The organism is Rhodanobacter denitrificans, from assembly GCF_000230695.2.
GTDB lineage: Bacteria > Pseudomonadota > Gammaproteobacteria > Xanthomonadales > Rhodanobacteraceae > Rhodanobacter > Rhodanobacter denitrificans.
Genome location: NC_020541.1, coordinates 3,771,069 through 3,827,029 on the forward strand (window position 1 = coordinate 3,771,069; position 55,961 = coordinate 3,827,029).

Consider the following 55,961-nt stretch of genomic DNA (forward strand, 5'->3'; position numbering starts at 1 on the left):
TGTTTAACGATGGGGGCGCCGTGACAATCACGCAATGACCTCGCCGCCTGCCGATTCATCCCCTGCCGTCCTGCGCCTGCACCGGCTCAGCCGTCGCCGCGCCGGCCGCCCCGCCGTGCAGGATCTCAGCCTGGAGCTGCAAGGCGGCCAGGTGCTGGGCCTGCTCGGCGTGAACGGCGCCGGCAAGTCGACCACCTTGTCGATGATTGCCGGCGCGCTGCGCCCCGACAGCGGCGGCATCGAGCTGAACGGCGAGGATTTCCTGGAACACCCGGAAACGGCACGCACGCGGATCGGCTGGCTGCCGGAACGCGCGCCGGTGTGGGCCGAGCTCAGCGTCGAGGAGCATCTCGACGCGCACGGCCGCCTGCGCGGACTGCACGGCGCCGCGTTGCGCACGGCGCGCACCGCGATCATCCAGAGGCTGGAACTGCAACCGCTGGCCCGGCGCCTGGCCGGCGTGCTGTCGCAGGGCCAGCGCCAGCGCCTCGGCCTGGCCTGCGCGCTGCTGCATCGCCCCGCCCTGCTGGTGCTGGACGAACCGGCCAACGCGCTCGACCCGGTGCAGGTCGCCGCGCTGCGCGCGTTGATCCGCGAGCAGGCCGCGGCCGGCACCGCGGTGATCCTGTCCACCCACCTGCTGGCCGAGGTCACCGCGGTGTGCGACCGCGTGGCGATCCTGCACGAGGGCGCGCTGCGCCACGACGGCCCGGTGCGCGCCGACGACCATGCCGCGCTGGAGAAAACCTTTTTCGGGATCGCGATGAACGGCAGCACCGCACCGGCACGCGCCGCATGAGCCACGCTTTCGCGAACACCGTCGCCGTGACGCGACTGGAATGGCGCCGGCTGCTGGTGCGTCCGCTGGCCTGGGTACTGGCGGCGCTGACCCTGGCCTGGCTGGCATGGAACTTCACCCTGCTGCTGGGCAGCTTCCTGGCCGGCCAGATCCAGCGCGCCGCGCTGCCGGACGGGCCCGGCTTCACCGACCTGGTCGGCGTGCCGCTGCTGGCCCAACTGGCCCAGCTGGCATTCCTGGTGGTGCCGCTGCTCAGCATGTCGACGCTCGCCGGCGAACGCCGCAACGGCACCCTGCCGCTGCTGTTCGCCGCGGGCGTGCCGGCCTCGCGCATCGTGCTGGGCAAGTACCTGGCGGTGCTGGGCTGGCTGCTGCTGTGGCTGGCGCTGACCCTGGCGATGCCGCTGGCGCTGATGCACGCCACGCACTTCGACTGGGGCAAGCTGGCCGCCGCCACGCTGGGCCTGGCGCTGATGCTGGCCGCGCTGGCCGCGATCGGCGTGGCCTGTTCGAGCTTCGCCTCGCATCCGGCGCTGGCCGCCGCCGCCGCGCTGGTGATCGCGCTGGCGCTGTGGAGCGTGAACCTGGGCGCGCAGCTGGCCGGCATCAACGGCGGCGCGATCAACTGGCTGGCGATGAGCACGCACCTGCAGCCGCTGCTGCGCGGGCTGGTCTCCAGCGCCGACCTCGTCTGGTTCGCGCTGCTGATCGTGCTGGCGCTGGCCCTGGCCACGTGCCGGCTGGCGGCCGACAAGGAGCGCAACTGATGGGCGCACTGTTCAGACGTCTGGACGGCTGGTTGTTCGCGCTGCTGCTGGTCTTGGCGGCCGCGGCGATCGGCTACCTCAGCACGCGCTACGCGCACCAGGCCGACTGGACCGCGAACGGTCGCACCAGCCTGTCGGCGGAAAGCCGCGCGGTGCTGGCCAGGTTCGACGGCCCGGTGGAAATCGTCAGCTACGCGAACCCGCAGGGCAACCTGCGCCAGACCGTGGCCGGTTTCCTGCAGCGCTACCAGGCGGTGAAGAGCGACCTCACGCTGCGCTTCGTCGACCCGCAACTGGACCCGGCGAAGATGCGCGAGCTGGGCATCACCGTCGACGGCGCGCTGATCCTGCACTACAAGGGCCGCGAGCAACGGCTGGACGAGCTGTCCGAACGCAGCCTCACCAATGCACTGGAACGCCTGCTGCGCGGCAGCGACCGCATCGTGGCCTTCGTCACCGGCGACGGCGAACGGCGCGCCGACGGCCAGGCCAACGCCGACCTCGGCACCTTCATCACCCAGTTGGAAGCGCGCGGCATGCGCGCGGTGCCGCTGAATTTCGCGCAAGTGACGGCGGTGCCCGAGCACACTGACCTGGTGGTGCTGGCCAGCCCGAGCCTGGCGCTGCCGCCGGCCGCGGTGCAGGCGCTGGTTGCCTACGTGCAGAACGGCGGCAACCTGTTGTGGCTGAGCGAGCCGTCCAACGACGACCTCGGCCTCGCGCCGCTGGCCGCCGCGTTCGGCGTGCGCGTGCTGCCGGGCGTGCTGGTCGACGGTTCCGGCGCCGCGCTGGGCGTGGGCGACCCGCGCCTGATCGCGCTGGGCAGCTACCCGCCGCAGGCAATCACGCGCGGCTTCACGCTGACCACGCTGTTCCCGCAGGCCTCCGCGCTGGCCCAGCTGAGCCAGGGCGATTGGGCGGTCAAGCCGTTCCTGCGCTCCGGCACGCAGAGCTGGACCGAGTTCCAGCCGATCGACAACAGCAAGCCCTCGGACATCCGCTACGACGCCGACGCCGGCGAGCTGAAGGGGCCGCTGGACTTCGGCTTCGCGCTGAGCCGGTTGTCGCCCAGCCCGGACAAGAGCGAGCAGCGCGCGGTGGTGATCGGCGATGGCGATTTCCTCTCAAACACTTTCCTCGGCAACGGCGGCAACCGCGCGCTGGGCGAGCGCGTGTTCGACTGGCTGCTGGGCGACGACAAGCTGGTCGAGCTGCCGCCGCGCGGTGCGCCGGACCGGCTGCTGGAAATCTCGCAGGCCGAGTTGAATGCGCTGAGCATCGGTTTCCTGGTCGTGCTGCCGTTGCTGTTGCTGCTGGCCGGCGGCCTGATCGCATGGCGCCGGCGGCGGCGCTGAACCATGAAACGCGCCGCCCGCCAGCGCCTGTGGTTGCTGCTTGCCGTGCTCGCCCTGCTGCTGCTCGCCGGCTGGCAGTGGCAGCGCGACGCGCGCCACGCCAACGGAAATCTCACCACGCTCGACCCGGCCACCGTCACGTACGTCGCGCTCGCCCTGCCCGGTGCGCCCGCCGAACGCTATGGGAAACGCGACGGTCACTGGTGGCGCATCGACGGCACGCCCACCCGGGCCGTCGACGCTCGCCTCAACGATCTCGCCGACACCGCCGCGGCGCCCGTACTGAGCTGGCGCCCGGCCAGCGATTTCGAAACGGCGAAGATCGGGCTGGCGCCGCCACACGCCGTGCTCACGCTGGACGGCCAGACACTGGAATTCGGCGAGGCCTCGGTCACCGGCCCGCAGCACTACGTGCGCGTGGGCCAGCGCATCGCGCTGGTATCGTCGCGCTACGTACCGCGCTCGCCGGCCACGGCGACCACCGCGTTGCACTGACCGCGGGATCACGCCTTGCCCGAACTGCCCGAAGTCGAAACCACCCGCCGCGGCATCGCGCCGTATGTGGTCGGCCGCCGCGTCACCGGCGTGATCCTGCGCCGGCCCGACCTGCGCTGGCCGATCCCGCCGGAGATCGGTGCGCTGCTGCCCGGCCAGCGCATCGACGCGGTGGAACGCCGCGCGAAATACCTGCTGCTGCACACCGCGGCCGGCAGCGTGCTGCTGCACCTGGGCATGACCGGCGTGCTGCGCGTGCTGCCGCCGGACGCCCCGGTCGGCAGGCACGACCACGTCGACATCGCGCTGGAACGCACGAGCACGCAGGCGCCACGCATCCTGCGCTTCACCGATCCGCGCCGCTTCGGCTGCCTGTTGTGGCAGCCCCCCGACACCATCCACGAGCTGCTGGCCAAGCTCGGCCCCGAGCCGCTGACCGATGCCTTCGACGGCGACCTGCTGTGGCATCGCTCGCGCGGCCGCACGGCGGCGGTGAAGCTGTTCCTGATGGACAACGCGGTCGTCGTCGGGGTGGGCAACATCTACGCCAGCGAAGCGCTGTTCCGCGCCGGCATCGACCCGCGCAAACCAGCCGGCAGCCTCTCGCGGGCGCGCTATGCGCGGCTGGCCGCCGAGGTGAAGCACCTGCTGGCCTGGGCGATCGAGCGCGGCGGCACCACCTTGCGCGACTTCCTCGCCCCCGACGGCGCACCCGGCTACTTCTTCCGCGAACTGATGGTCTACGGCCGCGCCGGCGAACCGTGCCACGTCTGCGGCACGGCAATCCGGCAGGTCGTGCTGGGACAGCGCTCGACGTTCTGGTGCCCGCGCTGCCAGCGCTGAACCGGCGGCTTACTCGGGCCAGCTGAACTCGACATGGGTGTTGTTGAACTCGGGGTCGTCGAGGCTGCCGCCCGGCTGCGCGACCAGGCCGTCGGGCAAACCTTCGACGTCGAGCTGCTGGCCGGCGCTGAAGTGCGCGCCCAGCGAGAGCAGTTCGACCAGCTTCTCGCACAGCACGCCGGCGCGGTCGAGGTCGCGCTCGGGCACGTGGCGCAGGCTGAGGTCGGGGCGGCCGAACTTGCGCATGCCGCGGGTGTGCACCCAGGAGCGGTCGCCGCCCTCGTCGCTGCGCAGGATCAGCACGTGGTGGCGCGGCGGCGCGCCGTCCTTGACCAGGTAGTGGCGGCGCCAGTGCGCGGCGTCGAACAGGGTGAGGATCTGCGGGTCGAGGATCGCCGTGCCGCCCACGTCGAGCATGCCGGCCAGCACGCCCAGCGTGTCGCGCAGGTAGTCGAGGCTGGCGCCGTCCTTGAGCACGCCGCGCACCACCAGCACCTCGGGCGCGATGCGCGCGGCCTCGTACGCCTCGGGCGTGTCTTCCCTGATCAGCCGGCCCAGCGCGCCGTTCAGCGGATAGCCCTCCCACTGGCGCAGCACGGCGTTCTGGAAGCGCTGGATCTCCACGCCCGCGGGCAGGCCGGGGCTGCCGTAGCGCGGCGACGGGATCAGCAACTCCGGCGCGAACTTGCCGAACACGTAGAACTGCAGCACCACCTCGTCTTCGCCGGGCTGCCAGTACGGCCGCGGCCAGCTGGCGGGGGGAGTGGCTTCGCTCATGCGGATTCCTCGGTGGCTCGGTTCATTCGCGCTCGCCCAGCGGCAGCACGCTCTGCTGCAGCTCGATGCGGCCGTGGCCAGCGCTGATCTTCTTGAACTCGGCGCGGCTCACCGAGACATAGCGTTCGTTGCCGCCGATCTCAACCTGCGGGCCGTCGGTGACCGCGCGGCCATGCTCGTCCACGCGCACCACCATGGTCGCCTTGCTGCCGGTATGGCAGATCGTCTTGATTTCCTGCAGCTCGTCGGCCCAGGCCAGCAGGTAGCGGCTGCCCTCGAACAGCTCGCCACGGAAGTCGGTGCGCAGGCCGTAGGCCAGCACCGGGATGTGCAGCTTGTCGACCACGTCGCTGGCCTGCCACACCTGCGCCCTGGCCAGAAACTGCGCCTCGTCGACGAACACGCAGTGCAGCGGGCCGTGCGCGGCGATGTCGGCCTCGACCAGCGCCAGCAGATCCTCGTCACCGGCGAAGCGGCGCGCGTTCGCCTTGAGGCCGATGCGCGAGGCGACCACGCCTGCGCCGAAGCGGTCGTCCAGCGCCGGGGTGAGGATCAGCGTGCGCATGCCGCGCTCGTGATAGTTGTACGCGCTCTGCAGCAGCGTGGTGGTCTTGCCGGCGTTCATCGCCGAGTAATAGAAGTAGAGCTTGGCCATTGGGAGCCGGGATTCGGGATTCGGGATTCGGGATTCGGGACTGGCAAGAGCGGCGCTGCGGCCAAGCCATGCTCCCAGTTTCTCACAGGCACCCGGTCGCGAGAGCTGCCGCTCTTCCTATTCCCTGTTTCCTGCTCCCTATTCCCCGCCCAAAGGCGCGCGCGCCTGGGCCAGCCGATAACGGCGCTCGGCACGGCTGCGGCGCCAGTCGCGCAGGTACAGGATCGCGTACACCAGCTTGAACAGCTGCAGCCGCCACAGCACCTTCGGCGTATCGAACAGGTCGCCGGCCAGCATCGAGATCACCGCCTGCTCCAGCTGCCAGGTGTTGCGCGGCGAGCGCAGCATCTGCCGCATTACCGGCGCGTTGAAGCGGTGGATGAAGAACGCGAAGCGCGCCATACCCCTGCGCTGGCGCCGCTCCAGCCGGCGCAGCAGGGCCCGTTCGCGCCGCGGTTCGCGCAGCGCCGCATCGACCACGTCGGCCACCCGCTCCGCGCCGTCCATCGCCAGGTACACGCCGGAGGAAAACACCGGGTCGAGGAAGGCGAACGCATCGCCCACCAGCACCCAACCCGCTCCGCCCATGCGGCTCGCGTCGTAGGAGTAGTTGCCGGTGACATGCACTTCGTCGCCGATCAGCCTGGCCCGCTCGACGCGCTGCCACAGCGCCGGGTTGAGCCGCAGCGTGTCGAGCAGGAACTCCAGCGTGCGGCCCTTGCGCTGCTTGAGGTAATCCGGCCGGCACACCGCGCCCACGCTCATCACGCCGTCGGGCAGCGGGATCATCCACATCCAGCCGTGCGCGAAGCGGTAGATGCTGACGTTGCCGGCGTCCTCGCCATCGCGGCGGCCGGCGCCGCGGAAGTGGCCGAAGATCGCCGCGCTCTGATGCTGGCGGCTGCGGCGCCGCAACTTCATCTTCGTCGCCAGCAGCGCATCGCGGCCGCTGGCGTCCACCACGTAGCGCGCGCGGATCGCGTAGTCGTAGCCGTCGTCGGTGTGCACGTCCAGCCGGCTCTCGCGTGGGCCGCGCTGCTCCACCTGCAGCACCTCGTGCCCCTCGCGCGCCTCGGCGCCGCACTCGCGCGCATGCTGGTACAGCATGCGGTCGAAATCCTGCCGCCACACCTGGTACGCATGCGGCGGGCTCTGCCCGATCGCGCGGGCGAACGCGTAGACGTTGTAGCCGCGCGCGTCGTCGGTCTCGAAATCCGCGCCGCGCTTGAACACGCCGAGCGCGCGCACCTTGTCCAGCACGCCCAGCCGCTCGAACACCGGCAGGTTCATCGGCAGCAGCGACTCGCCGATATGGAAGCGCGGGTGGTGCGCCTTCTCCAGCGCGATCACCTTGTAGCCGCGGCGCGCCAGCAGGGCGGCCGCGGTGCTGCCGCCGGGGCCGCCGCCGATCACCGCCACGTCGCACTGCTCGATTTCCGGTTCCGCCATGCCGTTCCTCGCTGGCTGTCGTGCGGCCGATTATGGCCGAAGCCGGCGGGTGCGCCAGCAGCGCTCTGTTACCATCGGCCGCCGCCTCACGCCTCACTCGGTCCATGCTCAATCCACAACAACTGGCCGCCGTCGAACACTGCGACAGCCCGCTGCTGGTGCTGGCCGGCGCCGGTTCCGGCAAGACCAGCGTGATCACCCAGAAGATCGCCTACCTGATCCAGCGCCGCAAGCTGGCGCCGTCGAAGATCGCCGCGATCACCTTCACCAACAAGGCCGCGCGCGAGATGCGCGAGCGCGTGGCGAAGCTGGTCAGCAGCGAGGACGCGGCCGCGCTCACGGTGAGCACGTTCCACGCGCTGGGGCTGAAATTCCTGCAGATCGAACACGCCCGCGCCGGCCTGCGCCGCGGCTTCTCGGTGCTGGATGCGGACGACAGCGGCGGCATCGTCAAGGAGCTGGCGCCGAAAGGGATCAAGAACGACGCGCTGTTCGGCCTGCGCAACCTGCTCAGCCGCGCCAAGAACGGCGGGCTGTCGCCGGAGGAGGCGCTGGCCGCCGCGCGCAGCCCGCGCGAACTCGAAGCGGCGACCATCTACGACCTGTACCAGCAGCGCCTGGCCGCGTTCAACGCGGTGGATTTCGACGACCTGATCCGGCTGCCGCTGCGCACCCTGGAAAGCGACGCCGAATGCCGCGACGCCTGGCGCGAGCGCCTGCGCTACCTGCTGGTGGACGAGTACCAGGACACCAACGACGCGCAGTACCGCCTGCTGAAGGTGCTGACCGGCGAGCGCGGCGGGATCACCTGCGTGGGCGACGACGACCAGAGCATCTACGCCTGGCGCGGCGCCAATCCCGAGAACATCGACCAACTCGGCCGCGACTGGCCGAACCTGCGCGTGATCAAGCTGGAACAGAACTACCGCTGCGGGCGGCGCATCCTGCGCGCGGCGAACGCGCTGATCGCCAACAACCCGCACAGCCACGAAAAGAAGCTGTGGAGCGAGCACCCGGAAGGCGCGCCGATCCGCGTGCTGGAATGCAAGGAGGCCGAGCACGAGGCCGAACGCATTGCCGCGATCGCCACCACGCTGGCCGAGAAGCACAAGGCGCGCTGGGACGACATGGCGATCCTGTACCGCGGCAACTTCCAAGCGCGGCCGCTGGAGAAGGCGCTGCGCCTGGCGCGGATTCCGTACCACCTCACCGGTGCGCTTTCCTTCCTCGACCGCGCCGAGGTGAAGGACCTGCTCTGCTACCTGCGCCTGCTGACCAACCCCAGCGACGACGCCGCGTTCCTGCGCGTGGTCAACGTGCCGAAGCGCGAGATCGGCGCGACCACGCTGGAGAAGCTGGGCCAGCTCGCGCAGTCGCGCCACTCGTCCCTGCTCGACGCCACCCGCAGCGACGGCGTGCTGCGCCAGCTCACCCCGCGCCCGGCCGCCGCGCTGGCGTCATTCGCCAATCTGCTGGACGAACTGCGCAGCGCCTCGCTGCATGAAAGCGCCGCCGACCTGGTCGAGCTGATCCTGAAACGCACCGGCTACGCCGCGCAGATCGCCGCCGGCACGCCCGACGCCAGCGTGCGCGAGCGCAAGCTGGGCAACCTGCAGGAATTGGCCGACTGGTTCCGCGCGATGCAGAAAGGCGGCAACACGGCCGGCGACCTCGCCTCGCAGCTGGCCCTGCTCAGCCACGCCGACCGCGACGAGCCGGGGAATGCCGTGCGCATGATGACCCTGCACTCGGCCAAGGGTCTGGAGTTCCGTTTCGTCTTCATCGTCGGCTGCGAGGACGGCACGCTGCCGCATGAGGGCGCGCTGGACGAAGGCCGCGTCGACGAGGAACGCCGGCTGATGTACGTCGGCATCACCCGCGCCAAGGAACTGCTGACGCTGTCCTGGTCGGCGCAGACCAAGCGCTACGGCGACATCCACCGCAACCAGCCCAGCCGTTTCCTGCACGAGCTGCCACAGGCCGACCTGCACTGGCAGGGCAAGGACCCCGAAGCGGACAAGGAAGTGACCCGCGAGACCGCCGAGTCGCACATGGCGCGGATCAAGGCGATGCTGGCCGGCGGCTGATGGGCGCGGGATTCGGGAAAGCGTCGCCCGCAAGCGGAGACCTGCAACCGATGCGCGCCTACAGCAGGCCCTCCGCTTCCAGCTCGCTCTTCAGATACGCGTAGTAGATCGGTGCGGCGATCACGCCGGGCAGGCCAAACACCGCTTCCATCAGCAACATGGCCACCAGCAGCTCCCACGCGCGGGCGCGGATCTGGGTGCCCACGATGCGCGCGTTGAGGAAGTACTCGAGCTTGTGGATCAGCACCAGGAACACCAGCGCGGCGATACCCACCCCCAGCGACACCGACAACCCGGCCACGGCGATCGCGGTGTTGGAGATCAGGTTGCCGAGCACCGGCAGCAGGCCGGCCACGAAGGTCGCCACCACCAGGGTCTTGGCCAGCGGCACGTGGATGCCCATCAGCGGCAGCACGCCGAGCAGGAAGATCGCGGTGAACAGGGTGTTGATCAGCGAGATCTTGACCTGCGCGAACACGATGTTGTGGAACGCCTCCGCCAGCCGCCGGCAGCGCAGGCTCAGCATGGCCGCCAGCGGCCCCATCTGGTGCGCCGGGCGGGTGCGGCTGAGTGCCACGATCGCGCCCAGCACCAGGCCGATGATGATGTGCACGAACACCCGCACCGCGCCCTTGCCGGCCAGCTGCAGGGTGGCCGCGTGCTTGCGCGCCAGTTCGATCGCGCCCACGCGCAGGTCGTCGACGCTGTCCGGCAGGTTGTTGACCAGGATCGGCGGCAACTGCTGGCGCGCCTTCTCCACCAGCGGCATCAGTTGCTGCTGCCACAGCAGCTGCGGATTGCCGATCTCGGCGTGGAACAGGCTGATCGCACCGAGGATCAGCAGGATCAGCAGACCCACCACCACCGCGCCCAGCAGCGCCACCACCACTACCCGCGCGCGGTCGCCGGAAATGCGCCGGCCGAGCAGCGGCACCATCGTCTGCACCAGCTCGAACACCAGCAGGCCGGCCAGCAGCGCCGGCAGCAGGTGGATCTCCACGACCAGCAGCAAGGTGGCGCCCGCCAGCAGGTAACTCGCGTAGCGGACGACCGCCGAAGGCGGACGCAGGGCGGGCAGGCTGGAGTCCATGCGAGACGAAACCGTGGGGAGCGGGAGTGCCAGTCTGTCAGCAGCCCGCCATGGCTGCCAGCCCTGCCACGGGGCTGTCGTAAACTGCGTTCATTGTTTCGCTTCGCTTGTTTTCCAAGGAACGCCTTCATGCGGCTTCGTCTTTCCACGTCCCTGCTCGCGCTCGCCCTGCTGGCCGGCTGCGCCGGCGCTCCCCGCCACCCTGCGGCCACGGCGACGCTCGCTGCGCCGGCCACGGCGGCAACCACGGTCGCCGCCAACGACAACCTCAACGCGGTGGCGTGGAGCCAGACCGCGATCGAGCACGACCTGATCTACCTGCAGACTTACCGCGACGCCCAGGCGCGCCTGCTCGCCGCCATGAAGGACCGCCACTGGGACGCGCTGGCCAAGGATGAGCGCGTGGCGCCGGCCGGCGGCCTCCAGCCGGCGGTGGTGCTGGACATCGACGAAACCGTGCTGGACAACTCGCCGTACCAGGCGCGCCTGGTGCGCAGCGGCGGCGAATACAACGAGGCGGACTGGGCCGAATGGTGCCGGCAGGGAAGCGCGCGCGCGCTTCCCGGCGTGGTCGAGTTCACCCAGTTCGCCGCGAAGCACGGCATCGCCGTGCTCTACGTGTCCAACCGCGCCAAGGACCTGGACCAGGTCACCCTGGCCAACCTGCGCAAGGTGGGCCTGCCGGTCTTCGGCCCGCAGGCGTTCCTCGGCCTGGGCACCTTTGTCGAAGGCTGCGAGCAGGTCGGCACCGAGAAGGGCTGCCGGCGCCAGCTGATCAGCCGCAAGTACCGCGTGCTGATGCAGTTTGGTGACCAGATCGGCGACTTCGTGACGGTGCTGGCGAACAACGCCGCCGGTCGCCAGCGGGCGATGGTGCCGTACATGAACTGGATCGGCTCGCGCTGGTTCGTGTTGCCGAATGCAACCTACGGTTCGTGGGAGCCGGCGCTGTTCAACAACGACTGGAGCGCGCCGCCGGAGCAGCGGCGCCGGCAGAAAATCGATGCGCTACGCTACGAGTAGAAAATAGTGATTATAAACAATACTTTATAATACAAAAGAAAAGTATTGCCTCAGCTTTAACGAGCAAGTAATATTTCGTCCGCCAACACCTGCTGACCAGATCTTTCGCAGGCAAGGCCATTTCCCTTCCGGCTCTGCCGGATTTCCCCGCGAGGCCAACGCCCGCGGGGTTTTCTTTTCCGGCCTCGCGAAAACTTGCGCCGCGCCCTTGTTTCGCCGCCGCCGCGGCCCTTACCCTGCGCGCTCACCCGCCCCGTGGCGCCTCCCCCGCCACCGCCTGCCGCGAGACCCCGCCGATGCGCCTGCCCTTCCTTCGCCACGCGATGCCGATGCTGCTTGCCGCGCTGCTGCTGGGCGCCTGCCACGGCAAGGACGAGGCGGCGCAAGCCGGCGGCAGCACGCCGCAAGCGGCGCTGCAGGCCTCGATCGACCTGCTCAAGGCCGGCGACTTCGACCGGCTGTGGAAGCACGCGCTGCCGCCGGCCGACTACGCCAACCTGCGCGCCGACTGGAGCCTGCAGCAGCGCGACGCGCGGCCGATCAGCGCCGCGGATCGCGCCCGTTTCCACGAGGCGATGCAAAAGCTCGGCGGGCCGGACGCGGCGGCCAGGCTTTACGCCGAGCTGCAGCCGAAGCTGGCCGCGATGGAACAGCAGTACAAGGACCAGTTGCCGATGCTGGTCAGCGTGGGCGAGGCCATGCTGAAGAGCGCCGTCGCGCAGAGCCGCACCCTCAGCGAAGCGCGGAAGACCCAGGCCGACGGCGTGCTCGACGTCATGCTGCCGTGGGTCCGGCAGACGCCGTGGTTCGACCAGGCCCGGGCGCAGCAGGCGGTCGGCGTGGCGGTGGCGACCGCGCGCCAGCTGGACCTGAAAGACCCCGACCAGCTGCACGCGATGGATTTCGACGCGACCATGGGCAAGTACGCCGTCGCCTGGGGCGGCCTCAAGCGCCTGCTGGCGATCTACGGCCTGTCGGTGGACGACACGCTGGACTCGGTCAAGCTCACCCCGCTGTCCAACGACAACGGCCATGCCGTGGTGAAGATCGACTACACCCTGCTCGGCAGGCCGCTGTCGACCGAAGCGACCCTGGTGCAGGAGAACGGCCGCTGGTACAGCGAGGACCTGCTGCAGAACGCGCGCCAGTCGCACCGACAGCTGCAGCAGGCGGCCACCGCCAGTGCGCCCGCCAGCGCCGGCAGCGCCGTAACGAAAGACTGAGCGACGCAGCCGTTAGAATGGACGGATGCCCATGACTACCAACGCGGACTCCTCCGCCCGCCCCCGTGCCCCCTGGTGGTTCAACCTGGCCGGCCAGCTGCTGCAGCCCTGGGTGCGCATCCGCCGCGACCCGGCCGAGCCCGCGGCCCTGCTGCAGGCCGGCGTGCCGGTCTGCTACGTGATCGAGCGCGACGGCTTTTCCGACGCGCTGATCCTGCAGCGCGCCTGCCGCGAAGCCGGCCTGCCCAACCCGATGCGGCCGCTGGCCGGCACCCGCCGGCGGCGCTCGGTATTCGCGCTGGCGCGGCGCGACGGCAGCCTGCTCGGGCGCAACCGCAAGCGCAACCCGAACGAAGCGCTGCGGCAGCTGGTGCATTCGCTGGAAGGCCTGCCCGGCAGCGACATCCAGATCGTGCCGGTATCGATCTACGTCGGCCGCGCGCCCAGCCGCGACAGCGGCTGGTTCCGCGTGCTGTTCTCGGAAAACTGGGTGATGGTCGGCCGCTTCCGCCGCATGCTGGCGCTACTGCTGAACGGGCGCGACACGGTGGTGCATTTCTCCACGCCGGTGTCGCTGCGGCAGACGCTGGACGAATCGGGCGGGATCACCCCGGAGCGCTTCGCGCGCAAGGTCGCGCGGGTGCTGCGCACCCATTTCCACCGCATCCGCGCCGCGGTGATCGGACCGGACCTGTCGCACAAGCGCACCGTGGTGGACGCGGTGCTGAACGCCGAGCCGGTGCGTGCCGCGATCGCCGCCGCCGCGGCGAAGGAGAAGATCAGCCACGCCAGGGCCTGGCGCAAGGCGCACCAGCTGGTGCTGGAGATTGCCGCCGACTACTCGCATCCGGTGGTGCGCTCGGCCTCGTTCCTGCTTTCCAACTTCTGGAACAAGCTGTACGACGGCATCGCCATGCACCATTTCGACAAGGCCCGCGCCGCCGCGCCCGGCCACGAAGTGATCTACGTGCCCTGCCACCGCAGCCACGCCGACTACCTGCTGATGAGCTACCAGCTGCACGTGTCCGGCGTGGTGGTGCCGCACATCGCAGCGGGGGTGAACCTCAACCTGCCGGTGATCGGGCCGATCCTGCGCCGCGGCGGCGCGTTCTTCCTGCGCCGCAGCTTCCGCGGCAACGCGCTGTACTCGGTGGTGTTCAACGAATACGTGGCGCAGCTGATCGACCGCGGCGTGCCGATGGAATACTTCATCGAGGGCGGCCGCTCGCGCACCGGCCGCCTGCTGGCGCCGCGTGCCGGCATGCTGGCGATGACGGTGCGCGCGTTCCTGCGCGCGCCGCGCCGGCCGGTGCTGTTCCAGCCGGTGTACATCGGCTACGAGAAGCTGATGGAGGGCAAGAGCTACATCGGCGAGCTCAGCGGCCAGCCGAAGGAGAAGGAGTCGCTGCTCGGCCTGCTCAAGGGGCTCAAGGTGCTGCGCCAGCGCTATGGCCACGTGGCGCTGAACTTCGGCGAACCGATCGAGCTGACCCCGCTGCTGGACGCGGCCAGCCATGACTGGCGCGCCGCCGGCGCCGACCCCGAGGCGAAGCCGGAATGGCTGGGCGTGGTGACCGACCGCCTCGCCGAGCAGATCCAGGTCAACATCAACCGCGCCGCCGACGTCAACCCGATCAACCTGCTGGCGCTGGCCCTGCTGGCCACGCCGAAGCACGCGATGGCCGAGAGCGACCTGCTGACCCAGCTCGAGCTGGGCAAGACGATGCTGGAGGAGTTGCCGTACTCGGACCGCATCACGCTGACCCCGATGAACCCGGCCGCGATCATCGCCTACGGCGAGCAGATGGGCTGGATCCAGCGCGTGCAGCACCCGCTGGGCGACGTGCTCACCGCCACCGGCGAGCGCGCGGTGCTGCTCAGCTATTTCCGCAACAATGTGCTGCACCTCACCGCCACCGCCGCGTGGGTGGCGTGCTGCTTCCTCAACAACCGCCGCATGTCGCGCGCCTCGATCCTGCGGTTGGGCCGGATCATCTACCCGTTCATCCAGGGCGAGCTGTTCCTGCCGTGGGATACCGATGGTTTCGCCGAGCAACTGCAGGCCACCATCGATTTCTTCGTGCGCCGCGGCCTGCTCGAAGCGGTCAGCGACGGCCGCGTGCTGGAACGCAGCCCCGGCCAGGACGACGGTGCCTACCAGCTCAAGGTGATCGCGCGCAGCCTGATCCAGGCCTTCGAGCGCTACTACATCACCATCGCCGCGCTGGCCAAGAACGGCCCGCACACGATGACCGGCGCCGAGCTGGAGAACGCCTGCTCGCTCACCGCGCAGCGGCTGTCCCTGCTCAACGAGCTGACCGCGCCGGAGTTCTTCGACAAGGCGCTGTTCCGCGGTTTCATCCAGAAGCTGCGCGAACGGCGCATCGTGTGGACCGACGACGCCGGCAAGCTCGACTACGACGCCGCACTGGAAGGCATGGTGCGCGACGCGCGGGTGATCCTCTCGCGCGAGGTGCGCCACTCGATCCTGAAGATCACCCCCGGCGGCAACGACTGGGAGGCGCCCGCCGCCGACGCCCGCGAAGGTGTCGTCGAGGGCACCTACGTCCCCGCCGACAGCGACGACGCCGCGCTGCACGCGCGCCACGTCGCCGCCGAGCAGCGCGAACACGAGCGGCGCAGCGGCAGCGATCGCCGCCTGCCCGACGCTGCCGAGCCGACGCCCACGCACCGCGACGCCGCCGAGTAGGATGGCCGCACTGCCGCCAGGGGAACCACCCATGTCCATGCCTCGCCTGCTGCTCGCCGTCGCCGTATCGTGCCTTCCGCTCGCCGCCGGCGCCGATGCGCCGCCCCCCGATGCGGCCGGCGGCCCGCAGCTCAACCTGATCGAATGCGCGCGCCTGCTCGATCCCGTGGCCGGCAGGATGCTGGGCCAGACCACGCTGGTCGTCGAGGATGGCCGGATCAAGGAGATCCGCCCCGGCGCCGTCGACCCCGAGCCGTACCGCAAGACAGCCGGCAGCCTGAGCGTCGCCAGGCTGCCGGACGCCACCTGCATGCCGGGGCTGATCGACTCGCACACGCACCTGACCATGCAGTTCGGCAAGAACTCCTACAGCGACAAGTTCCGCCTCAATCCGGCCGACCATGCGATCCGCGGCACCGTCTACGCGAAGCGCACCCTGTTGGCCGGCTTCACCACGGTGCGCAACCTCGGCGACGACGACAATGCGTCGATCGCGCTGCGCAACGCGATCGACGCCGGCCTGGTGCCCGGCCCGCACATCTTCAGCGCCGGCAAGCCCATCGGCAGCACCGGCGGCCACGCCGATCCGAGCAACGGCTTCCGCTGGGATCTGCAGGGCGACCCCGGCCCGAAGGACGGCATCATCGACTCGCCCGCCGAGGCATGGAAGGCGGTGCGCCAGCACTACAAGGACGGTGCCGACCTGATCAAGATCATGCCCTCCGGCGGCGTGCTGGACGAAAGCTCCAGCTCCGGCAACCCGCAGATGACGCTGGAGGAGATCCAGGCCGTGGTCGCCGCCGCGCACGACGACGGCTTCACCGTGGCGGCCCACGCACACGGCGCCGAGGCGATCCGCCGCGCCGTGCTCGGCGGGGTGGACTCGATCGAGCACGGCACCTTCATGGACGCGGCCGACATGAAACTGATGAAGGAACACGGCACCTGGTACGTGCCCACCATCATCGCCGGCCAGTACGTGATGGAGAAGGCGAAGCAGGGCTGGTATCCGCCGCAGGTCGCGCGCAAGGCCGAGGAAGTCGGCCCGCTGATCCTGGACACCGCCGGCAAGGCGTACAAGGCCGGCGTGAAGATTGCCTTCGGCACCGACGCCGGCGTCTACCCGCACGGCGACAACGCCAGGGAGTTCGCCTACATGGTGCAGGCCGGCATGCCGCCGATGTTCGTGCTGCAGGCCGCCACCACCCATGCCGCCGAACTGCTCCATCAGCAGGACCGGTTCGGCCGCATCGCGGTGGGCCGCGGCGCCGACGTGATCGCCGTGCCGGGCAATCCGCTGGACGACATCACCGCCATGCAGCACGTCAGCTTCGTGATGAAGGACGGGGTGGTCTACAAGCAGGACGGCAAGCCGACGCTCTGACGCGCGGCTCGCCGGCAGCGACGCCCTGGCCGATGCCGAAGCCTTGAACCCCGTTCCCTGTAACATCGCCCCAATGAACAATCAGCCCGAAACCCCACCTGGACCCACCACCCACTTCGGCTTCCGCGACGTGCCGGTCGGTGACAAGCAGAAGCTGGTCGGCCAGGTGTTCACCTCGGTCGCGAAGAACTACGACCTGATGAACGACCTGATGTCGCTCGGCATCCACCGGCTGTGGAAGCGGCATTTCGTGGCGGTCAGCGGGGTGCGTCGCGGCGACCGCGTGCTGGACCTGGCCGGGGGCACCGGCGACATCGCCGCGCTGCTGAAACCGGTGCTCGGCGACGCAGGCGAAGTGGTGGTCGGCGACATCAACGCGGCGATGCTCGGCGTCGGCCGCGACCGCCTCACCGACCGCGGCCTGGTCGCCGGCCTGCGCTGGGCGCAGCTGAACGCCGAACGCCTGCCCTTCCCCGACAACAGCTTCGACGCGGTGACCATGGCTTTCGGCCTGCGCAACGTCACCGACAAGGACCAGGCGCTGGCCGACATCTGCCGCGTGCTCAAGCCCGGCGGCCGCGCGCTGGTACTGGAGTTCTCACGCGTACAGAGCGAGCTGTTCGGCAAGCTGTACGACTTCCACTCGTTCAAGGTGCTGCCGAAGCTCGGCCGGCTGTTCGCCGGCGACGCCGACAGCTACCGGTACCTGGCCGAGTCGATCCGCAAGCACCCCGACCAGGAAACCCTGAAGGGCATGATGGAGCGCGCCGGCTTCGGCCGCGTCGAGGTGCGCAACCTCAGCAACGGCATCGTGGCGATCCATCGCGCGTACAAGTTCTAGAGCTGCCCTGATCCAGATCAGTGGCGCGCCGCGGCGCGCGGCGTATGTTGGGCGCTCCCTTGACTGCGAGCACTCCCACCATGTCCATCGATGCCGTTGCCGAACAGAACGTCCACCTCTTCGACGCCCGCGGTGTGGCGCGCCGCTTCCGCCATTCGGCGATCTTCGGCGCCATCGGCGCGCTGCGCGGCGGCGAGACGATGCGCTTCGTCAACGACCACGACCCGATCCCGCTGATCGCCCAGCTGCGCGAGCGCCTGGGCGACAACCTCACCGTGACCTATCGCCAGCGCGACGCCGATGCGGTGGTGATCGACTTCGGCATCACCGGCCTGCCGGTCGAGTGAGCGGCCCCCGCGCATGAACTACCCCGCCTTCTACGACCAGGCCCCGCGCATCCGCATGCGCGACCCGCTGGCGGCCTTCCTCGGCGCCGCCGACGACGGCCTGCTGGAATACGCCTATGTCGATGCCGTGCGGCTGGCCGGCCATTCCTGCCCCACCGTGGCCGGCGCCTGGCTGATGGCGCGCACGGCATTGCGTGCGCTGTATCCGGGCGAGCCGGCCGAGCGCGGCGGCGTCACGGTGCGCATGCCGGCCGCCGAGGAGGAAGGCGTCACCGGGGTGATCGCGCAGGTGCTGACCCTGGTCACCGGCGCCGCGGCAGGCAACGGCTTCCACGGTATCGGCGGCCGTTTCGTGCGGCAGGCACTGCTGGGCTACGCGGCCTCGTCGGGCGCCGGCGCGGTGCAGTTCCGCCGCCGCGACAACGGCACCGCCGTGGCAGTGGAACTGGACCTGGCCACGGTGCCGGCGGCACCGAACCTGCGCGAGCTGATGGTCGGCGCGCTCCACCCCGAGGCCACCGCGGAGCAGCGCGCCGCATTCGCGCAAGCCTGGCAGGGCCGCGTGCAGCGCCTGCTGCTGGACCACGCCGACGACCCGCAGGTGCTGCAGCTCACCCGGCTGAACTGAGCGCCGCTCAGGCGTCGATGATCAGCAAGGTGCCGCTGCTGCCCGGCAGCACCGCATGCGGCACGCCGGCCGGCACCATGCAGAGCTGGCCCGCCACCACGGTGACTGCCTCACCCGCCACGTCCAGGCGCAATTCGCCTTCGAGCACCAGCAGGCCCTCGGCGTATGCATGCGTCTCGTCCGGATAGGCTTGCGCATCCATGCGCAGCAGCTTGAGGCTGGCGTCGCCGACGCGCGCCAGCCGCCTCGACTGCCAGGCCTGTTCCAGCTGCGCGGCCTGCCGCGCCAGGTCGAAAAGATGACCCATCACGCGTCCCTCAGCATTGCTCGCACGCCTCGACCGGCGCGGCCGACACCGGCGCGGCACGCCGCCGCGCATTCGCCAGCACCACGCCGCCGACGGTGATCGCGCCGCCGACCAGGATCAGCGCGTTCGGCACCTCGTGCAGCCACAACCAGCCGATCAGCAGCGCGATCGGCGGCGACAGGTAGATGAAGCTGCTGACCCGCGAGGCCGAGGCACGGTTCACCGCCATGTTCCACGCCAGATAACCGACGAAGGTCGGCGCGATGCCCAGCCACAGCAGCGCGCCGATGTGCGCCCACGACGCCGTCAGCAGCGCCTGCGGCAAGTGCCAGCCGAACGGCAGTGCGGCAAGCGTGCCGGCGAAGAACGCGAACGCGGTGACGCCGAGCATGCTGTTGCGCGCGAACAGCGCCTTCTGACCCACGAAGAAGATCGCCGAGACCATCACGCAGACCAGCACCAGCAAGGCCTTCGGATCAACCTCCACCCGCTGCCCGCTGGCCAGCACCACCAGCACCGTGCCGAGCAACGCCACCGCCAGCCCGACCCAGCTGCGCAGCGCCAGCCGCTCGCGCAGCCACAGCGCCGACACCGCCGCGGTGGCGGCCGGCACCAGCGAGATCAGGATCGCGGCGGTGCCGCTGGCGATCCGCGTCTCGGCGTAATTCAGGCACAGGTGGTAGACGGTCAGACCGAGCACGCCGAGCAGCGCCAGCAGCGGCCAGTCGCGCCGCGTCGGCAGCGGCACGCGCTTCACCCGCAGCAGCACGGCGAAGCACAGCGAGCCGATCAGCAGCCGCGCGAACGCGACCTCGCCCGGAGTAAAGGCCGGCAAGGCGTACGCGATCGCGGCGTACGCCGACGACCAGGTCAGCAAGGCAATCGCGATGGCGACGAGGGCGCGGCCATCGAGACGTTCAGCGGTATCCATGGGGACGGATTCCTGGGAGTGGGGAAGTGCGCATCCTAGTCTTGCCGCTCATACCGGGGAATAATGCGCCGGATCGTTTTCTCGGCACTTCGCCAGCGATCGAATCATTTTTCTCGGGGTCCCGCCTTGGAATCGAAAGTCATGGAATCAAAGCCGGAACTGGACGCCAAGGACTGGCAGCTGCTCGAAGCGCTGCAGCAGGACGCGCGCCTGGGCTACGCCGAGTTGGGCCGCAAGGTGCGCCTGTCCGCGCCGGCGGTGGCCGAGCGGGTGAAGCGGCTGGAGGAAGCCGGGGTGATCAGCGGCTACCGCGCCACGGTCGATCCGAAGCGGCTGGGTTACGGCATCAGCGCGATGATCCGGCTGCGTTGCGACGGCGCCACCTGCGCGCGCATCGGCGCACTGGTGGCGGACATTCCCGAGGTGCTCGAATGCCGCCGGCTGGCCGGCGAGGACTCGGCCCTGCTGCACGTGGTGGCGATGTCGATCGGCCACCTCGAAGCCGTGCTCGACCGCCTGCTGAAAACCGGTGCCAGCACCAGCACCACCACCCTGATCGTGCTGCAGACGCCGCACGAGCATCGTCCGCTGACCCGCGCCATGTGGAACGCGGCACGCGCGATGTCCGACGATTGACACCCACCCGCCAGCGACCGACGCCATGACCGACCCGATCGACCACCAGCCCCTGGCCCCGCCCGACGAGGCACCCGCCGACCCCGCACGCCGGCGCCTGCTCGGCGGCCTCGCGCTGGCCGGCGCGGCGCTCGCCGCCGGCGGCTGCAAGCCGTTCGGCGGGCAGCCACCGGCGTCGGCACCCACGGTCGCCGACGCGGCGCTCGACGCGCAGCTGCGCCGGCACATCCGCCACGTGGTGGTGCTGTACGCGGAGAACCGCAGCTTCAACAACCTGTTCGCGGACTTTCCCGGCATGGCCCAGCCGCTGCAGGCGCTCGACTCGCCGGCCTACCGCCAGCGCGACCGCGACGGCCGCCTGCTCGACACGCTGCCGCCAGTCTGGGGCGGCCTGGCGCCGCACCCGCAAACCGTCGACGACCGCCAGTACCGGATCGACGAGTCGGCGATCAGCGGCCTGCCGAACCGTCCGTTCGTGCTCGCCACGCCCGACGGTACGCCACTGCCGCACGGCGTGATCACCCGCGACCTGGTGCATCGCTTCTACGAGAACCAGCTGCAGATCAACGGCGGCCGCAACGACGGCTTCGTCGCCTGGGGCAATACCGGCGCGATGACCATGGGCCACTATGCCGACGGTGCGAAGCTGCGGCTGTGGCAGCTGGCCCGCCAATACACCCTGTGCGACAACTTCTTCATGGGCGCGTTCGGCGGCTCGTTCCTCAACCACCAGTACCTGGCCGCGGCGCAGCCGCCTTACTACCCGCACGCGGACCGCAGCCCGGCGAGGTTCCAGATCGCCACGCTGGAAGGCGACGACCCCACCGGCATCCGTCCGAAGCTGGCCGAGGGCTCGCCGGCCAGCGCGATGCAGGGGCGCCCGACGTTCGTCACCCACGACGCGCTCACGCCCGACTTCTGGGCGGTCAACACGATCGGCCCGGCCTATGCGCCGGGATTCAGCCGCGACAAGCACGACCCGCGCCTGACCGACGCGGCCAGCCCGAACACGCTGCCCGCGCAGAGCCACGCCACCATCGGCGACGCCTTGTCCGCCGTCGGCGTCGACTGGGCCTGGTACGCCGGCGCCTGGCAGCTGGCGCTGGACGGCCGCGGCGACGGCGACCACCGCGCGTTCCCGGAGGTGCCGAACTTCCAGCCGCACCACCAGCCGTTCAACTACTTCCGCCAGTTCGCGCCCGGCACCGCAGCGCGCGCGCGGCACCTGCGCGACGCCGGTACGGGCGGCGAGTCGGCCACCAACCACTTCCTCGCCGCGGCCGCCGCCGGCACGCTGCCGCCGGTGACGTTCTACAAGCCGCAGGGCGACCTCAACATGCACGCCGGCTACGCCAGCGTGGACGCCGGCGACCGCCACCTGGCACAGGTGGTCCAGGCGCTGCAGGCCAGCCCGCTGTGGCCGAACATGCTGGTCGTGATCACCGTCGACGAGAACGGCGGCTGGTGGGACCACGTGGTGCCGCCGAAGGGCGACCGCTGGGGCCCGGGCTCGCGCATCCCGGCGCTGGTGGTGTCGCCGTTCGCGAAGAAGGGTTTCGTCGACCACAGCGTCTACGACACCGGATCGATCCTGCGCTTGATCACCCGCCGCTTCGGCCTGGCGAAACTGCCCGGCCTCAAACTGCGCGAGCAGGCGATGATCGCCGCCGGCGGTCCGCCGCCGGGCGACCTCACCGCCGCACTGCAGTTCGACTGACGCAACAAACTCCCCCCGCTTGCCCCCAAGGGACTTCCTTCGGTCGCAGGGGGGAGGACAAAATCCACAAGAGATCCCCGCCATGCGCGAGATGTACCCCGAGATCGAGCCGTACCGTACCCACCGCCTCGCCGTCGATGCGATCCACACCCTGTACGTGGAGGAATGCGGCAACCCCGCTGGCCTGCCGGTGGTGTTCCTGCATGGCGGCCCGGGCGCGGGATTGTCGGCCTACCACCGCCGCTTCTTCGACCCGACGCGCTACCGCATCGTGCTGTTCGACCAGCGTGGCGCCGGCCAGTCGGCCCCGTTCGCCGAGCTCACCGACAACACCACATGGCACCTGGTCGCCGACATCGAGGCGATCCGCGAACAGTTGGAGATCGAGCGCTGGGTGGTGTTCGGCGGCTCCTGGGGCTCGACCCTGGCGCTGGCCTACGCGCAGACGCACGCCGAGCGCGTGCTCGGCCTGGTGCTGCGCGGCATCTTCCTCGGCCGGCCGCAGGAACTGCGCTGGTTCAACGAGGTGGACGGCGGCGCGGCGCAGATCTTCCCCGAGCGCTGGGCGCGCTTCCTCGCCTTCATCCCCGAGGCCGAACGCGGTTCGATGCTGGACGCCTACTGGAGCCGCCTGACCAGCGACGACGAGGCCACCCGGCTTGCCGCGGCGCGGGCGTGGAGCGCATGGGAAGGCGGCAGCACCACCTTGCTGCACGACCCCGACGCCGGCGGCGAGTTCGAGGACCCGCACAAGGCGGTCAGCCTGGCCGTGATGGAGGCGCACTACTTCCGCCACGCCATCTTCCTCGAACCCGACCAGCTGCTGCGCGACGTCGGGCGCATCCGCCGCATCCCCGCCACCATCGTGCACGGCCGCTACGACATCATCTGCCCGATGGCGAGCGCATACGACCTCAGCCAGGCCTGGCCGGAAGCGCGCCTGCAGGTGGTGCTGGCCGGGCACAGCGCGGCCGACCCGGCGATCGTGGACAAGCTGGTGGCGGCAACCGACCTGATGGCCGACCACTACTGCTGAGTTCCCCCACCGTCACCGGCACCGAGGAAACTCCATGCGCATACTGGTCACCGGCGCCTACGGCTTCATCGGCGCACACACCGTCGCGGCACTGACGGCGGCCGGCCACGAAGTAGTCTGCGCGGTGCGCGGCGCGCGCCTCGACACGCGCTTCCCCGGCCTCGCGGCGGTCGCTTGCGACATGGCCCGCGACGTGCGCAGCGAGGATTGGCTGCCCCGCCTCGCCGGCGTCGAGGCGGTAGTCAACTGCGCGGGCATCCTGCGCGAGCGCGGCGCCGACACTTTCGCCGCCGTGCACGAACAGGCGCCGCTGGCGTTGTTCCGCGCCTGCGCGCAGGCCGGGGTACGGCGGGCGATCCAGCTGTCCGCGCTGGGCCACGCCGAAGACGGCGCCTTCATCGCCTCCAAGCATCGCGGCGACAGCGCGCTGATGGCACTGGAGCTGGACTGGCTGGTGCTGCGCCCGTCGCTGGTCTACGGCGCACGCGGCTCCTACGGCGGCAGTTCGCTGCTGCGCGCGCTGGCCGGGCTGCCCGGCTTGCTGCCGCTGCCCGGCCGTGGCGGGCAACGGCTGCAGCCGATCGCCGCCGAAGACGTCGGCGCGGCCGTAGTCGCCGCGCTGGCCCGGCCGGCGGTCGCCCGCGACGTGCTCGAACTGGTCGGCCCCGACGTGCTGAGCCTGCGCGACTACCTGCTGGCCTGGCGCCGCTGGCTGGGCTTCGGGCGCGCCCGTACGCTGGCGGTACCCGCGCCGCTGGTGCGCCTGGCCTGCGCGCTGGGCGAGCACCTGGGCCGCGGCCCGCTCGGCAACACCATGGCGCGCATGCTCGAGCGCGGCAACCTCGGTGCCGCCGACGCCGTCGACCGCCTGCACGAACGCCTCGGCCTGGCGCCGCGGTCGCTGCAACGCGCGCTCGCCGAAGCGCCCAGCCAGGTGCAGGATCGCTGGCACGCGCGGCTGTATTTCGGCCTGCCGCTGCTGCGCGTGTCGATGGCCCTGCTCTGGCTCGGCTCTGGCGTAGTCGGCTGGCTGACCCCGCCGGCCGATGTGCTGGCCGCCGCTGCGGACGGTTTGCTCCCGGCTCCCGGCTTGCTCGCCCTGGCACGCGCCACCGCCAGCGCCGACCTGCTGCTGGGCGCGCTGTGCCTTCTGCGCTGGCGGCCGCGCCTGGTGCTGGCGCTGATGCTGGCGATGCTGCTCGGCTACACCGTCGCCATCGGCACCGCCTGGCCGGTCCACTGGCTGGATCCGTTCGGCGGCTTGCTGAAGAACCTGCCGCTGATCGCGGCGCTGGCGCTGCTGCTGGCGACGGAAGAGCACCGATGAACGACGCCTACGCGCTGCTGAAGACCGTGCACATCCTGTCGTCCACGCTGCTGTTCGGCACCGGCCTGGGCACCGCCTTCTTCTTCTGGTTCACCCACCGCAGCGGCCAGCCTGCGGCGATCGCGGTCGCCGCACGACTGACCGTGCGCGCGGACACCCTGTTCACCACGCCGGCGGTGATCGTGCAGCCGCTGTCGGGTTATCTGCTGATGCGACTGCTGGGCTTCGACTGGCACACGCCGTGGCTGCAGGCCGCCGCCGCGCTGTACCTGCTGGCCGGCGCCTGCTGGCTGCCGGTGGTGTGGCTGCAATGGCGGGCGTGCCGGCTCGCCGACGCCGCACTGCGCGACGGCACGGCGCTGCCGCCGGCCTACCACCGCTGCATGCGCATCTGGTTCGCGCTGGGCTGGCCGGCCTTCCTCGCGGTGCTCGCCACCTTCTGGCTGATGGTCGCCAAGCCGCCGCTGTGGGGTTGAGTCCGTCTGGCGGCACAGCGCGGGGAGGTGCTGTTCCGGCCGCCTCCGCCGGCGCCCGTCAGGACACGGGGGCGTGGCGGTGGGCGACCACCCAGCGACGAAAGCTGGCGTCGTCGACCGGGCGGCTGATCAGGTAGCCCTGCAGGGCGTCGCAGCCCATCTGTTCCAGCGCCTGGCGCTGGAACGCGGTCTCCACGCCTTCCGCCACCGCCACGATGCCCAGCCGGTGCGCCATGTCGATGATGAAGCCGGCCAGCGGATTGCCGGCCTCGACCTGCAGCTCGCTCACGAAGGCGCGGTCGATCTTGAGGACGTCCAGCGGCAGGTGTTGCAGGTAGTTCAGCGAGGAGTAGCCGACGCCGAAGTCGTCCAGCGCCAGCCGGAAGCCCGCGGCGGCGAGCCGTCGCAGGGTCGCCTGCGCGCCGTCGAAATCCTGCAGCAAGGCGCTCTCGGTCAGTTCCAGGGTGAGCCGCGCCGGCGCGACGCCGGCCGCATGCACCTGCGCCACCAGCCGGGCGGCATAGTGCGGATGGACGAGTTGCCAGGCGCTCACGTTGACCGCCAGGGACCCGCCGTGGGGGATGCCGTCGCGATCCCAGGCGCGCAGGTGCGCGCAGGCCTCGTCGACGACCCAGGCGCCGAGCGCGTGGATCAGACCGGTTTCCTCGGCCAGCGGGATGAATTTTTCCGGCGCCACTTCGCCCAGCTGCGGGTGGTGCCAGCGCAGCAGCGCCTCGGCGCCCAGCAGTTCGCCCGCGGTCGTGATCTGCGGCTGGAAATGCAGCGCGAACTGCGTGCCCATGCGATCCTGCTCCAGCGCCTCACGCAGGCCGCGTTCCAGGCGCAGGCGCTGGTCGGCCTCCTGCTGCATCGGCGGCAGGAACACCCGCACCGTGTTGCGTCCGGCCGCCTTGGCCCGGTACAGCGCGATGTCGGCCCGGCGCAGCAGGTCGGCCACGCCCACCTCGCCGACGGGGTATACCGCCACGCCGACGCTGGCACCCACCCCGAGCACGTGCCGGCCCTCCATCACCGGCTCGGACACCAGCGCGATCACGTCCTGCGCGACCCGCTCCGCGCGTGCCTGCACTTCCGACGGCGTGCGTTCCCGCAACCCCAGCATCAAGACGAACTCGTCTCCGCCCAAGCGCGCCAGCGTGGCCTCGGGTGGCGCCGCGGCAAGCAGGCGCTCGGCCATGGCCTGCAGCAGGCGATCGCCGACGTGGTGACCCAGGCCGTCGTTGATGGTCTTGAAGTTGTCCAGATCGATCAGCAGCAAGGCGCCGCAGACGCCGCGCGCCAGCGCGTCGGCACGCGATTCGGCGAGCCGCTTCAGCGCACAGGCGCGATTGGGCAGGCCAGTCAGGCTGTCGTGATAGGCGAGATGGCGCAGGTTCTGCTCGGCGGCGTGGCGCGTGTGTTCCTCGACCTCGAGCTGCCGCCGGGTGTGTTCCAGTTGTGCCGTACGCCGGCGCATCTGCGCGGCCAGCGACAGGCTCATCAGCAACACGAAGGGCAGGAAGGCGAAGGCGTCCAGGTAGGGAGCCTGGTAGCCGAGCAGGTCGACCATGATGTCGCCCCACAGCAGGACGACGAACTGCACGATCAGGCAGCCGCCCAGCAACACGGCGCGCAGCGTGTCGCCGCCGCGGTACTGCGCCCATGCGCGGCCGAGCGCCCACAGGAAGACCGCATAACTGGCCACATGGAAGGCCAGACCCCAGGCCGAGGCGGCGCCGGAGACGCGGTACAGCCGCTCGCCCCACGGCAGCACGATGGCTTGGCCCGGTTCCAGGCGCGAGAAGAACAGGGTGGCCGGCGCCGACCCGTTGACACACAGCAGCACCACCATCAGCAGGCTCATCGCCAGCAGCAGGCGCCAGCGGGTGCCGGCGCCGGTGTAGGCGCGGATGAACACCACCATGGGGGCGAGGCTGGCGATGGCCGCCGCGATCATCCAGTGCAGCGCAGCGGTGGCCGCCGCCAGCCCGTCGGCCCGCGCCAGCCGCATGTTGCCAAGCGCAAGCACGGCGATGCACAGGCACAGCGCCGCGTAGGAAAGATAGACGGCTTCGCGGCGCCGCCACAGGCCGATGACCACGAACTGCACGCCGGAGGCGAATGCGATGCCGGTGGTGGCGATCAGGGCCGCGATGAAGTAGCCGAACGCCGATGGATCCGCGCCAATCAGCATGCCCTCTCCCCAGGTTCGCGCCGCCGACGCGTAGTCGTCGATCATGGCGACATCCGTGCGGCAAGCTTGCACCTTTCGCCGCAACGAGAAAAGTCTCGGCGACGCGCCGTCCGGAACCGCCGCCCGCCATGCGACCAGGCCTTCCGTCACGGGCCAGCCAGCTTGCCGCGATGGCATACTCGTCGCATCCCTGCACCCGGAGCCGCTGCATGCGCCTGCTTTCCATCCTCGCCCTCGGCAGCCTCGTGCTGCCGCTGGCCGCCTACGCCAACGACCCGAATTCCTACGCGCAGCCCGACCAGGTGCGCGTGACCCATCTGGATCTCGACCTCACGATCGACTTCCCGCACAAGCAGCTCGACGGCCAGGCCACGCTGAAGCTGGACTGGAAGAATCCCAAGGCGCAGTCGCTGGTGCTGGACACGCGCGACCTGAAGATCGCCCGCGTCGAGGCGCTGGCCGCCGATGGCAAGGCCACGCCGCTGAAGTACGCATTGGCCCCGCGCGACAAGGTGCTGGGCAGCAAGCTGACCATCGCCACGCCGAAGCATCCGGCGCAGGTGCGCATCGTCTACACCAGCTCGCCCGAGGCGTCCGGCCTGCAGTGGCTGACCCCGGCGCAGACCGCGGACAAGAAGTTGCCGTTCATGTTCTCGCAGTCCGAGTCGATCCACGCGCGCTCGTGGGTGCCGCTGCAGGATTCGCCGGCGATCCGCTTCACCTACGACGCCCGCGTCACCGCGCCGAAGGACGTGCGCGTGGTGATGAGCGCAATCAACGACGCGAAGCATCCGCTGGACGGCAAGTTCGCGTTCGAGCAGCCGCACCCGATTCCGTCCTACCTGCTGGCGATCGCCGCCGGCGACCTCGCCGTGAAGGAGACCGGCCCGCGTTCGGCCGTCTATGCCGAGCCGTCGGTGGTGAACAAGGCCGCGCACGAGTTCGAGGACACCGAGCAGCTGATCGCCGCCACCGAGCAGCTGTACGGCCCGTACGCGTGGGGCCGCTACGACATCCTGGTGCTGCCGCCGTCGTTCCCGTTCGGCGGCATGGAAAACCCGAACATGACGTTCGCCACGCCGACCGTGCTGGTCGGCGACAAGAGCCTGGTCTCGCTGGTCTCGCACGAGCTGGCGCACTCGTGGTCGGGCAACCTGGTGACGTCCGCCGCGTGGCGCGACATCTGGCTCAACGAAGGCTTCACCACCTACGTGCAGGGCCGCATCACCGAGGCGGTGTACGGCAAGGCGCTGGCCGACGAGGAAGCGTTGCTGTCCGCCCGCGCCTTGCAGAAGAGCATCGGCGCGATGGCCGCCAACGCGCAGAAGCTGGCGCCCGATCCGCGCGGCATCGGCGCCGACGACGCGCTGTCCGACGTGGCCTACGACAAGGGCTCGTGGTTCCTGCGCACACTGGAGCAGCGCTTCGGCCGCGAGGCGTTCGATGCCTACCTGAAGGGCTACTTTCAGCACTTCGCGTTCCAGAGCATCACCACCGAGCAGATGCTCGACTACCTGAAGCCGAACCTGATCGAAAAATATCCCGGCAAGATGGGCTGGGACGAGGCAAAGGCCTGGGTCTACGGCGAAGGTATTCCGAAGGATGCGCCGCTGCCCGACTCGCCGCGCTTCAACGCGATCGACCGCGAGCGCACGGATTTCCTCGCCGGCTCGCTGGCCGCCGACAAGCTCGACGCCAAGGGCTGGAACACGCAGGAATGGATGTACTTCCTCGACCGCCTGCCCGATGCGCCGCCGCTGGCGAAGATGCAGGAACTCGACGCCGCCTGGCACCTCACCGGCACGCCGAACGCGGAGATCGGCATGCGCTGGTACAGCCACGCGATCGCCGCCGGCGACAAGGCCGTGTGGAGCGCCGCCGCCGAGCACATGACGCGGATCGGCCGCATCTATCTCACCACGCCGCTGTACAAGGCCTTCGTGAAAACCCCGGAAGGCCTGGCCTTCGCCGAGCAGGTCTACGCCAGGGCCAAGGCCGGTTACCACCCGCTGACTCAGCAGGTGGTGGAGGGCATCCTCGCCAAGGCGAAGCAAGCGAAGCACTGACCGCCCCTCCCCCTGCTCCGCAGGGGGAGGCTGGGAGGGGTAGCGCTTTTGATCTTCGACCAAGGTCAAGAGCGACCCCACCCCAACCCTCCCCTGCGATGCAGGGGAGGGAGCCCAACCTGCCACATTCCAAGAAAACCACCATGCCGCCATCAACGAACACCACCGCCCCGCTCTGGAAACGCATGCTGCGGCGCCGGCTGAAATTCCTGGCGTGGCTGGCGGCGCTGCTGGCGCTCGTGCTGGGCGGGAGCTACCTGTTCGCGCCGCAATGGCTGCTGCAGGCGAACGTCGCCCGCGAGGCGATGGCGGCACATCTGGAGGATCACTCGGTGCGGGCCGGCGACACGCACTGGGTCTACTACGAAGGCGGCCAGGGGCCGACCATCGTGCTGCTGCACGGCTTCGACGCCGACAAGAGCGTATGGCTGGAGACGGCGAAGCTGCTCACGCCGCACTTCCACCTGATCATCCCCGACCTGCCCGGCTGGGGCGACTCCTCGCGGGTGCCTGGCGCCAGCTACAACATCGACGCCCAGGCCGGACGCCTCGACGCCTTCGTGCGAACCCTGGGCCTGCAGCGCTTCCTGCTGGTCGGCCACTCGATGGGCGGCGCGATCGCCGGCGTGTACGCCAGCGAGCATCCCGAGCGCATGTCCGCGCTGGCACTGCTCGACGCGTTCGGCCTGAAGGGCAAGGAGAACGCGTTCGACCGCGACGCGCTGGCCGGCAGGAACCCGTTCGTGTTCGACGACCACGCCGGTTTCGAACGCGCCACCGCACTGGCGTACGAGCAGCCGCTCGACCTGCCCGGCCGCTTCGTCGACGTGTTCATCCAGCGCAACCAGCGCGACCGCGCCTTCATCGAGCGCAGCTTCGACGAATTGCGCGAGCCCGGACAATACCTTTCCGTGCAGAACCGGCTGGGCCAGCTGACCATGCCGGTGCTCGGCCTGTGGTGCCACGACGACAAGATCGTGGACATCTCCGCGCTGGACAGCCTGCGCAACGGCCTGACCGCCGCCAGCGCGATCAGCACCAGCACCATCAACGGCTGCAACCACATGCCGATGGAGGAAAAGCCCGAGCAGACCGCGCAGATCCTCACCGGCTTCGCGCTGTCGCATTGAACAGCGCTGGCGCCGGATGCTGAACGGCGCGCCGCCGCCATCCCGCGGCATTGTGAAATGCGTGTGACACCGTGGGACAATGCCGCGGTGACGTTGCGGTCTGGCGTAACCATGCGAAGACAGGACGGTGCAGCAAGTGATGAAGCGAAGTCCGTGGCGCATCTTCGTGGACGCGGTGATGCGGATGTCCGCCACCCCCGCCAACTACTGGGCCGAACTCGGCGTGGACAGCGCGCTGTGCCTGCTGTTGCTGGTGCTGGGCTGGCGCAGGCATGCGGACGGCCCGCTGACCGCACTGCTGGCGCTCGGCCTGGGCCTGTTCGCCTTCAGCTTCATCGAGTACTTCTTCCACCGCTGGTTGTTCCACACGCGCATCCCGCTGTTCACGCAGGGCCACGACCTGCACCACGCGCGGCCACTGGGCTACGACTCGCTGCCGTTCTTCCTGCCGCCGGCGGTGCTGCTGGCGCTGGCCGGCGTGTTCGTGCTGCTGCTGCCGACCGGTTTCGCCCTGCTGCTGGCCAGCGCGATCACCTTCGGCTACATCGTCTACGGCCTGAGCCACTTCATCATCCACCACGTGCGCTTCCACCAGCCGCTGCTGCGGCGCTGGGCCGGCGCCCACCACGTGCACCACTACCACCCGGACAGCAATTTCGGCGTCACCACGCCGCTGTGGGACGTGCTGCTGGGGACGAAGTACGTGCGCCAGCCCAGGAACCACTGAGCCGGGCCGCACGCGGCATCAATCGGCCACGTCGTCGACCAGTCGGTCGAGTTCGGCCTTCAGGATCGCGCCGTGCTGGCGCAGCCAGTCGCGCTGTTCACGCCAGTCCGGAAACAGGTTCTCGACCTGCGCCCAGAACCGCGGCGAGTGATTGCGTACCTTCAGATGGCACAGCTCGTGGGCCAGCACGTAGCGCAGCGCCGACGGCGGCGCCAGCGCCAGCGCGAGGTCGAGGTTGATGCGGTCGCGGGTGTCCAGGCTGCCCCACAGGCTCTTCATCGGCCGGATCCTGAGCGAGGTCGGCGCCAACCCCAGCTGCGGCACGTAGCCGGCCAGCCAGCGCGAGACGTCGCGGCGGATCAGCGTTTCCAGGTGCGAGGCGAGCAGGCCGCGGGCGATCGGCAGCGCGCGGGTGTGCGGGCGCGGAATCACCAGGGTCAACCCGGTCGCATGCGGCTCGATCTTCGGATAGGCACCCTCGACCCAGTCCAGTTCCGCCAATTCGCCGCGCAGCGGGAAGCTGCACGGATAGCCCACGCGCAGCGGCGGCAACGGCTTCACGATCAGGTTCAGTTCGTCGAGCTTCTGCTCCAGCCAGTCGGCGTGGCTGCGCAGGAACGCGCTGACCTGGGCCGGGTGGGTGCCGAGTGGATAGGTCACCCGCGCGCCCTGCGGTGTCACCGTGAGGCGCAGCCGGCGGGCACGCGGATGGGCGGTCTTCAGCACCCGGATGATGCTGCCGCCCACCGTTGCCAGTTCCAGCCAGTCGCCTTCCAGATGCTGCGCCATGATCCTGCCTGCTGCTTGCCCGGGCCCGTGCTGATCAAGAGGGAATCGGCCGCCCGCAAGCGACCGGACGCCCAGTATGGCGCGCCGGACGTCCCGGCGATATGGCTTTTTCGTTCAGCTATCGGCCGGGCGCGGCAGGCCGAACCATTCCTCCAGCTTGCCCAGCAGCCGCTCCAGTTCCAGCGTCAGCAGGGCAAAACCGGCGTCCAGCTCGGCGCGGGCGTCCTCGTGGCTGTCGCCCAACTCGTCCATCACCACGTCGAGGAACTTCAGCTTGCGCACGATCAGGTCCTCGCCCAGCACGAAACTGATCCGCTCATCGAAGGTGAGACCCAGCATGAACACCTGCTTGCCGTTGCGCAGGTGCTCCTTGACTTCCTCGGCGTCCAGGTCCTGCCGACGGCAGCGGGCGATCGCGCCGGTGGCGGTGGCCGGGTCGCGCAGCTCGCACTCGTCGCCCAAGGTCAGGCCAGCCGGCAGGTTGCCGGTGGCCAGCCAGTCGGTCATCAGTACGCGCGGGCCTTCCTCCGGCGCCAGCGGCACCGCCGGGAAGCTGCCCAGCGCCTCGCGGATCTGGGTCAGCGCGTTCTCGGCCGACTTGCGGCTGGAGGTGTCCAGCACCAGCCAGCCATGCTTCTTGTCGGCGTAGACGGACATCCGCGAGTTGCGCACGAAGGCACGCGGCAGCAGTTCGGTGAGCAGGTCTTCCTTGATCCGCTTGCGCTCGCGGCCGCCGACCTTGCGGCCTTCTTCCTCGGCGATCTTCTGCACCTTGCGCTGCAGTTCGTCGTTGATCACCGCGGCCGGCAGCAGCTTGTCCTCGCCGCCCACGGTCAGCAGGGTGCACTGCTTCACCGTGTGCGTGAGCGGCTCGCCTTCGCCGCGCCCGACCGGCGGCACGAAACCCTTGGTGAACATCTCCAGCGGCCCGCACGGGCGCAGCCGGTGCTCGGCCAGCGCCTCGTCGAGGCGGTCGAGATCGGTGGCGACGGCAGGAGAAAAACGGAACAGCGTGAGGTTGCGAAAGAACATTCGGTATCCGGATCAGTGTCGCCACGAAGGCGCAAGGAGGTTCGTCGCCATTCCAGCGCAAGCCGGGATGACGACAGGGAATTTCAGCGGGTGACGGCTGCGACTGCCGCGGCCACGGTGTCGAGATTGGCGTGGTTCAGCGCGGCCACGCAGATGCGCCCGCTGTCCAGCGCATAGATCGCGTACTCGTCGCGCAGCCGGTGCACCTGCGCCTTGCTCAGGCCGGAATAGGAGAACATGCCGGCCTGGCGGTTGATGAAGCCGAAATCCGGCGCGCCGAGCGCGGCCAGCTTTTCGACGAAGCCGGCGCGCATCGCGTGGATGCGCCCGCGCATGCCGCCCAGCTCTTCTTCCCAGCGCGCGCGCAGCTCGCTGCTGCCGAGCACGCCGGCGACCAGCGCGGCGCCGTGCGTGGACGGGCTGGAATAGATCGTGCGGATGACCTGCTTGATCTTCGACTGCAGCCGCTCGGCCTCGCCGCGGTCGGCGCCGACCATCGACAGCGCACCGACGCGCTCGCCGTACAGCGAGAACGACTTGGAGTACGAGTTGGCGACCACGAACGCCTCGATGCCGGACGCCGCCAGCAGGCGCACCGCGGTGGCGTCCTGTTCGGTGTCCTGGTCGAAGCCCTGGTAAGCCATGTCGACGAACGGCAGCAGCCGGCGCTCCTTGAGCAGGCCGATCACCTGCTGCCACTGCGCCGCATCCAGGTCGACGCCGGTCGGGTTGTGGCAGCACGCGTGCAGCAGTACCACCGTGCCGGGCTCCAGCTTGCCCAGGTCCTCCAGCATGCCGGCGAGATCCAGGCCGTGGCTGGCCGCGCTGTAGTAGCGGTATTCCAGCAGCTCGAAGCCGGCGGTGCGGAACACCACGTGATGGTTGCCCCAGCTCGGGTTGCTGATCGCGACCTTCGCCCCCGCGCCGGCCACCTGCTTCAGCAGGTCGGCCGCCACGCGCAGCGCGGCACTGCCGCCGATGGTCTGCGCGGTGGCCACGCGGCCGGCCGCCAACAGCGGCGATTCCGCGCCGAACACCAGTTGCTGGGTCAGCCGGTTGTACGCGGCCAGGCCGTCGATCGGCAGGTAGCCGCGCGGCTTCGCCGCCGCGGCCAGCGCCTGCTCCACCTCGTGCACGCTCGGCAGCAGCGGGATGCGGCCCTGCTCGTCGACGTAGATGCCCACACCCAGGTTGATCTTGCCCGGGCGCGGATCGGCCACGTAGGTCTCGGTGAGGCCCAGGATCGGATCGCCAGGGGCCATTTCAAGGGATGCAAAGAAGGACACGGCGGTTACTCGACAGACAGTGGAAGGGTGGGCGGAACGTTCAAGCTTGCAGGTTCGCGGTCTCATCCGCCGCGTCGGCAGGCCAGACCGCGGCGGATGACGCGCCCAGCGCGAAATCGAACAGCGTACGGTCCGCCAGATGCGAGGGTGACACATGCGCCAGCGCACGAAAGACGTTCTCGCTGCGCCCGGGCTGCTGCTGTTCCCAGCCGGCCAGCATGCGCCGCACCGCCTGGCGCTGCAGATTGTCCTGCGAACCGCACAGGTTGCACGGGATGATCGGGAACTGCCGCTGCGCCGCGTACTCGGCGATATCGCTCTCGCGGCAATACGCCAGCGGGCGGATCACCACGTGGCGGCCGTCGTCCGAGCGCAGCTTCGGCGGCATCGCCTTCAGCTGCGCCTGGTAGAACAGGTTGAGGAAGAACGTGGCGAGGATGTCGTCGCGATGATGGCCGAGCGCGATCTTGCTGATGCCGTTCGCCGCCGCCCAGGTGTACAGCGCGCCGCGGCGCAGCCGCGAACACAGGCTGCACAGGGTCTTGCCGGCGGGGATCACCCGCGTCACCGCGCTGTAGGTGTCCTGCTCGATGATGTGGAACGGCACGCCGCGCGACTTCAGGTAGGCCGGCAATACGTGCGCCGGAAAACCCGGCTGCTTCTGGTCCAGGTTCACCGCGACCAGCGCGAAGCGCACCGGCGCCTTCGCCTGCAGTTGCAGCAGCAGATCCAGCAGGGTGTGGGAATCCTTGCCGCCGGACAGGCACACCATCACCTTGTCACCATCCTCGATCATGCCGAAATCGCCGATCGCCTGCCCGACCTGGCGACGCAGGCGCCGGGCCAGCTTGCCGGCCTCGGCGGCCGATGGGCGGGTAATCTCGAGCGGGACGGACATGACGGCCAGGCGGACGAAGAAGAACCCCCATTGTAGCCGGCTGCGCACGCCGCTACCGCTGCGCAAACGGCGTTAAACTAATGAAGTCGCCCCCAGCAGTCGCTTGCCATGCAGGTTCAGGATCACGCCGAGATCGTCCATCTCCTGGCCGAGTTGCGGATGGAGCATCGCGACCTCGATGCGGCGATCGATCAGCTCGCGTCCGCCATCGGCCGCGACGAGCTGCAGCTGACCCGGCTGAAGAAACGCAAACTGCTGCTGAAGGACAACATCGCGCGACTCGAGAGCAAGCTGATCCCCGACCTCGACGCCTGACCATCACGCCGGACTCTCCATGAACCCGTTCGCCCCGATCCGCCTGCACGACGAGCATGTCGTGCTGGAACCGCTGAGCCTGGACCACGCGCCGGCCCTGGAAGCCGCCGCCGCCGACGGCGAGCTGTGGAACCTCACGGTCACCAGCGTGCCGCCGCCGGGACAGGCGCGCGGCTACGTCGAAAAAGCGCTGCAGGGCCAGGCCGACGGACTGATGCTGCCGTTCGCCGTGCGCGAGGCCGGCAGCGGCGAGGTCGTCGGCAGCACCCGCTACTACGAGATCGACGCCGCGCTGCCGCGCCTGGCGATCGGCTACACCTGGTACGCCAGGCGCTGGCAGAAGACCCACCTCAACACCGCCTGCAAGCGACTGCTGCTGGAGCACGCGTTCGAGGCGCTGGACTGCGTGGCGGTGGCCTTCCACGCCGACGAGGGCAACGAGGCATCGCTGCGCGCGATCGAGCGCCTCGGCGCGCAGCGCGAAGGTGTGCTGCGCGCGCACAAGCGCCGCACCGACGGCAGCCTGCGCAACACCGTCTGCTTCAGCATCCTCGCCGATGAATGGCCGCACGTGGCGAACTGGCTGGGCATGCGGCTGGACCGCCTCGCCGTGCGGTAAGGCGGGCAGCGCCCACCGCTGTCGCCACGGCATCCCGAAAAACCGGCGGGCCGTGCCCGCCCTACAGCAGGCGGTTGACCAGCCGGTCCAGCCGCACGCGGTTCACCCGGCGCAGCAGCCGGCGCACTTCGGCCGGGTAGCGCCGCGGGTTTTCCAGCGCGCGGTCGTCGCTCAGCCGTACGGCATGCCGGCGCAGGGCCGCCCACTCCGCCGCGTGCTTCGCCTGCAGCAGGTGCGCCGGGTCGCGCAGGACCAGGCCGTTCTCCAGGTCCAGCGACCACGCGCGCGGGTTGAGGTTGTTGCCGGTTAGCACCGCCACGTCGTCGTCGACGAACAGGCCCTTCAGGTGGTAGCTGTTGTCGCCGTCACGCCACAGGTACAAGTTGAGTTGGCCGCTGTCGATGTGCCGGCGATGCGCCCGCGCGAAGCGGCGCAGGTTGTTCTCGTACAGGTAGGGCAGCAGGCCGATGGTCTTGAACGGCTGCCCCGGCGGGATGTAGAAATCGTTCGCGGTCTTGTCGCCGACCATGATGTCGATGCGGCAGCCGTGCCGCAGCAGCTGGCCCAGCACGGCGCGCACCGGTCGCGGCAGGTTGAAGTACGGCGTGAGCAGCAGCACCCGCTCGCGCGCGCCGCGCAGCAGCTCCAGCAGCGCCTCGTTCAGCGCGTTGTCGCTGCGACCGAAGCCCAGCAGCGGCGTCACCGCGACCTCGCCGCCGGTCAGCGTCGCCGGCGGCACCTCGTAACTCGCCCGCTGCAGCTGCTGGCGGAATTCGCGGATCGCCGGCTGCAGTGATTTCGTGGACGGCACTCCGGCCAGATCCAGCCGCCGCACGGCATCGCTGCCGACGAAGTGGCGCTGCACGAACCCGGCCATCGCATCGGCCAGGCCGGCATGCTGCAGCAGGTGATAGCGGTCGAGCCGGTAGCGCCCGTGCCGCACCAGGTAGACGTCGTTGAGGCTGGCGCCGCTGTACAGCACGGCGTCGTCGATCACGAAACCCTTCAGGTGCAGCACGCCGAACAGCTCGCGGTTCTGCACCGGCACGCCGTAGAGGTCGACGCCCGGACCGAACCGCGCGGCGAGCTCGCGGTACATGCCCGCATTGCCTTCGCTCTTCTGCTTGCCGATCAGGCCGCGTTGCGCGCGATGCCAGTCGACGAACACGGATATCCGCAACCCCGGCGCGCGCAGCTTCGCCGCATGCAGCGCGCCGAGCACTTCGCGGCCGCCGTCGTCGTCCTGCAGGTACAGCGCCACGATCACGATGCGCCGGCTGGCCTGCGCGATCAGGCGCAGCAGCGTCTGCCGGAACGCGGCCGGATCGGGCAGCACGGCGATGGCCGCGGCCGGCACCGCGAAGAACGGCAGCTCGGCGCGCGCGCGCGGTTTGCGCCGGAACGGCAGCATGCGGCGCGCGAGCCGGCCGGGTGCGTTGATCAACTGGTTCATGGCGGCATCGGCAGGCAACAGCACGCATCATCGCAAACCACGCCCGGCACGCCTACCGCCACGGCCTGCACGCGGCGGCTGGCGCCCCTGGCTTCGCTGCGGCGCGCTCAGTGACCCTTGATCGGGAACGTCTGCGCATTGCCTGGCGCCGAACCGGCCGGCGCGGCCGAGCGCGCCGGCGGCACTGTGTTCGCGCCGCACTGGTAGGCGCCCCACGGCTGCGAGCCGTCGGCCGGTTCGGCCAGCGGCTTGATGGTGTCGGCGTGCATCTTGGCGGCCTCGTTGCGAGCGAGCACTTCCAGCTCGTCGCGCACCTTGATGTCGTTGCGGTCGACCGGGCCGACGCGGTTCATCACCGAGACGGTGACCTTGCCCAGCTCGCGGCAGGAAGAGACATCGCCGCTCCAGGCCGTGCGCACATTCTTGGCGGCATCGTCGAGCGTGATGCCCCAGCTGCAGGCGCCGAGCAGGAGGACGGGAACGAGCAACAGCAGGGTCTTGCGCATGGGTGGCTCCGCGACGGTGGCTTGGACATGAAGGAGGCCGGGCGTTGCCGGCGCGGCCTCCATCCTAGCGCGGGGACGGTGGCGCGTCCCCAACCGATCCACAACGCGCGGCGCCGGCGCATGCCGCCGCCACGCCCGAGCTCACTGCACCGGCTTGCCGTCGGCGTCGAGCACCTGCACCTCGCCGAGTTTCAGCGCACGGATCGGCGCCTCGATCTTCTTGAGGTCGCCCACGATCACCCAGGTCAGCTGGTCCGGATGGATGATCTCCTTCGCCGCCGCCTCCACCGAAGCATCCGTCTGCGCCTCGATGCGCGACTTCAGGGTCTGCACGTAGTCGTCCGGCCGGTGGTACAGCGCGATGCCCTGCAGCGCGCCCATCACCGCCGAGGTGGTCTGGTAGCCGCCGGGCATGCTGCGCACGTCGCCGACCTTGATCTTGTCGATCTCCTGCGCGGTCAGCGGCTTGTCGCCGATCACGCCCTTGGCCTCCTTCAGCATCTCGGCCACCGACGGCGCGGTCTTGTCGGTCTGCACCGGTGCGTACAGCATGAACGGGCGCTGGCCCTGCGCGTTCTGCAGGAAGCTGAAGGCGCCGTAGGCCCAGTGCTTGTCCTCGCGCAGGTTCATGTTGAGGCGCGAGGTGAAGGTGCCGCCGAACGCACCGTTCATGGTCCGGATCTCCAGATCGTTCGGCGCCTCGGTGGACGGCGCCAGGCTGCCGGCGAGGATCAGGCTCTGCTGCGCGCCGGGGCGGTCGACCAGGTACACGCGCACCTGCGCCGGCGGCGCGACCTTGCCGATGTTCTTTGCCGGCACCTTGCCGGCCGGCGCCTTCCAGTGGCCGAATGCCGCGTTCAACTGCGGGATGATCTTGTCCAGCGTGGTGTCGCCGGCGACCAGGATCTGCATGTTGTCCGGGCGGATGAAATCGCCGATGAACGCGCGCATGTCGGCGGCGCTCAGCGACCTGATCGACGCTTCGGTGCCGGTGCCGGTGAACGGGATCGCGTAGGCATGGCCCTTGCCGTACAGCAGCGGCGGCAGGGTGCGCAGCGCGATGCCGGTCGGCTGGCTCTTTTCCTGCGCGATGCCGGCCAGCCACTGGCCGCGCAGGCGGCTGATGTCGGCCGCGCGGAACGCCGGGTTGCGCACGATGTCGGCGAACAGGTCGAGCGACGGCTTCAGCTGGTCGTCCAGCGCATTCAGCGTGGCGTTGCAGTAGTCCAGTCCGCAGCCGCTGGCGATGATCGCGCCGAGACGCTGCTTGCGTTTGGCGATCTCGACCGAATCCAGGCTCTTGCTGCCCTCGTCCAGCATCGACATGGTGAAGCTGGAGGTGCCCAGCTTGCGGCCCTGGTCCGCTGCATAGCCGGCGTCGAACAGCAATTGCATCTGCACTGCCGGTACCGTGTGGCGCTCGGCCAGGATCACCTCCACGCCGTTGTCCAGCTTGCCGCGCTGCAGGGCGGGGAAGCTGAGGTCCGGGAAGCTGCCGACCTCGGGCACGCCCTTGCTGCGGTCGACATCGCTCGCCACCGTGCGGTAGTCGCCCTTCGCCGACAGCAGCGGCGCCGGCGCGCCGCTGGCCGCGGCGCGGCCAGCCACAGTGGCCATGTCGGTGTCCTCGACCTTGCCCGGCACCACGGTCAGCGTGTAGTCGCCCCTGGCGACCCACCGGTTCGCTACCGCAGCGACGTCGACCGGCGTGGCCGCCATGAATTCCCTGAAGTCCTTCAGGTAGGCGCCCGGATCGTCGCGGTACAGCTGGCCCTGGGCCAGGATCGAGGCCTGCGTATTGACCTTCTCCAGCCCGCGCACGAACGAGGCGCGGGTTTCCGTCTTGACCCGCGCCAGCTCGTCGGCGGTCGGGCCGTCCTTCAGGAATTTCCGCCATTCGTCGGCGATCGCGACCTCGACTTTGGCCGGGTCGGCGCCCTTCTTCACGTCCACCTGCAGGTTGAACAGGCTGGCCAGCACGTGCTGCTCCACCTCGACCGAGACGTCGTCGGCCAGCTTGTCCCGGTAGACCAGCCGCTGGTACAGCCGCGAGGTCTTGCTGCCGCCCAGCACGGCGGCGGCCAGTTCCAGCAGGTTCTCGTCGGTGGTGCCGCGACCCGGCACGTTCCATTCGCGATAGATGCGGGTCTGCGCCACGTTGTCAGTCATCGTGCCGCGCGTGGACTTGTCCCGCGCCGCGACCCACGGCTGCGGCCGCGGCACCTGCGGACCGGCGGCGATGTCGCCGAAGTACTTCAGCATCTTTTCCTTCGCCAGCGCCGGCGTGATGTCGCCGGACAGCACCACCACCGTGTTGGCGGCGCCGTAGTAATCCTTGAACCACTGCTTCACGTCGCCCAGCGAGGCGGCGTTCAAGTCCGCCATCGAGCCGATGGTGTCGTGGTGGTACGGATGGTTGGCCGGGAACGCCTCGGCCTGGATCAGCTCGCTGGCGCGGCCGTACGGCTGGTTCTCGCCCTGGCGCTTCTCGTTCTGCACCACGCCGCGCTGCTCGTCGAGCTGCGGCTGGCCGATCGCGCCGAGCAGGTGGCCCATGCGATCCGATTCCATCCACAGCGCCATGTCCAGCGCGCTGGTCGGCACCGTCTCGAAGTAGTTGGTGCGGTCGAGCCAGGTGGTGCCGTTCTGGTCGGTGGCGCCGGCCAGTTCGAACGGCTTGAAGAACTCGTCCTTGTGGTTCTCCGAGCCCTGGAACATCAGGTGCTCGAACAGGTGCGCGAAGCCGGTCTTGCCCTTCGGCTCATACGACGACCCCACGTGATACCACACGCTCACCGCCACCACCGGTGCCTTGTGATCCTCGTGCACCACCACGGTCAGCCCGTTGGGCAGGGTGAAGCGGGTATAGGCGAGTTCGGGGATCTGTTGCGTTGCCGCGGCAGTGACGGCAGCAGCGGGAGCGGCCAGCACCAGCGGCACGCCGCCGGTGAAGGTCAGCAGGCCGGCGATGAGCAGGGCGAGGGGCTTCTTTCTCACGGGTGAACCTCCTGTTTCACGGATAAGTCCACGCAGGCTAGCGACGCCCCACCGGCATCGCAAATGACTTGTGGCAGGGGCGCCGGCCACCTGTCCGGCTGTCCGGCGGCGACCGCGGGGCTGTCCGCGGACAATCCTTCGCTCATGCAGTCCACCCAGTTAATCCATAGCGTTCAATTACTTGGAGATAATCGGGCGCTTGGCATGGGGATTGCTGAAGTGGGAGGGCAGGAACTTCCCTTCATTCATCGGAGCCATGACCCATGAAATTCGAGACCTTGATGTTGCGCGGCCTGTTCATTGCCTGCCTGGCGGTCTGCGGCCTGATCCTCGGCGCCATGGTGACCACCACGCCAGCCTCGGTGCAGCTTGCCGCCCACGGCAGCGTCGGCGCCATCCTGCTGGCCGCGCCAACCAGCTGCGCATTGCCACCGGACGGCGTGGTCTGCCCGCAGCTCGGCGGCTGAGCGCTCGACGCGGGCCGGCACGGACACGCGATAATGGTCGAATGCTGCATGTCATCCTGTTCCGTCCCGAGATCCCGCCGAACACCGGCAACGTGATTCGCCTGTGCGCGAACACCGGCGCCGCGCTGCACCTGGTCCGGCCGCTCGGCTTCCAGCTCGACGATGCCCGGCTGCGCCGCGCCGGGCTGGACTACCACGAGTACGCCAGCGTCGCGGTGCACGACGAGCTGGCGCGCTGCCTCGACGCGATCGGCGCACCGCGGGTGTTCGCCTTCAGCACCCGCGGCCGGGTCGCCCATGTCGACGCCCGCTTCGCCGACGGCGACGCGCTGCTGTTCGGCTGCGAGACCGCCGGCCTGCCGTCCGACGTGCTCGACGCGGTTCCCCCGCCGCAACGCCTGCGCCTGCCGATGTGCCCGGACAGCCGCAGCCTGAACCTGTCGAACACGGTCGCCGTGGCCGTCTACGAAGCCTGGCGCCAGCTGGGTTTCCCCGGCGCCGCGAGCGTCTGAGCCCGGCCGGCGGGCTACAATCGCCGGATGAACGCCGCCACTCCCAACTCCTGGTTGCCGCAGCCGCTGCGCAAGCTCGCCGGTCGCGCGCTGGAAACCGCGCTGAACCACACCTTGTCGCTGGACCCGGACACGCAACAGCGGCTCGCCGCGTTGAACGGCCGCCGCGTGCAGTTGCACCTGCGCGGGCCGGAAATAGCGTTGGCTGTCACGGTGGAAGAAGCACGCCTGAAAGTCGGGCCGCCGCAAGACGACAGCCAGCTGAAGGTGGCCGCCACACCGGGCAGCCTGCTGGCGATGCTGCTGCGCCGCGACGACGACGGCATCGCACCGGGCAAGGTGGAGATTGCCGGCGACGCCGAGCTGGCGCGCCGGCTGGAAAAACTGGCCGGCAAGTTCGCCCCGGATTTCGAGGAGGCGTTCGCGCGCAGCTTCGGCGACGTGCTCGGCGTGCCGCTGGCGCAAGCCGTACGCAAGGGCCTCGCGCACGCCCGCGACAGCGCCAGCCACCTCACCGAGGACACCGCCGACTGGCTGCGCGACGAGGCGCGCGTGGCGTTGGCGCCAGGCGAGGTCGAAGGGTTCCTCGATGGTGTGGACGAGGTGCGCGAACGCAGCGAGCGGCTCGAAGCGCGCGTGCAGCGACTGCTGCAGCGCCTGCAGGGCAGCGCCGCGTGACGCCGCTGAAGGTGGTGCCGCGCCTGCTGCGGGTCGCCGCGGTACTGCTGGCGTACCGGCTCGACGAACTGGTCGACGCCACCCACCTGTACCGTCCGCTCAAGCTGCTGCGCCCGCTGGTGGCGCGCCCGCGCATCGACATCCGCGGCCTGCCGCGCGGTACGCGCCTGCGCCATGCGCTGACCGAACTGGGGCCGATCTTCGTCAAGGCCGGCCAGGTGCTGTCGACCCGCCGCGACCTGGTGCCGGCCGACATCGCCGACGAGCTCGCCCTGCTGCAGGATCAGGTCGCGCCGTTCCCGGGCAGCGAAGCACGGACCATCGTCGAAGGCGAACTGAAAGCGCCGATTGGCCGTCTATACGCCCAATTCGACGAAACCCCGCTGGCCTCCGCCTCGATCGCCCAGGTGCACGCCGCCACCCTGCACGACGGCCGCGAGGTGGTGGTGAAGGTGCTGCGTCCCGGCATCGACGCGCAGATCGCCCGCGACGTGAAGCTACTGCGCTCGCTCGGCGAACTGGCGCAACGCTGGCATCCGAACGCCGACAAGATCCGCCCGCTGGACGTCGTGGCCGAAGTCGAGAAGATGCTGGAAAACGAGCTGGACCTGCAGCGCGAAGGCGCCAGCGCCAGCCTGCTCAAGCGCAACTTCTCCAGCGGTACGGACCTGTACGTGCCCGAGGTGCACTGGGAACTGACCTGCGCGCGCGTGCTTACGCTGGAGCGCGTGTACGGCATCAGCAGCGACGACATCGCCGCGATCGACGCCGCCGGGCTCGACCGCAAGGTGCTCGCCGCCAAGGGCGTGCGGGTGTTCTACGAGCAGGTGTTCCGCGACAACTTCTTCCACGCCGACGCCCACCCCGGCAACATCTGGGTCGACCCCACGCGCACCGGCGAGCCGCGCTTCATCGCGCTGGACTTCGGCATCATGGGCTCGTTGCCGGAGGCCGACCAGTACTGGCTGGCACAGAACTTCATCGCGCTGTTCGAGCGCGACTACGCGCGCATCGCGCAACTGCATGTGGCCGCCGGCTGGATGCCCGCCGACGTGCGCCTGGACGAGCTGGAAGCCGCCGTGCGCACCGTGTGCGAGCCGTACTTCACCCGCCCGCTGGCACAGATCTCGCTGGCCGAGCTGGTGGTGAAGCTGTTCCAGACCGCGCGCCGCTTCCAGCTGACCCTGCAGCCACAGCTGATCCTGCTGCAGAAGACCCTGCTCAACATCGAGGGCGTGGGCCGCATGCTCGATCCGGAGATCGACATCTGGGCGGTCGCGCACCCGGTGCTGAGGCGCATCCTGCGCCAACGCTACAGCCCGCTGCGTACCTTGCGCGCCATGGGCAAGCGGCTGCCCGAGTGGCTGCACCACGCGCCGGAGTTTCCCGACCTGGTGCGCGATGCACTGCGCCAGGTCGCGCGCGGCGAACAGCGCGAGCAGGCCGATCCGCGGGGCTTGAAACTGGCGCAGGACAACGCCCGTCGTCAGCATCGGGTGCTGGCCTGCAGCCTGCTCGGCAGCGCGCTGCTGGTTGCTGCCGCGCTGCTGTGGACGCTGGCCCCGCAGCGTGGCATCTGGCCGCCGCTGGGCGCCGGTATCGCCGGTTTCCTCTCCTTCGCCAGCGGCTGGCCACGCTCGCGCTGACCGCGTAGGAACCTGCTCGCGGGCGGTGCTTTTCACGAGCCCCCAGGAGCATCGCCCGCGAGCGGGTTCCTACGAAGAACAAGAGCGCAGAAGCTCGGACGCATGATCGACATCCTCTACCAGGACGACGCGCTGATCGCGGTGAACAAGCCCGCGAACCTGGCCGTGCATCGCTCGACGTTCGTGGGCTCGGCCGACGCGTTCCTGATCGACCTGCTGCGCGAACAGGTGGGCGGCGACGTGTACCTGGCGCATCGGCTCGACCGCGCGACCAGTGGCGTGCTGCTGGTCGCGCGCAGCAAGGAAGTCGCCGCGGCGCTGGGCGAGCAGTTCATGAATCGCACGGTGCACAAGCAGTATCTCGTCGTGGTGCGCGGTTGGCCCGAGCCGGCCGAGGACGTGATCGACTATCCCCTGCCCGGCTCGCGCGAGACCGGTCCGCGCCGCGAGGCGCGCACGCGCTGCCGGCGGCTGGCCACGATCGAGGTGCCGATTGCGCTGGGCCGCTATCCGCAACAGCGCTACGCCCTGCTGCTGGCCGAACCGGAAAGCGGCCGCTTCCGCCAGATCCGCAAGCACCTGGCGCATATCCACCATCCGGTGATCGGCGACTGTCAGCACGGCCGCGGCGACCACAACCGGCTGTACAAGCAGCATTTCGGCTGCCACCGCATGCTGCTGCATGCGTGGCGCATCCGCTTCGCGCACCCGCTGACCGGCATGGCGATGGAGATCGAGGCACCGCTGGACGATGCATTCGCGGGGCTGCTCGATCGCTTCGGCTGGGCATTGCCAGGCGGGGGCGAAGAGGATTGAGAAGTGAGAGAAAGCAGGGGCCGGATGCACGGCCGTTTTTCTCTCACTTCTCACTCCTCGCTTCACCTACTCACTTCTTGCCCTCTACACTTCCCGTATGCTGACCATCAGCCGCACCCTGTCTCTGCCCGAGTCCGAACTGGTCGAGCGTTTCCTGCGCGCGGACGGCCCCGGCGGGCAGCACGTGAACCGCACCGAGAGCGCGGTGGAGCTGCGTTTCGACGTGGCCGGCTCGCCGTCGCTGCCGGACGAAGTGCGCGCGCGGCTGCTGGCGCGGCGCGACCGCCGGCTCACCGCCGAGGGCATGCTGGTGATCCAGGCACGCCGCTTCCGCGACCAGGGACGCAACCGCGACGACGCGCGCGAGCGGCTGGTCGAGATCATCCGCGGCGTGCTGACGCCGCCGAAGAAACGCGTTGCCACCAAGCCGACCCGCGCCTCGAAGGAGCGCCGCCTGGCCGGCAAGCAGCAGCGCGGCAGGATCAAGCAAACGCGCTCGCACAAACCGGACTTCGAATGAGGGGGCGCCTGTTCACGCCCGCCCAGCTCCCGGCACGGATGCCCCGCCTGCGCGACGGCTGGCAACGTCGCAGCTGCCGCGCGGTGCTGCGCATGGCCGGCTGGAGTCTGGTCGGCGAGTTCCCCGATGCGCCGAAACTGGTGCTGATCGCCGCGCCGCATTCGTCCTGGTGGGACGGCGTGTGGGGGCTGCTGGTCAAGGTGGCGATCGGTGCCGACGTGCACTTCATGGGCAAGCAGGAGCTGTTCTTCTGGCCGCTGGGCGGCCTGCTGCGCCGGCTCGGCGGCATGCCGATCGACCGCGGCGCCGCCAGGGGCGTGGTCGAGCAGATGATCGACCAGTTCCGCCAGCGCGAGAAACTCTGGCTGGGCATCGCGCCGGAGGGTACGCGCAAGCCAGTGCAGCGCTGGAAGAGCGGTTTCTGGCGCATCGCCCGCGACGCCGGCGTACCGATCTTCCCGGTCGCGTTCCACTACCCCGACAAGGTCATCCGGCTCGGTCCGCTGTTCGACACCAGCGCCGACATGGAGGCTGACCTGGCCCGTCTGCGCGCGTTCTACGCGCCGTACCGGGGCAAGCGCCGCGACGTCTGAGCCCCTTCCGGGGTGACCCGGATGCCAGGACCATCCGCCCAAACCCGCCGCCCGCCGGCAACTCGCCAAACCGTGAGCGAACGGCTCGCCGCCCCCGCCAGGCTTTGGCCAGGCGCCGCGCCATGCACCGCGTCGCCGCACGACGACCGGGCCGGCTCCGTGGCAACTGGCGAGATGCGCCAGCGACGCTCCTTGTCCTTTCCTGACCCGACCGGACCATCCCCGACTCCCTGCCCGTGCGGCGGCAAGGTACCGTGCCGGGTGGAAACCCGCTGTCGGCATGGATTCCCCGGCGTGGCACGGTGCGTGCTTGCCAAAGTGCTATGGAAATGTGATACAGATCACATTATGAACAACGGCACCGTAGTAAGCGCCGGCATTTACTAGGGGAATCCAACATGCACGTGTTGATCACGGGCGGGGCCGGTTTTATCGGCTCCCATCTGGTAGCGCTGCACCTCGCGCGCGGGCACAAGGTCCATGTAGTGGACGACTTGTCGACCGGCCTGCGCGCGAACCTGGCACCTTTCGAGGAGTCGCCGAACTTCCGCTTCGACGAGGCGGACATGCTCACCTGGCCGCTGCTGCAGCAGGCCGCCGCCTGGGCAGACCGCATCTATCACCTCGCCGCCGTGGTCGGCGTGTACCGCGTGATCGCCGAGCCGACGCGCGTGCTGGCCACCAACATCGCCGCCTGCGAACGGTTGTTCCGCACCATTGCCGCCAGCGGCTGGCTGCCGCAGGTAGTGGTCGCCTCCAGTTCCGAGGTCTACGGCCACCACCACGAGGAGCGGCTGGGCGAGGAGATGGATCTCAGCGTGTCCACCCGCGTCGGTACGCGCTGGAACTATTCGGTCAGCAAGATCGCCGACGAGGCGCTGGCCCTGTCCTACGCGCAGAAATTCGGCATCCCGGTGGTGGTGGCGCGCTTCTTCAATACCATCGGGCCGCGCCAGACCGGCCGCTACGGCATGGTCGTGCCGCGCTTCGTGGAGCAGGCGGTACGCGGCGAACCGATCACGGTGTACGGCACCGGCGAGCAGACCCGCTCGTTCTGCGACGTGCGCGACAACGTGGCCGCGCTCGACCTGCTCGCCTCGCGCGGGAGCGGCGACGCGCTGGTGGCGAACGTCGGCAACGATCGCGAGATCAGCATGAACGCGCTGGCCGAACTGATCCGCGAACGCGCCGACAGCGATTCGCCGATCACCCATGTGCCGTACCTGAAGGCCTACGGCGAGGATTTCGAGGACATCCAGCGGCGTCGGCCGGAGCTGACCCGGCTGCGCACGCTGACCGGGTTCCGGCACCGCTACACGCTGGAAGACACGCTCGACGAGCTCATCCAAGAACGGCGCATCGCCTCAGCAGAGACCACACATGGCCACCGCACCCTGGTTTGTCATCAGTCCTAACGCGTTGCTCAGCGTGGTCGGATTGCTGCGCGGACCGGACCGGACCGTGCCGACGCCCGCGCAGGACTGGCGCGCCGCCACGGTGGACGTGGTGATCCCCGCCTACCGCGAGGCGGAGAACATTGCCCATTGCCTGGTCTCGGTGGCGCGGCAGACGCACCAGCCGCGCAACATCATCGTCGTCGACGACGGCAGCAACGACGGCACCGCCAGCCGCGCCGAGCAGACCGCGCAGCGGCTGGGCCTGAAGGTCACGGTGATCCGGCGGCAGGCGTCGATCGGCAAGACGCCCACGCTCAAGCGCCAGGCGCGCGAGTTCGACGCCGACGTCGAGTTCATCCTCGACGGCGACACCTTCCTGGAATCGCCCGACTACATCGCCCGCTGCGTCGAGGAGCTGTACAAGGGCGTCGGCATCGCCTCGGTCTGCGGCCGCGTGCTGCCGATGCGCCTGTCCGACCGTCGCCGCATGGCAGAAACCCCGGAATACGCCGCGGTGCTCGGCGGCAAGCCATACGTCGACCCCAAGTCCAGCCGCACCCGCCTGCAGCTGATGTGGTGGGGCCTGACCAACATCTACCGCGATTGCCTGTACCGCTACCTGCAGGGCTTCGTGTTCCACGGCCAGATGGTGTTTTTCGGCGGCATCACCAACCCGGTGGGCTGCGCGGTGGCCTACCGCCGCGAATACATCAAGGACCTGTTCGACCGCTACGAGCCCCATTTCGGCGACAACCTCACCAATTCCGAGGACATCTTCATCGGCTTCGCGCTGATCAACCAAGGCTACCGCAACGCCCAGCTGACCGACGTCACCGCCCGTTCCGAGGAACCGCTGGCCACGCATCTGCCCAGGCAGATCGCGTTGTGGTCGTCTTCGTTCCTGCAAAGCTGCTACTACTTCGACGCGCTGGTGCGCAGCCCGTTCAAGGCCTTCGCGCGGCTGCGCCGCCGCTGGCACGAGCGGCACGGCGAACACGGCGAGCACATCCGCGAGATGCGCAAGGTCGCCGAGCCCTATCGGCAGGCATTCGGCGAGGAGGTCACCCGGCGCTACGGCCGCCCGCTGGGCTGGATCATCTTCATGTCGGCGATCGAGAAGGTCGGCTTTCCCACCGCGCTGATCGTGATGCCGCTGCTGCGCATGTGGGAACCGCTGCTGATCACGGTGCTGGCCGAATCGCTGCTGTCGCTGATGGTGCTGGTGGTGATCTCCAAGGGCGAGCGCTGGAAGGCCTTCGGCAAGAGCCTGCTGGTGACGCCGCTGCGCTATGCGCTGATCCTCACCGAGGTCGTCACGATCGGCCGATTCGCCAGCGACCTCTGGATCACGAGGAACCGGAAATGGCGCAAATGACCCCACGCCGTCGGACATCGGCTCGCGCTTCGGCGCTGGGTCGGGCCAGCCTGCTCGCCTGCGCGCTCGCTTGCGCCATGTCCCTGAAGCCGGCTTTCGCGCAGAACGCCGTCGCCTACCAGCCGGCGCTGAACGCTGCCTGGACCGGGCACACCGGTGAGGCGTTGCGCCTGATCGACGCCTACCTCGCCAAACACCCGGACGACCATGCCGCGCGGCTCGACCGGGCACGTTTCCTCGCCTGGCTCGGCGACTACGCGAAGGCGGACGACGCGCTGGCCGGGTTCGGCGCCGACGACAAGGAGGCCGCCGCGCTGCATGCGCGGGTGCTGGCCTGGGCCGAACGTCGCGATGCCGCGCTGGCGCTCAACACGCCGTTCTACGCAGCCGACCCGGACGACTACGACAACGCCTGGACCCAGGCCCTGATCCTCCGACAAGGCGAATGGCCGCACCAGGCCTTGCCGGCGCTGGCCACCGTGCAGGCGGTCAAGCCGGACGACAAGGACACCATCGCCCTCGCCAAAGCAGTGCGCCTGCCGCTGTTCTCCTCGATCGGCCTGACGCCTTCGTTGTACAGCGATTCGGACGACATCGAAATTCGCGGCATCGCCGCCGATGCCAACCTGTGGCTGTCCGATCGCTGGCGATTGCTGGCCAGCGCCGCGCGACGCGAGCACTCGGCCACCTTCGGCGGGCCGTTCGCGCCGCTGCTCGGCGACAACCACGTCGACGAGGATCGCATCGGCACAGGCCTGCGCTTCGCACCGTCGCCCAACACCGCGCTGGAGCTGTGGCTGGGCCATTCGCGGACCGACAACGGTGCCGGCGGCAACAACAGAACGATCGGCCACCTGCAGATCTCGCAACGCGCCAGCGACACCTTCCTCTATGCACTCACCTTCGACCGCGACCGCATCGACCAATCACCGCGCGCGCTGGCGGTGATGCGCCACGGCCTCGCCGCCGACCTGCGCTGGACGCCGACGCTGCGCGACCGCTTCGATGCGCGCATCGCCGGCGGCGATTTCGACGACGACAACCGCCGCGCCTCGGTGCTGGCCAGCTATACCCGTGCCGTGTACCGCAGTGAGCGAGTGATGTTCGACCTCGGCCTGCAGGCAGAGGGCCAACACAACACCCGCCACACCCGCAACGGCTACTACAGCCCCGACCGCTACCGGCGCTATGCCGTCGCGGCTTCCAGCTACATCTCGCTGGGCCAGGAGGCCGGGCTGTACCTGTCGGCCGCGCTCGGCCAGCAGCGGGACGAGACTTTCGACAACTGGAAGCGCGCCACTGACGTCAATGCCGAGCTGACCGTCGGCATCTTCAGCCGCTGGCAGTTGGTCGGCCGGGCCGGGCACAGCCAGCGCCTGAACCAGTTCGGACGCTACGAGGGCACCACCGTCGGGCTGGGACTGCGCTACCGCTTCTGCGAGTTCCGTGCCGACCGCTGCCCATCGGTGCCTTGAACGACCCGATGGGGCCTGCCATCGCGATGCCGCGGCGCTGTCACCAAGGGTCGCGGCACCGGTTCGCACGGCACCCCCTGCTGCGCAGGCGCCGGCTCAAGCACGCATCCGGCACCGCGTCGGGGGAAGCACATGAAGGGATGGCTGCACCTGGCCTGCATCGCGCTCATGTGCCTGTTGCCGGCGGCGACCAGGGCGGCGCCGGCCGTCACGGCATCCCAGGACCGGCGCATCGCGATCACCTTCGACGACCTGCCCTGGGCCAGCCTCGATCCGAACACGCCGCTGCCCGCGCAGGGAACGGTGCCGCCGCGCATCGCAGCCGAGTCCGTGCGCCTGCTGCAGGCGATCGAGGGTACGGGGACACCTGCCATCGGTTTCGTCAACTCCGCGCGTCTGCTGGTCGGCGGCCAGCCGCAAGCGGACCGCACGGCGATGCTCGACGCCTGGCTCGATGCCGGACTGGAACTGGGCAACCACACCGACACCCATGCCGACCTGCACATCGTCGGCATACAAGCCTACGAGGACGACATCCTCGCCTGCGACCGTGTGCTGCGCCCGCTGCTGGCCAAACGCGGCCGTGAACCGCAATGGTTCCGTCACCCTTACCTGCGCACCGGGCGCACGCCGGAGGACAAGGCGGCGATGGGCGCCTTTCTCGCCGCGCACGGTTACCGCATCGCGCCGGTCACGGTCACTAGCTCCGACTGGATCTGGGCCGCCGCCTACGCCAAGGCGCTGGACCGCGGCGATGCCGCCACCCAGGCGAAGCTGCGCGCGCAGTACGTGCCCTACCTGCTGCGCAGGGTGAACTACTTCGAGCACCGCTCGATCAGGCTGCTTGGCTATGCGTTGCCGCAGGTGATGCTGCTGCACGCCAATGCGCTCAATGCCGACACCTACCCCGATTTCGTCGCCGGCTTGCGCGCACGCGGCTACCGATTCGTCGACCTCGACGAAGCCATGCGCGACCCCGCCTATCGGCGCGCGGACAAATTCACCGGCGCGCTCGGCACCAGCTGGATCCATCGCTGGGCGATCGCCGCAGGCAGGTCGTGGAAGTTCTACGGCGGCGAACCGACGTCGCCGAAATGGGTGACCGACCTGGCCGGCGTGCCCCCGGAGTAGCACCCGCCTGCAGGCGGCAGCGCGATACCGCGGCCGGCCACGATGGATGGCCTCGTGATGCGGTTCAGCGCCCCGAATGCCCCGACTCGTCGTAGTCGCGATGGGTCAGCAGGCCGGGCCGGATCAGGTCGACGAAGGCGCGCGCCTCGGCGCTGAGGAACTTGCCCTTGCGCATCACCACGCCGTAGCTGCGCTGCGGGAAGTACTGCTTCATGTTGCGCACGGCGAGGCGCACGTGGTCGGCCGCGGTGATGCAGATGCCGGTGACGATGGAGATGCCCAGGCCCATCGCCACGTACTCCTTGATCACGTCCCAGCCGCCCACCTCGATCGCCACGTGATACGGCACCTGGCGCTGCTGGAACACCAGGTCGACCAGGCGATAGGTGGACAGCCGCTGCGGCGGCAGGATCAGGCCATATGGCGAGATGTCCTCCAGCGTGATCTTCTCTTTCGCCGCCAGCGGATGGTCCGGCGGCAGGATCAGCATCGGGTCGTAGTGCTGCACCGGCGCCCAGGCGATGTCGTTGGGCACGTCCAGCATCGAGCCGACCGCAAAGTCGGCCTCGTCCGCGCGCAGCAGCGCCAGGCCATCCTTGCCGGTGACGTTGGCCAGCTGCAGTTGCACGGCCGGGTGCTGCTCGCGGTAGCGGCGCACCAGCTCGGGCAGCAGGTACTGGATGGTCGAGGTGCCCGCGGCGATGGTCAACCGGCCGGCCTGCAGCCCCTTCACGCGGGCCTGGAAGTCGCGATCCAGCGTGTCCCACCCCTCCACCAGCGGCCGTGCCAGCTCGTACAGCGCCTCGCCCGCGTCGGTGAGGTTGATGCGCCGGCGCCGGCGCTCCAGCAGGCTCACCCCGAGTTCCCGCTCCAGCGCCTGCAACTGCAGGCTGATCGTGGGTTGCGACAGGTACAGCGCCTCGGCGGCGCGGGTCAGCGTGCCCAGCTTCACCACGCTGACGAAGGCACGCAGCTGCTTGTGGCGGTTGCCCTTGTAATAGAAACGGCTGCCGGCGTCGCCCGCATGCCCGCCCGCGCCCTGCTTTTTTGCTGCACTGCGACGCGATTTTTTTGCCTTGTTCAGCGTTTCGGTGGGCTTTTTCATCGAACTTGTTCAATGTGTTGGAATATCAATTGACCATGCTCATAGTAATGATTGAAACATTCACTTTGTCAAATACATGATTCCTGCCTAGCTTCGAGTCATCCAGACACGGAGCGACCCCATGGCAGTCCCGCAGGAACGACTCGATACCGGCAGCGTCGAGATCCACGCCGACCCGGCCGGCTACGCCGGCATCCTGACTCCCGCGGCGCTGGCCTTCCTGGCCCGGCTGCACCGCCGCTTCGAGGCCACCCGGCGGCTGCTGCTGCAGGCCCGCCGCGAGCGTCAGGCCCGTTACGACGCCGGCGACCTGCCGGACTTCCGCGCCGACACCGCGGCGATCCGCGACGGCGACTGGCGCGTGGCGCCGATCCCGGCCGCGCTGCAGGACCGCCGCGTCGAGATCACCGGCCCGGTCGAACGCAAGATGATCATCAACGCGTTGAACTCCGGCGCGAAGGTGTTCATGGCCGACTTCGAGGATTCCTCCTCGCCCACCTTCACCAACCAGCTCGATGGCCAGCTCAACCTGCGCGACGCGGTGAACGGCACCATCGCGTTCACCTCGCCCGAGGGCCGGGAATACCGCGTCAACGACAAGCCGGCGGTGCTGGTGGTGCGTCCGCGCGGCTGGCACCTGCACGACAGGTTCTTCAGCGTGGACGGCGAAGCGGTGGCCGGCGCGCTGGTCGACTTCGGCCTGTTCGCCTTCCACAACGCCCGTGCCCTGCATGCACGCGACCGCGGCCCGTACTTCTACCTGCCGAAGCTCGAGGCGATGGAAGAGGCCGCACTGTGGGACGCGGTGATGGCGGCGGCCGAGGACGAGCTGCAGCTGCCGCCCGGCACGATGAAGGCCACCGTGCTGATCGAGACGCTGCCGGCGGCGTTCCAGATGCACGAGATCCTGCACGCGCTGCGCCGCCGCGCGGTCGGCCTCAACTGCGGCCGCTGGGACTACATCTTCTCGTACCTGAAGACCCTGCGCGGCCATCGCGATCGCCTGCTGCCGGAGCGCGGCCAGGTACAGATGACCGCGCCGTTCCTGAAGGCCTATTCCGAGTTGCTGATCCAGACCTGCCATCGTCGCGGCGCGTTCGCGATGGGCGGCATGGCCGCGCAGATCCCGATCAAGGGCGACGAGGCGGCGAACGAGGCCGCGCTGGCCAAGGTGCGCGCCGACAAGTTGCGCGAGGTGCAGGCCGGCCACGACGGCACCTGGGTGGCGCATCCGGCGCTGGTGCCGGTGGCGCAGGAAATCTTCGACCGGTACATGCCCGCGCCGAACCAGCTCGGCGTGCTGCGTCAGGACGTGCAGGTGACGCGCGAACAGCTGCTCGCCGCGCCGAACGGCACGATCACCCGCGCCGGCTTCGACAACAACGTCGAGGTCTGCCTGCGCTACACCGCGGCCTGGCTGGACGGCCTGGGCTGCGTGCCGATCCACCACCTGATGGAGGACGCCGCCACCGCCGAGATCGCGCGCGCGCAGCTGTGGCAGTGGCTCCGCCACGCCGATGTTCCGGCCGGCGGGGCGCCGGCCGGGGGCGCCCTGGAATTCCCCGACCACGCGCCGATCGACTTCGCGCTGTTCGACCACGCCGTAGCCGTGCACACCCACCGCCTGCGCGACAGCCACCACCCCGGCGCCGCCCGCGCCGACGATGCCGCGGCCTTGCTCAGCGCGATGACCCACGCCGACCAGCTCGGCGACTTCCTCACCCTGCCCGCCTACGACCAGCTCGCCTGACCCGCCCCGGTCCGATCGCCACCCATTTCCGCTTACGGAGCCACGCCATGAAGACCACCCTGCCCACCGCCGAACAAATCACCCTGGACTGGAACAACAACCCGCGCTGGACCGGCGTGCAGCGCAACTACGCCGCCGAAGACGTGGTGCGCCTGCGCGGCACGGTCGCGGTCGAGCATTCGCTGGCCCGCCGCGGCGCCGAGCGGCTGTGGAAGTCGTTGCACCAGGAGGACTTCGTCAATGCGCTGGGCGCGCTCACCGGCAACCAGGCGATGCAGCAGGTCAAGGCCGGCCTGCAGGCGATCTACCTCAGCGGCTGGCAGGTCGCCGCCGACGCGAACGTGGCCGGCGAGATGTATCCCGACCAGTCGCTGTACCCGGCCAACTCGGTGCCGCTGGTGGTCAAGCGGATCAACAACACCCTGCTGCGCGCCGACCAGCTGCACCATGCCGAAGGCAAGGACGACTGCGACTGGCTGGTGCCGATCGTGGCCGACGCCGAGGCCGGTTTCGGCGGCGTGCTGAACGCGTTCGAGTTGATGAAGGCGATGATCGAGGCCGGCGCCGCCGGCGTGCATTTCGAGGACCAGCTGGCCTCGGTGAAGAAGTGCGGCCACATGGGCGGCAAGGTGCTGGTGCCGACCCGCGAAGCGGTCGACAAGCTGAACGCCGCGCGCCTGGCGGCCGACGTCGCCGGCGTGCCGACCCTGCTGGTGGCACGCACCGACGCCGACGCCGCCGACCTGCTCACCTCGGACATCGATGCGAACGACAGGCCCTTCATCACCGGCGAGCGCACCGTCGAAGGCTTCTACCGCGTGCGCCCGGGGCTGGACCAGGCGATCAGCCGCGGCCTCGCCTACGCGCCGTACGCCGACCTGATCTGGTGCGAAACCAGCAAGCCGAACCTGGGCGACGCGCGCCGCTTCGCCGAGGCGATCCACGCGAGATTCCCCGGCAAGCTGCTGGCCTACAACTGCTCGCCCAGCTTCAACTGGAAGAAGAACCTGGACGACGCCACCATCGCCAATTTCCAGAAGGAGCTGGGCGCGATGGGCTACAAGTTCCAGTTCATCACCCTGGCCGGCTTCCACAGCCTCAACTACGGCATGTTCGACCTGGCGCACGGCTACGCGCGCCGCCAGATGAGCGCCTTCGTGGAACTGCAGGAAAAGGAATTCGCCGCCGCCGAGCGCGGCTTCACCGCGGTGAAGCACCAGCGCGAAGTGGGCACCGGCTACTTCGACCAGGTGACCCAGGCGATCCAGCAGGGCCAGTCCTCGACCACCGCGCTGAAGGGCTCGACCGAGGAGGCGCAGTTCAAGCAGGCCTCGGCAGCGTAACGCCAGTCCGGCACAGGTAGGAGCCCGCTCGCGGGCGATGCTCGATCGAGTCCTGAATCCCGCGAAAAGAGCATCGCCCGCCAGCGGGCTCCTACCACTTTGTCACTCGGCGCCGGGTTCGGCCGGCGGCACCAGCGCGATCACCGTCCAGCCCGGCTTCGGCTCCAGCTCGCGCCTGGCCGAGGCCACCCGCAGCGCGCCCTTCTCCTCCACGCCGAACATCAGCACGCTGTTCGAG

The 55,961-nt window shown here is 69.6% G+C and carries 52 protein-coding genes (1 of these 52 only partly in view); 36 read left to right on the forward strand and 16 right to left on the reverse strand.

From position 1 onward, the window contains the following. Positions 1-34: 34 nt before the first annotated feature. The 5 genes from R2APBS1_RS17250 to mutM are packed head-to-tail and all read left to right on the forward strand — an operon-like array spanning position 35 to position 4,259. Complete coding sequence (locus tag R2APBS1_RS17250) at positions 35-799, forward strand: ABC transporter ATP-binding protein (RefSeq protein WP_015448898.1); 765 nt, start codon at positions 35-37, stop codon at positions 797-799. Further along, positions 796-1,566: an ABC transporter permease gene (locus tag R2APBS1_RS17255; protein WP_015448899.1), complete on the forward strand. Its 771-nt coding sequence runs from the start codon at positions 796-798 to the stop codon at positions 1,564-1,566. Before R2APBS1_RS17250 ends, R2APBS1_RS17255 begins: the two co-directional genes overlap by 4 nt. After that, entirely contained in the window at positions 1,566-2,921 is a 1,356-nt protein-coding gene (locus R2APBS1_RS17260; RefSeq protein ID WP_015448900.1) for a GldG family protein, read from the forward strand. The genes R2APBS1_RS17255 and R2APBS1_RS17260 overlap by 1 nt, the downstream gene beginning before the upstream one ends. A gap of 3 nt (positions 2,922-2,924) precedes the next feature. Further along, positions 2,925-3,416 carry a hypothetical protein gene (locus R2APBS1_RS17265; protein ID WP_015448901.1) on the forward strand — a complete coding sequence of 164 codons (492 nt, stop codon included), beginning with the start codon at positions 2,925-2,927 and terminating at the stop codon, positions 3,414-3,416. A 15-nt stretch (positions 3,417-3,431) separates the two neighbouring features. Then, positions 3,432-4,259 (forward strand): bifunctional DNA-formamidopyrimidine glycosylase/DNA-(apurinic or apyrimidinic site) lyase, encoded by an 828-nt coding sequence (mutM, locus tag R2APBS1_RS17270; protein WP_015448902.1) that lies wholly within the window; start codon positions 3,432-3,434, stop codon positions 4,257-4,259. Between the two features lie 9 nt (positions 4,260-4,268). On the opposite strand, the gene R2APBS1_RS17275 is transcribed toward mutM, so the two are convergent. From R2APBS1_RS17275 to R2APBS1_RS17285, 3 genes are all read right to left on the reverse strand, one after another. Next, complete coding sequence (locus tag R2APBS1_RS17275; RefSeq protein ID WP_015448903.1) at positions 4,269-5,036, reverse strand: hypothetical protein; 768 nt, start codon at positions 5,034-5,036, stop codon at positions 4,269-4,271. Positions 5,037-5,058: 22 nt separating this feature from the next. Beyond that, positions 5,059-5,691 (reverse strand): thymidine kinase, encoded by a 633-nt coding sequence (locus R2APBS1_RS17280; protein WP_007513757.1) that lies wholly within the window; start codon positions 5,689-5,691, stop codon positions 5,059-5,061. A 138-nt stretch (positions 5,692-5,829) separates the two neighbouring features. Then, a complete protein-coding gene (locus R2APBS1_RS17285; protein ID WP_015448904.1) occupies positions 5,830-7,140 on the reverse strand; it encodes an NAD(P)/FAD-dependent oxidoreductase in 1,311 nt (436 codons plus the stop codon). Positions 7,141-7,244: 104 nt separating this feature from the next. Here R2APBS1_RS17285 and R2APBS1_RS17290 point away from each other — a divergent pair, with 104 nt between their 5' ends. Then, a complete protein-coding gene (locus tag R2APBS1_RS17290; protein ID WP_015448905.1) occupies positions 7,245-9,227 on the forward strand; it encodes a UvrD-helicase domain-containing protein in 1,983 nt (660 codons plus the stop codon). A gap of 58 nt (positions 9,228-9,285) precedes the next feature. On the opposite strand, the gene R2APBS1_RS17295 is transcribed toward R2APBS1_RS17290, so the two are convergent. Next, positions 9,286-10,317, reverse strand: a complete 1,032-nt coding sequence (locus tag R2APBS1_RS17295) for an AI-2E family transporter (RefSeq protein ID WP_015448906.1) — start codon at positions 10,315-10,317, stop codon at positions 9,286-9,288. 129 nt (positions 10,318-10,446) lie between these two features. On the opposite strand from R2APBS1_RS17295, the gene R2APBS1_RS17300 reads away from it, so the two are divergent. The 7 genes from R2APBS1_RS17300 (at position 10,447) to R2APBS1_RS17330 (ending at position 18,473) form a co-directional block, all read left to right on the forward strand. Next, positions 10,447-11,340, forward strand: a complete 894-nt coding sequence (locus R2APBS1_RS17300; protein WP_015448907.1) for a 5'-nucleotidase, lipoprotein e(P4) family — start codon at positions 10,447-10,449, stop codon at positions 11,338-11,340. Positions 11,341-11,636: 296 nt separating this feature from the next. After that, complete coding sequence (locus tag R2APBS1_RS17305) at positions 11,637-12,563, forward strand: YqhG/Tai3 family protein (RefSeq protein WP_015448908.1); 927 nt, start codon at positions 11,637-11,639, stop codon at positions 12,561-12,563. Between the two features lie 31 nt (positions 12,564-12,594). After that, positions 12,595-15,273, forward strand: a complete 2,679-nt coding sequence (gene plsB, locus R2APBS1_RS17310) for a glycerol-3-phosphate 1-O-acyltransferase PlsB (RefSeq protein WP_015448909.1) — start codon at positions 12,595-12,597, stop codon at positions 15,271-15,273. A 31-nt stretch (positions 15,274-15,304) separates the two neighbouring features. Beyond that, positions 15,305-16,657, forward strand: coding sequence for a metal-dependent hydrolase family protein (locus R2APBS1_RS17315; protein ID WP_015448910.1), 1,353 nt, complete (start codon positions 15,305-15,307; stop codon positions 16,655-16,657). Positions 16,658-16,730: 73 nt separating this feature from the next. Further along, positions 16,731-17,498 (forward strand): bifunctional demethylmenaquinone methyltransferase/2-methoxy-6-polyprenyl-1,4-benzoquinol methylase UbiE, encoded by a 768-nt coding sequence (ubiE, locus tag R2APBS1_RS17320; protein ID WP_015448911.1) that lies wholly within the window; start codon positions 16,731-16,733, stop codon positions 17,496-17,498. An 80-nt stretch (positions 17,499-17,578) separates the two neighbouring features. Beyond that, the gene (locus R2APBS1_RS17325) at positions 17,579-17,845 is read left to right on the forward strand and encodes a DUF2249 domain-containing protein (protein WP_007513730.1); all 267 of its coding nucleotides are present in this window, start codon (positions 17,579-17,581) and stop codon (positions 17,843-17,845) included. A 13-nt stretch (positions 17,846-17,858) separates the two neighbouring features. Beyond that, positions 17,859-18,473, forward strand: coding sequence for an FmdE family protein (locus R2APBS1_RS17330; protein ID WP_015448912.1), 615 nt, complete (start codon positions 17,859-17,861; stop codon positions 18,471-18,473). Positions 18,474-18,480: 7 nt separating this feature from the next. On the opposite strand, the gene R2APBS1_RS17335 is transcribed toward R2APBS1_RS17330, so the two are convergent. Together R2APBS1_RS17335 and R2APBS1_RS17340 are read right to left on the reverse strand one after the other, a co-directional pair. Beyond that, the gene (locus R2APBS1_RS17335) at positions 18,481-18,780 is read right to left on the reverse strand and encodes a cupin domain-containing protein (RefSeq protein WP_015448913.1); all 300 of its coding nucleotides are present in this window, start codon (positions 18,778-18,780) and stop codon (positions 18,481-18,483) included. A gap of 10 nt (positions 18,781-18,790) precedes the next feature. Then, positions 18,791-19,711, reverse strand: coding sequence for a DMT family transporter (locus R2APBS1_RS17340; protein WP_015448914.1), 921 nt, complete (start codon positions 19,709-19,711; stop codon positions 18,791-18,793). Positions 19,712-19,852: 141 nt separating this feature from the next. On the opposite strand from R2APBS1_RS17340, the gene R2APBS1_RS17345 reads away from it, so the two are divergent. From R2APBS1_RS17345 to R2APBS1_RS17365, 5 genes are all read left to right on the forward strand, one after another. Next, positions 19,853-20,347 carry an Lrp/AsnC family transcriptional regulator gene (locus R2APBS1_RS17345; protein ID WP_015448915.1) on the forward strand — a complete coding sequence of 165 codons (495 nt, stop codon included), beginning with the start codon at positions 19,853-19,855 and terminating at the stop codon, positions 20,345-20,347. Positions 20,348-20,372: 25 nt separating this feature from the next. Next, complete coding sequence (gene acpA / locus R2APBS1_RS17350) at positions 20,373-22,064, forward strand: acid phosphatase (RefSeq protein WP_015448916.1); 1,692 nt, start codon at positions 20,373-20,375, stop codon at positions 22,062-22,064. Between the two features lie 82 nt (positions 22,065-22,146). After that, positions 22,147-23,100 (forward strand): prolyl aminopeptidase, encoded by a 954-nt coding sequence (gene pip / locus R2APBS1_RS17355; protein WP_015448917.1) that lies wholly within the window; start codon positions 22,147-22,149, stop codon positions 23,098-23,100. 34 nt (positions 23,101-23,134) lie between these two features. Then, entirely contained in the window at positions 23,135-24,427 is a 1,293-nt protein-coding gene (locus R2APBS1_RS17360) for an NAD-dependent epimerase/dehydratase family protein (RefSeq protein WP_015448918.1), read from the forward strand. After that, complete coding sequence (locus R2APBS1_RS17365; RefSeq protein ID WP_007513714.1) at positions 24,424-24,903, forward strand: DUF2269 family protein; 480 nt, start codon at positions 24,424-24,426, stop codon at positions 24,901-24,903. Before R2APBS1_RS17360 ends, R2APBS1_RS17365 begins: the two co-directional genes overlap by 4 nt. Positions 24,904-24,961: 58 nt before the next feature. On the opposite strand, the gene R2APBS1_RS17370 is transcribed toward R2APBS1_RS17365, so the two are convergent. Further along, positions 24,962-27,142, reverse strand: coding sequence for a putative bifunctional diguanylate cyclase/phosphodiesterase (locus R2APBS1_RS17370; RefSeq protein ID WP_015448919.1), 2,181 nt, complete (start codon positions 27,140-27,142; stop codon positions 24,962-24,964). Positions 27,143-27,306: 164 nt separating this feature from the next. On the opposite strand from R2APBS1_RS17370, the gene R2APBS1_RS17375 reads away from it, so the two are divergent. The 3 genes from R2APBS1_RS17375 to R2APBS1_RS17385 all read left to right on the forward strand — a co-directional run bounded on the left by R2APBS1_RS17375 (position 27,307) and on the right by R2APBS1_RS17385 (position 31,020). Continuing rightward, positions 27,307-29,163 carry a M1 family metallopeptidase gene (locus R2APBS1_RS17375; protein ID WP_007513709.1) on the forward strand — a complete coding sequence of 619 codons (1,857 nt, stop codon included), beginning with the start codon at positions 27,307-27,309 and terminating at the stop codon, positions 29,161-29,163. Positions 29,164-29,348: 185 nt separating this feature from the next. Then, positions 29,349-30,293, forward strand: coding sequence for an alpha/beta fold hydrolase (locus tag R2APBS1_RS17380; RefSeq protein ID WP_015448920.1), 945 nt, complete (start codon positions 29,349-29,351; stop codon positions 30,291-30,293). 139 nt (positions 30,294-30,432) lie between these two features. After that, entirely contained in the window at positions 30,433-31,020 is a 588-nt protein-coding gene (locus tag R2APBS1_RS17385) for a sterol desaturase family protein (protein ID WP_007513705.1), read from the forward strand. 18 nt (positions 31,021-31,038) lie between these two features. Here R2APBS1_RS17385 and R2APBS1_RS17390 read toward each other — a convergent pair whose 3' ends face one another. The 4 genes from R2APBS1_RS17390 to ttcA all read right to left on the reverse strand — a co-directional run bounded on the left by R2APBS1_RS17390 (position 31,039) and on the right by ttcA (position 35,025). Then, positions 31,039-31,809: a M48 family metallopeptidase gene (locus R2APBS1_RS17390; RefSeq protein WP_007513703.1), complete on the reverse strand. Its 771-nt coding sequence runs from the start codon at positions 31,807-31,809 to the stop codon at positions 31,039-31,041. A 114-nt stretch (positions 31,810-31,923) separates the two neighbouring features. After that, the gene (locus R2APBS1_RS17395) at positions 31,924-32,841 is read right to left on the reverse strand and encodes a recombination-associated protein RdgC (protein ID WP_015448921.1); all 918 of its coding nucleotides are present in this window, start codon (positions 32,839-32,841) and stop codon (positions 31,924-31,926) included. A gap of 83 nt (positions 32,842-32,924) precedes the next feature. Beyond that, positions 32,925-34,127, reverse strand: coding sequence for an amino acid aminotransferase (locus R2APBS1_RS17400; protein ID WP_015448922.1), 1,203 nt, complete (start codon positions 34,125-34,127; stop codon positions 32,925-32,927). A gap of 40 nt (positions 34,128-34,167) precedes the next feature. Further along, positions 34,168-35,025: a tRNA 2-thiocytidine(32) synthetase TtcA gene (gene ttcA / locus R2APBS1_RS17405; RefSeq protein WP_015448923.1), complete on the reverse strand. Its 858-nt coding sequence runs from the start codon at positions 35,023-35,025 to the stop codon at positions 34,168-34,170. Between the two features lie 108 nt (positions 35,026-35,133). On the opposite strand from ttcA, the gene R2APBS1_RS17410 reads away from it, so the two are divergent. Both R2APBS1_RS17410 and R2APBS1_RS17415 read left to right on the forward strand, forming a co-directional pair. Continuing rightward, positions 35,134-35,340 (forward strand): YdcH family protein, encoded by a 207-nt coding sequence (locus R2APBS1_RS17410; protein ID WP_007513695.1) that lies wholly within the window; start codon positions 35,134-35,136, stop codon positions 35,338-35,340. Positions 35,341-35,359: 19 nt separating this feature from the next. Then, complete coding sequence (locus tag R2APBS1_RS17415) at positions 35,360-35,959, forward strand: GNAT family N-acetyltransferase (RefSeq protein WP_007513693.1); 600 nt, start codon at positions 35,360-35,362, stop codon at positions 35,957-35,959. A 61-nt stretch (positions 35,960-36,020) separates the two neighbouring features. On the opposite strand, the gene pssA is transcribed toward R2APBS1_RS17415, so the two are convergent. The 3 genes from pssA to R2APBS1_RS17430 all read right to left on the reverse strand — a co-directional run bounded on the left by pssA (position 36,021) and on the right by R2APBS1_RS17430 (position 40,915). Then, on the reverse strand, positions 36,021-37,412 hold the full coding sequence (pssA, locus tag R2APBS1_RS17420) for a CDP-diacylglycerol--serine O-phosphatidyltransferase (protein WP_015448924.1): 1,392 nt from the start codon (positions 37,410-37,412) through the stop codon (positions 36,021-36,023). Positions 37,413-37,519: 107 nt separating this feature from the next. Continuing rightward, positions 37,520-37,918: a DUF4156 domain-containing protein gene (locus R2APBS1_RS17425; RefSeq protein WP_015448925.1), complete on the reverse strand. Its 399-nt coding sequence runs from the start codon at positions 37,916-37,918 to the stop codon at positions 37,520-37,522. Between the two features lie 141 nt (positions 37,919-38,059). Beyond that, complete coding sequence (locus R2APBS1_RS17430) at positions 38,060-40,915, reverse strand: M16 family metallopeptidase (RefSeq protein WP_015448926.1); 2,856 nt, start codon at positions 40,913-40,915, stop codon at positions 38,060-38,062. Positions 40,916-41,178: 263 nt separating this feature from the next. On the opposite strand from R2APBS1_RS17430, the gene R2APBS1_RS17435 reads away from it, so the two are divergent. The 11 genes from R2APBS1_RS17435 to R2APBS1_RS17485 all read left to right on the forward strand — a co-directional run bounded on the left by R2APBS1_RS17435 (position 41,179) and on the right by R2APBS1_RS17485 (position 51,525). Continuing rightward, the gene (locus R2APBS1_RS17435; RefSeq protein ID WP_015448927.1) at positions 41,179-41,382 is read left to right on the forward strand and encodes a hypothetical protein; all 204 of its coding nucleotides are present in this window, start codon (positions 41,179-41,181) and stop codon (positions 41,380-41,382) included. Positions 41,383-41,423: 41 nt separating this feature from the next. Then, a complete protein-coding gene (locus R2APBS1_RS17440; protein ID WP_015448928.1) occupies positions 41,424-41,894 on the forward strand; it encodes a tRNA (cytidine(34)-2'-O)-methyltransferase in 471 nt (156 codons plus the stop codon). A gap of 27 nt (positions 41,895-41,921) precedes the next feature. Continuing rightward, a complete protein-coding gene (locus tag R2APBS1_RS17445) occupies positions 41,922-42,572 on the forward strand; it encodes a ubiquinone biosynthesis accessory factor UbiJ (protein WP_007513680.1) in 651 nt (216 codons plus the stop codon). Beyond that, complete coding sequence (ubiB, locus tag R2APBS1_RS17450) at positions 42,569-44,218, forward strand: ubiquinone biosynthesis regulatory protein kinase UbiB (protein ID WP_015448929.1); 1,650 nt, start codon at positions 42,569-42,571, stop codon at positions 44,216-44,218. The genes R2APBS1_RS17445 and ubiB overlap by 4 nt, the downstream gene beginning before the upstream one ends. Positions 44,219-44,320: 102 nt before the next feature. Next, positions 44,321-45,034 (forward strand): pseudouridine synthase, encoded by a 714-nt coding sequence (locus tag R2APBS1_RS17455; RefSeq protein WP_015448930.1) that lies wholly within the window; start codon positions 44,321-44,323, stop codon positions 45,032-45,034. A 97-nt stretch (positions 45,035-45,131) separates the two neighbouring features. Beyond that, positions 45,132-45,554 carry an alternative ribosome rescue aminoacyl-tRNA hydrolase ArfB gene (gene arfB, locus R2APBS1_RS17460; protein WP_007513673.1) on the forward strand — a complete coding sequence of 141 codons (423 nt, stop codon included), beginning with the start codon at positions 45,132-45,134 and terminating at the stop codon, positions 45,552-45,554. Further along, complete coding sequence (locus R2APBS1_RS17465) at positions 45,551-46,147, forward strand: 1-acyl-sn-glycerol-3-phosphate acyltransferase (protein WP_015448931.1); 597 nt, start codon at positions 45,551-45,553, stop codon at positions 46,145-46,147. The genes arfB and R2APBS1_RS17465 overlap by 4 nt, the downstream gene beginning before the upstream one ends. A 398-nt stretch (positions 46,148-46,545) precedes the next feature. Beyond that, positions 46,546-47,562: an NAD-dependent epimerase/dehydratase family protein gene (locus R2APBS1_RS17470; protein ID WP_007513670.1), complete on the forward strand. Its 1,017-nt coding sequence runs from the start codon at positions 46,546-46,548 to the stop codon at positions 47,560-47,562. Continuing rightward, positions 47,528-48,919, forward strand: a complete 1,392-nt coding sequence (locus R2APBS1_RS17475) for a glycosyltransferase family 2 protein (protein WP_015448932.1) — start codon at positions 47,528-47,530, stop codon at positions 48,917-48,919. Before R2APBS1_RS17470 ends, R2APBS1_RS17475 begins: the two co-directional genes overlap by 35 nt. Before the next feature lie 77 nt (positions 48,920-48,996). After that, positions 48,997-50,394 (forward strand): PgaA family protein, encoded by a 1,398-nt coding sequence (locus R2APBS1_RS17480; RefSeq protein ID WP_007513666.1) that lies wholly within the window; start codon positions 48,997-48,999, stop codon positions 50,392-50,394. Between the two features lie 132 nt (positions 50,395-50,526). After that, positions 50,527-51,525, forward strand: coding sequence for a polysaccharide deacetylase family protein (locus tag R2APBS1_RS17485; RefSeq protein ID WP_007513664.1), 999 nt, complete (start codon positions 50,527-50,529; stop codon positions 51,523-51,525). A 64-nt stretch (positions 51,526-51,589) separates the two neighbouring features. On the opposite strand, the gene R2APBS1_RS17490 is transcribed toward R2APBS1_RS17485, so the two are convergent. Further along, complete coding sequence (locus R2APBS1_RS17490; RefSeq protein WP_015448934.1) at positions 51,590-52,630, reverse strand: LysR family transcriptional regulator; 1,041 nt, start codon at positions 52,628-52,630, stop codon at positions 51,590-51,592. 121 nt (positions 52,631-52,751) lie between these two features. Here R2APBS1_RS17490 and aceB point away from each other — a divergent pair, with 121 nt between their 5' ends. Both aceB and aceA read left to right on the forward strand, forming a co-directional pair. Further along, entirely contained in the window at positions 52,752-54,380 is a 1,629-nt protein-coding gene (gene aceB, locus R2APBS1_RS17495; RefSeq protein WP_015448935.1) for a malate synthase A, read from the forward strand. A 47-nt stretch (positions 54,381-54,427) separates the two neighbouring features. Continuing rightward, positions 54,428-55,723, forward strand: a complete 1,296-nt coding sequence (aceA, locus tag R2APBS1_RS17500; RefSeq protein WP_015448936.1) for an isocitrate lyase — start codon at positions 54,428-54,430, stop codon at positions 55,721-55,723. A gap of 102 nt (positions 55,724-55,825) precedes the next feature. Here the strand turns inward: aceA and R2APBS1_RS17505 are convergent, their stop codons facing one another. Further along, positions 55,826-55,961 carry the 3' end of a cation:proton antiporter gene (locus R2APBS1_RS17505; RefSeq protein WP_015448937.1) on the reverse strand. The gene runs 1,661 nt beyond the window's last position, so only the last 136 of its 1,797 coding nucleotides appear in the window; its start codon lies off the right edge, out of view; it ends in the stop codon at positions 55,826-55,828.

Excerpts from the sequence above, each read along its gene's own strand:
- R2APBS1_RS17250 (WP_015448898.1), top strand. The coding sequence starts at position 35 with ATGACCTCGCCGCCTGCCGATTCATCCCCTGCCGTCCTGCGCCTGCAC.
- R2APBS1_RS17255 (WP_015448899.1), top strand. The coding sequence starts at position 796 with ATGAGCCACGCTTTCGCGAACACCGTCGCCGTGACGCGACTGGAATGG.
- R2APBS1_RS17260 (WP_015448900.1), top strand. The coding sequence starts at position 1,566 with ATGGGCGCACTGTTCAGACGTCTGGACGGCTGGTTGTTCGCGCTGCTG.
- R2APBS1_RS17265 (WP_015448901.1), top strand. The coding sequence starts at position 2,925 with ATGAAACGCGCCGCCCGCCAGCGCCTGTGGTTGCTGCTTGCCGTGCTC.
- R2APBS1_RS17275 (WP_015448903.1), bottom strand. The coding sequence starts at position 5,036 with ATGAGCGAAGCCACTCCCCCCGCCAGCTGGCCGCGGCCGTACTGGCAG.
- R2APBS1_RS17280 (WP_007513757.1), bottom strand. The coding sequence starts at position 5,691 with ATGGCCAAGCTCTACTTCTATTACTCGGCGATGAACGCCGGCAAGACC.
- R2APBS1_RS17285 (WP_015448904.1), bottom strand. The coding sequence starts at position 7,140 with ATGGCGGAACCGGAAATCGAGCAGTGCGACGTGGCGGTGATCGGCGGC.
- R2APBS1_RS17290 (WP_015448905.1), top strand. The coding sequence starts at position 7,245 with ATGCTCAATCCACAACAACTGGCCGCCGTCGAACACTGCGACAGCCCG.
- R2APBS1_RS17295 (WP_015448906.1), bottom strand. The coding sequence starts at position 10,317 with ATGGACTCCAGCCTGCCCGCCCTGCGTCCGCCTTCGGCGGTCGTCCGC.
- R2APBS1_RS17300 (WP_015448907.1), top strand. The coding sequence starts at position 10,447 with ATGCGGCTTCGTCTTTCCACGTCCCTGCTCGCGCTCGCCCTGCTGGCC.
- R2APBS1_RS17305 (WP_015448908.1), top strand. The coding sequence starts at position 11,637 with ATGCGCCTGCCCTTCCTTCGCCACGCGATGCCGATGCTGCTTGCCGCG.
- plsB (WP_015448909.1), top strand. The coding sequence starts at position 12,595 with ATGACTACCAACGCGGACTCCTCCGCCCGCCCCCGTGCCCCCTGGTGG.
- R2APBS1_RS17315 (WP_015448910.1), top strand. The coding sequence starts at position 15,305 with ATGTCCATGCCTCGCCTGCTGCTCGCCGTCGCCGTATCGTGCCTTCCG.
- ubiE (WP_015448911.1), top strand. The coding sequence starts at position 16,731 with ATGAACAATCAGCCCGAAACCCCACCTGGACCCACCACCCACTTCGGC.
- R2APBS1_RS17325 (WP_007513730.1), top strand. The coding sequence starts at position 17,579 with ATGTCCATCGATGCCGTTGCCGAACAGAACGTCCACCTCTTCGACGCC.
- R2APBS1_RS17330 (WP_015448912.1), top strand. The coding sequence starts at position 17,859 with ATGAACTACCCCGCCTTCTACGACCAGGCCCCGCGCATCCGCATGCGC.
- R2APBS1_RS17335 (WP_015448913.1), bottom strand. The coding sequence starts at position 18,780 with ATGGGTCATCTTTTCGACCTGGCGCGGCAGGCCGCGCAGCTGGAACAG.
- R2APBS1_RS17340 (WP_015448914.1), bottom strand. The coding sequence starts at position 19,711 with ATGGATACCGCTGAACGTCTCGATGGCCGCGCCCTCGTCGCCATCGCG.
- R2APBS1_RS17345 (WP_015448915.1), top strand. The coding sequence starts at position 19,853 with ATGGAATCAAAGCCGGAACTGGACGCCAAGGACTGGCAGCTGCTCGAA.
- acpA (WP_015448916.1), top strand. The coding sequence starts at position 20,373 with ATGACCGACCCGATCGACCACCAGCCCCTGGCCCCGCCCGACGAGGCA.
- pip (WP_015448917.1), top strand. The coding sequence starts at position 22,147 with ATGCGCGAGATGTACCCCGAGATCGAGCCGTACCGTACCCACCGCCTC.
- R2APBS1_RS17360 (WP_015448918.1), top strand. The coding sequence starts at position 23,135 with ATGCGCATACTGGTCACCGGCGCCTACGGCTTCATCGGCGCACACACC.
- R2APBS1_RS17365 (WP_007513714.1), top strand. The coding sequence starts at position 24,424 with ATGAACGACGCCTACGCGCTGCTGAAGACCGTGCACATCCTGTCGTCC.
- R2APBS1_RS17370 (WP_015448919.1), bottom strand. The coding sequence starts at position 27,142 with ATGATCGACGACTACGCGTCGGCGGCGCGAACCTGGGGAGAGGGCATG.
- R2APBS1_RS17375 (WP_007513709.1), top strand. The coding sequence starts at position 27,307 with ATGCGCCTGCTTTCCATCCTCGCCCTCGGCAGCCTCGTGCTGCCGCTG.
- R2APBS1_RS17380 (WP_015448920.1), top strand. The coding sequence starts at position 29,349 with ATGCTGCGGCGCCGGCTGAAATTCCTGGCGTGGCTGGCGGCGCTGCTG.
- R2APBS1_RS17385 (WP_007513705.1), top strand. The coding sequence starts at position 30,433 with ATGAAGCGAAGTCCGTGGCGCATCTTCGTGGACGCGGTGATGCGGATG.
- R2APBS1_RS17390 (WP_007513703.1), bottom strand. The coding sequence starts at position 31,809 with ATGGCGCAGCATCTGGAAGGCGACTGGCTGGAACTGGCAACGGTGGGC.
- R2APBS1_RS17395 (WP_015448921.1), bottom strand. The coding sequence starts at position 32,841 with ATGTTCTTTCGCAACCTCACGCTGTTCCGTTTTTCTCCTGCCGTCGCC.
- ttcA (WP_015448923.1), bottom strand. The coding sequence starts at position 35,025 with ATGTCCGTCCCGCTCGAGATTACCCGCCCATCGGCCGCCGAGGCCGGC.
- R2APBS1_RS17410 (WP_007513695.1), top strand. The coding sequence starts at position 35,134 with ATGCAGGTTCAGGATCACGCCGAGATCGTCCATCTCCTGGCCGAGTTG.
- R2APBS1_RS17415 (WP_007513693.1), top strand. The coding sequence starts at position 35,360 with ATGAACCCGTTCGCCCCGATCCGCCTGCACGACGAGCATGTCGTGCTG.
- pssA (WP_015448924.1), bottom strand. The coding sequence starts at position 37,412 with ATGAACCAGTTGATCAACGCACCCGGCCGGCTCGCGCGCCGCATGCTG.
- R2APBS1_RS17425 (WP_015448925.1), bottom strand. The coding sequence starts at position 37,918 with ATGCGCAAGACCCTGCTGTTGCTCGTTCCCGTCCTCCTGCTCGGCGCC.
- R2APBS1_RS17435 (WP_015448927.1), top strand. The coding sequence starts at position 41,179 with ATGAAATTCGAGACCTTGATGTTGCGCGGCCTGTTCATTGCCTGCCTG.
- R2APBS1_RS17440 (WP_015448928.1), top strand. The coding sequence starts at position 41,424 with ATGCTGCATGTCATCCTGTTCCGTCCCGAGATCCCGCCGAACACCGGC.
- R2APBS1_RS17445 (WP_007513680.1), top strand. The coding sequence starts at position 41,922 with ATGAACGCCGCCACTCCCAACTCCTGGTTGCCGCAGCCGCTGCGCAAG.
- R2APBS1_RS17455 (WP_015448930.1), top strand. The coding sequence starts at position 44,321 with ATGATCGACATCCTCTACCAGGACGACGCGCTGATCGCGGTGAACAAG.
- arfB (WP_007513673.1), top strand. The coding sequence starts at position 45,132 with ATGCTGACCATCAGCCGCACCCTGTCTCTGCCCGAGTCCGAACTGGTC.
- R2APBS1_RS17465 (WP_015448931.1), top strand. The coding sequence starts at position 45,551 with ATGAGGGGGCGCCTGTTCACGCCCGCCCAGCTCCCGGCACGGATGCCC.
- R2APBS1_RS17470 (WP_007513670.1), top strand. The coding sequence starts at position 46,546 with ATGCACGTGTTGATCACGGGCGGGGCCGGTTTTATCGGCTCCCATCTG.
- R2APBS1_RS17475 (WP_015448932.1), top strand. The coding sequence starts at position 47,528 with ATGGCCACCGCACCCTGGTTTGTCATCAGTCCTAACGCGTTGCTCAGC.
- R2APBS1_RS17480 (WP_007513666.1), top strand. The coding sequence starts at position 48,997 with ATGTCCCTGAAGCCGGCTTTCGCGCAGAACGCCGTCGCCTACCAGCCG.
- R2APBS1_RS17485 (WP_007513664.1), top strand. The coding sequence starts at position 50,527 with ATGAAGGGATGGCTGCACCTGGCCTGCATCGCGCTCATGTGCCTGTTG.
- R2APBS1_RS17490 (WP_015448934.1), bottom strand. The coding sequence starts at position 52,630 with ATGAAAAAGCCCACCGAAACGCTGAACAAGGCAAAAAAATCGCGTCGC.
- aceB (WP_015448935.1), top strand. The coding sequence starts at position 52,752 with ATGGCAGTCCCGCAGGAACGACTCGATACCGGCAGCGTCGAGATCCAC.
- aceA (WP_015448936.1), top strand. The coding sequence starts at position 54,428 with ATGAAGACCACCCTGCCCACCGCCGAACAAATCACCCTGGACTGGAAC.